The sequence below is a fragment of the Pseudomonas sp. GD04091 genome (assembly GCF_029836165.1).
In the GTDB taxonomy this organism is placed as follows: Bacteria; Pseudomonadota; Gammaproteobacteria; order Pseudomonadales; family Pseudomonadaceae; genus Aquipseudomonas.
Genome location: NZ_JAOEBG010000010.1, coordinates 112980 through 169207, shown reverse-complemented (window position 1 = coordinate 169207; position 56228 = coordinate 112980). Strand labels below are relative to the sequence as shown.

The following is a 56228-nucleotide window of genomic DNA, read 5'->3' as shown; positions in this document are numbered from 1 at the left end:
ATGCAGGACTGGATCTATGAGCACATCGCGATTGACGACGAGGAAGCGATCCGAGCATTGAACGAGCGGGTTCGAAACGCTGATGGCGAAGATGAGTCGAACGCCGAGGGGGATGAGCTTATCGCCAGATCCCTGCAGGTGCGCCACAACATCGACGACTTGAGCGCTGCCCTGCGGCACAAGGTGCGCCGTTTGCTCGCCGAAGCCGCGCGCGATGCCTACAGTGCCGCCAGGCGTATCACCCAGTCCGTGCTGTCGCTGCTGGAACTCGTGGGTGAATTCGTCGCAGTGGCGTTCCCGCCTGCACGTGTCGTGATGAGCTTCATTCGGGCAGGACGCGCGTTTTATCAGAGCGTTGTCGCGCTGGGTGATGGCGACAGGACCGCGGCGCTCGTTGCCTTGCTCAAGGGCATGGCCAGCCTGCCAGGGGCGACAGGCTTGATGAAGGTTTATGGGGAAAAACTGATCGCCCATGGCAGCCGGCTTTGGAATACCTGGTTCCCAGGGCCGTCCTCCAGGCTGAGTATCTGGCTAAAGGACCTTCATGAGCGACTCAAGTCGCTTTACGCGAGTTACGAGATGCGGCTAGGCGCAACCTGGGAAGCGGGGAAGGCGCTTCATGAAGGCTTCGCGGAGGAACTGATCTGGTTCACCACAGCGTCTGTCGCTCGGGAAGAGGAGCGAATGGCCATTCAGCGCGCGGCCTGGCGCTGATAGCCCATGCGCCTGCTGACGGCCTCGACGGCCGCCAGCAGGCTTCGCGCCGCAGGGCCCTGTTCGTCGGCATGGAAGATCGACGTCGGCCCGACCACGGTCATCACCGCGGCGACCTGCCCCATGGCGTTGAACACCGGCGCCGACAGCGCGTCCACCCCGGGCATCAGCAGGCCATGCACATGGTGCAGGCCACGCTGGCGGATCTGCGCCAGCAGGGGGGCGTAGTCATCCGCGGTCTGGCCCAGCGAGGCCAGCTCGCGGTCGCGCAGTTCGAGGGTCTCCCGCTCTGGCAGATGGGCGGCGAATACCAGCCCGGTGGACGAACTGAGCAGCGGCAGCACCGAGCCGATCTGGGTCACCACCGTCACCGCGCGCACCGCCGGTTCGATGCTCACCACCGTCGCCCCCTGGTTGCCCCACACGGCAATGAAGCAGCTTTCGTTGAGTTCGTCGCGCAGCTGCGACAGTGGCAGCGCCGCGACTTTGAGCACATCGATGCTGCCCAGTGCCGCCATGCCCACGCGCAACGCCTCGCGTCCCAGACCGTAATGGTTGGTGGCCGGGTCCTGCTCGGCGAAACCGCTGGCGATCAGCGCCTGCAGGTAACGGTGGACCTTGCTTGCCGGCATCTGCACATGCTCGGCCAGGCGCGACAGCGAGGTGGACGGGGAGAGTTCGGCCAGGGCCTTGAGGATGTCGGTGCCGACTTCCGCCGAGCGAACTTTCTGTTTGCCGTTGTCGGCGCTGCTGCTGGCTTTGGCCATGAGGGACTTCTATGCGGATTTTACAGGGTGGCGCCTTTATAGCTTGACGCCTGCACGGGAGCAAATTACGTTATTCGTAATCTGATTACGATAAAAACAATGCAGACGCGCTGCCGCCCTTGGTGCCGGTTTCAGGATCGGGCCCGCAGCCAGCTGCCCGCAACGGCTCCCAGCAGCCCGGAGGCACCGAGATGACCCGCGACACCTCACCCGAACTTGAGTACCTGAGCGGTTTCGGCAACGAATTCGCCAGCGAAGCCTTGCCCGGCGCCCTGCCGGTCGGGCAGAACTCGCCGCAGAAGGCGCCTTACGGTCTGTACGCCGAGCTGCTGTCGGGCACCGCATTCACCATGACCCGCAGCGAATTGCGCCGCACCTGGCTGTACCGCATCCGCCCCTCGGCGCTGCATCCGCGCTTCGAGCGCCTGGAGCGCCAGCCGCTCAATGGCGCACTGGGGCCGATCAACCCCAACCGCCTGCGCTGGAGCCCGCAGCCGATCCCTGGCGAACCCACCGACTTCATCGACGGCTGGTTGCCGATGGTGGCCAACGCCTCCTCGGAAAAACCGGCCGGCGTGAGCATCTACATCTACCGCGCCAACCGCTCGATGGAGCGGGTGTTCTTCAACGCCGACGGCGAGCTGCTGCTGGTACCTGAGCAGGGGCGTCTGCGCATCGCCACCGAACTGGGCGTGCTGCAGGTGGAGCCGCTGGAAATCGCGGTGATCCCGCGTGGCATGAAATTCCGTGTCGAACTGCTCGACGCCCAGGCCCGTGGCTACATCGCCGAGAACCATGGCGCGCCGCTGCGCATCCCGGACCTTGGCCCGATCGGCAGCAACGGCCTGGCCAATCCGCGCGACTTCCTCACCCCGGTGGCGCATTACGAAGAATCCACCGGCCCGGTGCAGTTGGTGCAGAAATTCCTCGGTGAACACTGGGCCTGCGAGCTGCAGCATTCGCCGCTGGACGTGGTCGCCTGGCACGGCAGCAACGTGCCGTACAAGTACGACCTGCGCCGTTTCAACACCATCGGCACGGTCAGCTTCGACCACCCCGACCCGTCGATCTTCACCGTGCTGACTTCGCCCACCAGCGTGCACGGCCTGGCTAATATGGATTTCGTGATCTTCCCGCCACGCTGGATGGTGGCCGAGAACACCTTCCGTCCACCGTGGTTCCACCGCAACCTGATGAACGAATTCATGGGCCTGATCCAGGGCGCCTACGACGCCAAGGCCGAAGGCTTCCTGCCCGGCGGCGCCTCGTTGCACGGGGTGATGAGCGCCCACGGCCCGGACGCCGAGACCTGCGACAAGGCCATCTCGGCCGACCTGGCGCCGCACAAGATCGACAACACCATGGCCTTCATGTTCGAGACCAGCCAGGTGCTGCGCCCGAGCCTCGAGGCTCTCGAAAGCCCGCAGTTGCAGGCCGACTACGATAGTTGCTGGGCTACCCTGCCGAGCACCTTCAACCCGAACCGGAGATAACCGATGAACCACACCGCCATTGCCCGTAGCTGGGTCGAGCACGCCAACGGGCACCGCGACTTCCCGCTGCAGAACCTGCCACTGGGCATCTTCAGCCGCCCGGGGCAGGCGCCACGTTGCGGCGTAGCCATTGGCGACGCGATCCTCGACCTCGAGGCCGTGCTGGCCGCCGGCCTGTTCGACGGTGCGGCCAAGGCCGCCGTCGAGGCCACCACCGGTGGCGCGTTGAACGCCTTCTTCGCCCTCGGCCGTTCGGCCCGTGTCGCCCTGCGCGAGCGCCTGCTGGCGCTGCTGGGTGAGGCCAGCGAGCATCAGGCGGCCTTGAAGCCCGCCCTGTATCCGGCCAGCGAATGCCAGCTGCACCTGCCGGCGAAGGTCGGCGACTACACCGACTTCTACGTCGGCATCGAACACGCCAAGAACGTCGGCAAGCTGTTCCGCCCGGACAACCCACTGCTGCCCAACTACAAGTACGTGCCGATCGGCTACCACGGCCGCGCCTCGACCCTCCGTCCGTCCGGCACCGACGTGCGCCGCCCCAAGGGCCAGACCCTGCCGGCAGGCCAGACCGAGCCGAGCTTCGGCCCCTGCGCGCGCCTGGACTACGAACTGGAGCTGGGCATCTGGATCGGCCAGGGCAACGACATGGGCCAGTCGATTCCGGTCGGCGACGCCGCCGAGCACGTAGCCGGCTTCTGCCTGCTCAACGACTGGTCGGCGCGGGATATCCAGGCCTGGGAGTACCAGCCGCTGGGTCCGTTCCTGTCCAAGAGCTTCATCACCAGCGTTTCGCCCTGGGTCGTGACCGCCGAAGCCCTGGAGCCATTCCGCTGCGCCCAGCCGGCGCGCCCGGAAGGCGATCCGCAACCGCTGTCGTATCTGCTGGACAAGCGCGACCAGGCCGGCGGCGCCTTCGATATCGAACTGGAAGTGCTGCTGGTCACCGCGCGCATGCGCGAGCAGAACCTGCCGGCTCATCGCCTCACGCTCAGCAACACCCGCAGCATGTACTGGACCGTGGCGCAGATGGTTGCCCATCACAGCGTCAACGGTTGCCAGTTGCAGCCGGGCGACCTGTTCGGTTCGGGCACCCTGTCGGGCGCGCTACCGGGCTCGTTCGGCAGCCTGCTGGAGATCACCGAGGGCGGCAAGCACCCGGTGGAGCTGGCCAGCGGCGAGGTACGCAAGTTCCTCGAGGACGGCGACGAGACCATCCTGCGCGCCCGCTGCGTGCGCGATGGGGTGGCCAGCATCGGCTTCGGCGAGTGCCGTGGCACCATCGTCGCGGCCAACTGAGGGGGCAGGGCGATGGAACTGTTCACCTACTACCGCTCCACGTCGTCGTATCGGGTGCGCATCGCCCTGGCGCTCAAGGGCCTGGACTACCAGGCCCTGCCGGTGAACCTGCTCAAGGGCGAGCAGCGTGGCGCGGCCTACCTGGCGCTCAACCCGCAGGGGCGGGTGCCGGCCTTGCGCCTGGAGGGCGGCGATCTGCTGGTGCAGTCGCCGGCGATCATCGAGTACCTGGAGGAAGCCTTCCCGGAAACGCCCCTGCTGCCCCGTGCGCCCGAAACCCGGGCCAAGGTGCGTGGCGTGGCGGCGATCATCGGTTGCGATATCCATCCGTTGCACAACGTCAGCGTACTCAACCTGCTGCGTCAGCTCGGGCATGACGAGGGGCAGGTCAACCAGTGGATCGGCCACTGGATCAGCCAGGGGCTGGCGGCGGTCGAGCAACTGATCGGCGATGACGGCTTCTGCTTCGGGGCAACGCCAGGCCTGGCCGATGTCTACCTGGTCCCGCAGCTGTACGCGGCCGAGCGCTTCAACATCGACTTGGAGGGTTACCCGCGCATCCGCCGAGTGGCCGCCCTGGCCGAGCAGCATCCGGCCTTCCACAAGGCCCACCCGGCGAGGCAGCCCGACACGCCCGACTGATCGCCACAGCCCGCACCTGCACTCATAACAACAACAGACAGGTACCTTGCGATGCACAACCAGATTGCCAGCTTTCGCGCGGCGCTCGACGCGCGCCCGGTGTCAACCTACCAGTGACGCCTGCTGCTGTTGTTGATCCTGTTGTTGGTTACCGATGGCTATGACGCCCAGGTGCTGGGCTATGTGATCCCCGCGCTGGCCCAGGACTGGGGGCTGGAAAAGGCCGCCTTCGGGCCGGTGTTCAGTGCCAACCTGCTCGGGCTGACGGTCGGTTCGCTGGCGGTGACGCCGCTGGCCGACCGCTTCGGCGTGCGGCGGGTGCTGCTGTGCTGCGTGCTGCTCTACGCCAGCCTGACCGTGCTGATGGTGTTCTCTTCTTCGCTCGACAGCCTGATGCTGGCCCGCTTTCTCTGCGGTATCGGCATGGGCGGGGCCATGCCCAGCGCCATGGCGCTGATGGCCGACTACGCGCCACCGCGCTTGCGTACCCTGATGGTGACCCTGGCGGCCTGCGGATTCTCCCTGGGCGGGGCGGCAGGCGGTTTCGTCGCCGCCGGCTTCATCGACCACTACGGCTGGCAGGCGGTGTTCCTCGCCGGGGGCGTGGCGCCGCTGCTGCTGTTCCCGTTCCTGGCGCTGTTCCTGCCCGAATCGCTGCCGCGCCTGCTGCGCGACGCGCCACCCTATGCGCGGCTGCAACGGGTGACGGCCCGCCTGCTACCCGGCTGGCAGGTGCCGACGGCCCTGGTGGCGAAGGATGAGCCGGTGGACAGTACGTTCACCGTGGCCGCCCTGTTCCGCGAGGGCTTTGCCCGGTCGACCCTGCTGCTGTGGAGTACGTTCTTCGTCAGCCTGATCCTGCTGTACTTCATGATCAGCTGGCTGCCATCGTTGCTGCAGGAAAGCGGGCTGGCGCTGAACCAGGCCAACCTGGTCACCTCGCTGTTCCTGTTTGCCGGCACCTTCGGCGCGGTGTGCCTGGCCTGGTGCGCCGATCGCATGAAGAACAAGGCCTATCTGCTGGCTGGCGTGCTGCTGGGGGCGGCGTTGTTCAGCGTGCTGGTCGGCGTGAACCATGACGACCCGCGTTGGCTGGTGCCCAGCGTGTTCGCGGCCGGCTTCTGCATCATCGGCGGGCAACTGACGCTCAATGCCTTCGTCAGCAACTTCTACCCGGCCCAGGTACGTGCCACCGGCACCGGCTGGGCGCTGGGCGTCGGACGCTTCGGTTCGATTCTCGGGCCGTTGCTGGGCAGCCTGCTGCTGACCCTGCATATGCCGGTCGAGCAGATTTTCTTCTTCTGTGCCATCCCCGCGCTGCTGGGGGCGCTGTTGATCAGCCAGGTGCGTGCGCCAAGGCCGCAGGCGCCGGTGGCCAAGGCCCAGGCGCTAATGGATTGAGCGTTTGCCGCTGGGCAGCTGGGCGAGACGTTCGCTGAGCTTCAGGCGTTGCACCGGGTCATCGCTGAGCAGCAGCGCGTGCTCCAGGTCGAAGCGCTCGGCCTGGGGGCAATCCAAGTGCTGGTACAGCGTGGCTCGAGCCAGGTAGTCGCCGACTTGTACCGGGCCAAGCTGCATCACCCGCTCGGCATCGATCAGAGCGGCCAGGTCGTTGTCGTTGCTGATGTGCAACTGGCGCAGGTTGCGCGACAGGCGCTGGAGCATCTGCATCGGCGAGGCGCTGCGCATGTGTTCGGCGCTCAGCGCGACCTGAGGACCGAACTGGCGGGCGAGCAGCTCGCGGCAATCGTTGGGGTAGAGGCGCCGGCCAGCGCAAGGGTCGAGCAGATGGTCGGCGCCGGGCACGCGCAGCAGGAAATGACCGGGAAAATTGACCCCCTCCAGCGGGATCGACAGGCGCTGGGCCAGCTCCAGGGCAAGGACGGCCAGTAGCAGCGGTTGGCCGCGGCGGCGTTGCAGCACCTTGTCCATCATGGCGGCCTGTGGACGCAGCGGATGGTACTCGTCCTGTTGAAAACCCAATGCACCGAGCTGGCGCAGCAGCGGCTGGGCCAGCTCGGTGACGGGCAGCATCGGCAGGCTGGTGCTGACATTTCGCTGCAGCTGGTGCAGCTGGGCAAGGCTGGCCGCGGGCTCGACCGTACGATCATGCTCGGCGGCGATCCACAGGGTGGCTTCCAGCAGGGCGACCGGCTCGCGTTCCAGGCAGGCCAGGCAGGCTTGGCGTGGGTTCATGGGACCTCTCCATCACGCTTAACTTGTAGCCCTGGCGGAGGTTTTCGTCCAGTGGTCCGCCCGCGTAGTGTCCAGCCTTGACCTGCCTATACTGGTAGGAGCACCTCTTCGGGGAGCCCGTCGATGTTCGCGCTCATGCAAAGCACCCGTACCCAGTCGCTGCACCTGTTCATCGATCCACCCACGGGCCTGAAGGCCGTGGTGGTGATCCACAGCGAGCAGTTGGGGCCAGCCATGGGCGGGTGCCGCTACCTGCCCTATGCCGATGACGAAAGTGCCATGGCCGATGCCATCCGCCTGGCCCAGGGCATGAGCTACAAGGCGGCGCTGGCGGGCCTGCCGATGGGCGGCGGCAAGGCGGTGATCGTGCGCAATCCGCATGTGGAGAATCGTGCGGCGCTGTTCGAGGCCTTTGGTCGCTTCGTCGACACCCTGCAGGGGCATTTCATCACAGCCGTGGACAGCGGCACTTCGACCCTGGACATGGACTGCATTGCCCAGTCCACGCCCCATGTCACCAGTACCACGGCCTCGGGCGACCCCTCGCCCCATGCCGCCATGGGCGTGTTCGCCGGTATTCGCGCCACGTCGATGGCCCGGCTGGGCAGCGACAACCTCGAGGGCCTGCGGGTGGCGGTGCAGGGGTTGGGCAACGTGGGTTATGCCCTGGCCGAGCAACTGCATGCGGCGGGTGCCGAGTTGCTGGTCAGCGACCTGGATCCGGGGAAGGTTCGCCTGGCGGTGGAGCAGTTCAATGCCCACCCGGTGGCCCACGAGGCCTTGATCAGCACACCGTGCGACATCTTCGCGCCCTGTGGTGTGGGGCCGGTGTTGAATGGACAAAGTGTGATGCAGTTGCGTTGCGCGGCGGTGGCGGGGTCGGCGAACAACCAGTTGACCACCTTGCAGGTGGCCGACCAGCTGGAAAACCGCGGGATTCTCTACGCACCGGACTATGTGATCAATGCCGGTGGCCTGATCTATGTGGCGCTTACTTATCGGGGCGAGGGGCTGGGCACCATCACCTCGCACCTGGCGCGGATACCGTCGCGGCTGACCGAAGTGTTCGCCCATGCTCAGGCGGAAAAGCGGTCGCCGGCGCGGGTGGCACAGATGTTGGCGGAGCGGTTGCTATACGGCTGAAGATGGGTGTCGGCCCCGCGCAGGGGCCACCGCCGAAATCACTCCGTCTCGCCACCTTCGAGCAGCTCCGCCAGCGCATCGGGCTGGCTCTTGAACGCCCGGGCGAACACATCGCGGTGTTTGGCCATGTAGATGCCGGCTTCCTCGACCTGCTGCTCGCTCAGCGACGGCACCGCCTTGTGCAGCACCTCGGCCAGGCGTTCGGCCAGTTCGAGCATCTTGTCGTGACGGTCTGCTTCGGCCTTATCCATGAACAAGCGCTCCGGGTCGCGGCTGCTGCGGTACACCACTTCGACGGCCATTCATCACCTCTATGCCTTTTTGCTGGTTGGATTGCTGGATAACTGTGTTTTTATACAGTACATGGGCGCGCCACTGACCTGCAAGCTCGATGATGGCCTTGTGCGCAGAAAAACAGCGTAGCCCACAGGTGCCCTGCGGCAATCCACCGCCTTCCAAGAGAGGGGCCATGGCCTTTTAACTGCATGGCACAAGTGTCACAGGCGTGGCGCACCATCCTTAAGCCGTATCGGGGAATCGAAGATCGTGAACATCAAATGGGCAGACAGACTGCGCAAGGGCCTGCATGGCTCCGCCGACTCGGTGGGCAACCTGTGCGTGGAGGCGTTCCACTACCTGGCGCTGTTCGGTATCGGCGCGATCACCGCCTATGCGGCGGTGGTGACGTTCCTGGACATGCTGAGCAAGGGCGGGGTCAGCGTCGATGACATCCTGCTGCTGTTCATCTACCTGGAACTGGGGGCGATGGTGGGGATCTACTTCAAGACCAACCACATGCCCATACGCTTCCTGCTGTACGTGGCGATCACCGCGCTGACGCGTCTGCTGATCGGTGACGTGTCGCACCACAAGGCGCCAGACGTCGGCCTGCTGTACCTGTGCGGCGGCATCCTGCTGCTGGCGTTCGCCATTCTCGTGGTGCGCTATGCGTCGTATCGCTACCCGTCGACCAGGGTGCTCGATGCCAACGGCAAGGAAGTGGACGAGGGCAAGTAGCCCTCAGTTGGCCAGGCCGCTCACCGGGAGGTGATGGGGGCGGGTGAGGGCGGCGAGCACCTGCAGCGGGTTCTGGCCGAGCTCGATGGCCAGGCCCAGGCGGATGCTGTCGATGACCCGCTGCAGGCGCACCGGGTCGTTGCGTTGGGCTTGGCTGATCAGGCGCTTGGCGACCACGCCGCTGTCGTCGGACAGGGTCAGCATGATGCTGCCGTCCAGGCGCTCGATGCTCAGGTTGACCCGGTACTCGGGCGCGAAGGCGGCGCTGATGCGATCGAAGGGGTTGCTCATGTTCGTGCTCGGCGATGAAGGATTGCAGCGGTTGACCGGGGCAGGGCGATGTTGGTTCAGGCCCGTTGATCGGTACAAATGAAAACGCCCGGCGCAAGGCCGGGCGTTTTCGTTCGAGCATCAGGCTTCTGGATCGCTCAGTTCCAAGGCGCCGCGCTTGCTGCGCAGCTTGCCGTAGAAGTGCTCCAGTGCGTGATTCAGCTTGCTGGCGGCACCGTCGACGGCCTGATCCAGCGATGCGGCGGTGTGAGTCACGGAAATCGGTTGGTGGCCTTTCGGGCGAGCCTCCATCTGGCAGCGTTTGTCGTGCGTTCCGGGCTTGGCGCCGTTGTCGTCGCGCAAGTGGACTTCGATGCGGGTGAGGTCGTCCTCGAAACGTTCGAGGCTGCTTTGCAGTGTGCTGCGGACCCACTCGTTCAAGCGGACGTTGCCTTGGATCTGGTTGCTGCTGTTGACCTGGATTTGCATGATTCAATCCTTATTCAGCTTGCTCGCAGGAAGCGCGCCCAGGTCGCTGAGGACATTGGGTTTTCTGCGCCTCTTGACTCTAAGGTCAGGCATCCGCGCAACGAATTCAACCCCCTTTCGAAGAAAAACTTCCTGTTGCAAAAAGCCCGGCAGTCGCTGGGCTTCTCTTGTCGTCGGTCAGAACTCGACCGAAGTCTGCAGGTATAGAGTACGGGGTTCGCCCACGTACTTGCCCTTGTTGTTGTCGTCGAACGAGCGGGTGTAGTACTCGCGGTTGAACAGGTTCTTCACCCCCACCGCCACCTTCAGGTTCGACAGCTGCGGACCGAAGTCGTAGCCCGCGCGGGTGCTGACCAGCATGTAGCCGGGGATGCGCCCGGTGCTGCCGTCGGCGCTCTCGCTGGCGGTGTTGGCGTTGTCGGCGTACTGGCTGCTCTGGAAGCTGCTGTCCAGGTTCAGCTGCCACGGGCCCTGGGTGTAGCCCAGGCCCAGCGTGCCCTTGTGGCGGGACGAGAACGGCACCTGATTGCCCTTGTTCGGGCCGTCTTCGCGAATGGTGGCGTCGACGAAGGCGTAGCCGGCATGCACATCGAACCCGGCCAGGGCCGGGCTCAGGCCGTCGAGGGCGTAGCGCACGCTGGTCTCGATGCCTTGGTGACGGGTTTCGCCACGGGCGATCACCGAGTCGTTGGTCTGGTTGCTTTCGTACTGGTTGTCGAAGTTGATCAGGAACGCACCGATCTCCGCCTGCAGGTCGCCATTGTCATAGCGTGTGCCGACTTCCCAGGTCCGCGCCTTTTCCGGTTTCACCTCGCCGCTGCTGACCCGGTTGGGCATCTGGCTGTACTGCACGCTGCCGAACGAGCCTTCGGTGTTGGCATAGAGGTTCCAGCTGTCGGTCAGGTGGTACATCACGTTCAGCGCCGGCAGAGCCGTGTTGTAGCTGCCCTGGTAGCGCTGGCCGCTGAGCTTGTTGCTCTGCTCGGAATCGATCATCTCGTAGCGGATGCCCGGGGTGATGGTCCAGCGGCCGATGTCGATGCGGTCGTCCAGGTAGATCGCGTGGGCCTCGGTGCCGCCACGGGTGTCGCGGTCGTTGCGGCTGGCGGTGGTCGGCAGGCGATTGGCGTTGTTCGGCTCGCGGTAGCGCAGTTCGTGGCCGGCTTCGTTGACGTAGCGGTAGCCGACGCCCAGCTCGTGCCAGCTGTCGCCCAGGGCGACGCCTTGGGAGAAGCGGGTCTCGATGCCGCGCACCCAGTATTCGCGCGGCGACAGCGAGACGAAGCTGCCCTGGTCGAGGTAGCCGCTGCGCAGGGTCTTGGTGAAGAAGCTGTTGACGCTGAACTGGCGGTCGTCCTGCTTGTAGTCATAGCCGAAGTTGAACAGCGTGCGACGGCCCCAGAACTTGTCCTTGAGACGGGTCGACTGGTACGGATCGGCATCGAAGTCGGCGCGACTCAGGCCGCCGGGCATCTGGGCTTCGCCCTCGTAGTACTGGGCCATGGCGTGCAGGCTGTTGGCTTCGTCGAGCTGCAGCTTGCCCTTGAGCATCAGGTCGTCGATCTGCGTGTCGCTGTGCTCGCGCCAGTCGCCGCCACGGGTGCCGGAATACAGCAGGGCGCCGCCCAGGCCGTTGGCGTTGGTGCCGCCGACCAGCAGGTTGGCGCTGTTCTTGAAGCCGTCGTGGCTGGACGACGGACTGATCTGGTTCTGCATCGCCGCCTTGAACGTCGCCTCCTCGGGAATCGCGCGGGTCACGAAGTTGACGATGCCGCCGACGTTCTGCGGGCCGTAACGCACCGCGCCGCCACCGCGCACGACGTCCACCGCGTCCATGTTGCCCAGGCTGATCGGCGCCAGCGACAGCTGCGGCTGACCATAGGGCGCGAAGGGCACCGGAATGCCGTCCATCAGCACGGTGGAGCGCGACGCCAGGCGCGGGTTGAGGCCGCGAATGCCGAAGTTCAGCGCCAGGTCGTGGCTGCCGGTGCCGTTGTTCTCGGGGGCGTTGACGCCGGGGATGCGATTGAGCACTTCGCGGGCGCTGCTGGCGCCGCTGCGTTCGAAGTCCTCGCGGCGCACCACGTCGCGGGCGCCTGGGTGTTCGAAGACGTTGTCCTGGCGTGCCTCGGCCAGCCAGTCGCCGACCACGGTCGAGGCGCCCAGCTGTACGGCCGCTTCCTTGCCGACGGCCTGCAGCGGCTGCAGGCTGTAGGCGTTGTCGGTCTCCCGGCGTGCCTGCAGGCCGCTGCCGCGCAGCAGGGCGTCGAGGCCCGGGCCGATCTCGTAGCGGCCTTCGAGGCCCGGGCTGTTCAGGCCTTGAGTGAGCGCTGGACTGAACGAGATCAGCGTGCCGCTTTCGCGGCCGAACTGGTTCAGGGCTTGCTCCAGGCTGCCAGGGGCGATGTGGTAGTCGCGGGTTTCGGCGGCCAGGACGATCGGGGCGGCGATGATCAGGGCGAAAGCGAGGGGGCTGGGGCGCAGGGGCATGTGACTGAGGTCCTGTGACGAGAGGGTTCTGCCTTCTCTGTCACGCGAGGTTCGGAAAATGGCTCAGGTGATTGGAAAAAAACTTGAGCAGGAGCCCCATGGCGTCGCTCGCTTCTCAGCCGGTTGACGCGGCCTCGAGCGACACCCAGTAGCGGGTGAACCGCCGTACTTTCACCGGCAGCGCCACTTCCAGCATCTCCAGGATCCGCTCACTGTCTGCCAGTGGATACGACCCGGAAATTCGCAGGTCCGCCACCCGTTCGCTGCAACCGAGCTGCCCGAGCCGGTAGCGCGAAAGCTCGGCGAGAAAGTCGGTCAGGCGCATCTGCGACACCACCAGCATGCCGTCGACCCAGGCCGCGCGGTTCGGGTCCAGCGGCGCGACCGCCTGCCAGCCGCCCTGGGCGAAACGCGCCTGGTTGCCGGCCAGCAGGGGTGTGCCCGCCGCGCTGGCACTGCCACTGAATACCGACACCAGGCTGAAGCCATCGAACTGGCGCACGTCGAAGCGGCCGCTGTCCAGGCGCAAGTCGCCCTGGGCCGTGCGCAGGCGCAACGGGCGCGGGTCGTCGCGCAGCTCCAGCAGCAACTCGCCTTCCAGCAGCCGCACCAGGCGCTGCTGGTGGTCGAAGCGGACGTCGGCGGCACTGCGGGTGTTCAGGTGCAGGTGGCTGCCGTCATCGAGTACCAGATGCCGCCGCTGCCCCACCGGGCTGCGGTAGTCGGCCAGCAGCCCCGGCACCGGATTGTGCCCGTGCAGGCCCAGCCCGGTGGCGCTGGCCAACCCGGCCAGCAGCAGCGCCTTGAGCGCCCGGCGCCGAGCCGGGGAAGGCGGCGCCTCCAAGGTGGCGTGGACCACCGGCGATGCCACCCCGCGCAGGCGCTGGTTGACCTGCTGGATATGCGCCCAGGCCCGTTGGTGCTCGCTGTCGGCCTGCAACCAGCGCTCCAGAGCCTGGTGTTGGTCGAAGCCGGCGCTCTGCGATTCGATCAGCCAGTGCACCGCCTGCTCGGCAATCTGTGGAGGGAACGCGCTATTCACAGGGCGAAGTAGCAGCGCAGGGCTGCCTTGTGCAGGTAACGCTTGACCGTCGCCAGCGAAATGCCCAGTTCACGGGCGATCTCGCCCTGGCCGAGGCCGTCGACCTGGGCCAGCAGGAAGGCGCGCTTGACCAGCACGGGCAGGCCATCGAGCAAGCTATCGAGTTCAAGCAGGGTGTCGAAGATGATCGCCTTCTGTTCTTCGCTGGGCGCCACTTGTTCGGGGAGTTGCGCCAGGGCCTCGAGGTAGGCGCGCTCCAGTTCCAGGCGGCGGAAGTGGTTGCACAGCACGCGCTTGGCCACGGTGGTGAGGAAGGCGCGGGGTTCGACCAGTTGCGGTGCTTCGCGCGCCTGAAGCAGGCGCACATAGGTGTCCTGGGCCAGGTCGGCGGCGCTTTGCGGGCAGCCCAGGCGTCGCCGCAGCCAGCCGGTCAGCCAGCTGTGGTGGGCGATGTAGAGGCCTTCGACGGTGGATGAGAGGGCGCTGGGCACCGATGCGACTCCGGCGCCAGAAAGCGCAACTGGAAGTAAGAATTGTTCGCATTGTATTCATGCGACCGGCGTTCGGCAATCGATGCCGATATCCGGCCGTTCGCCCCGCGATGGTTCAGCCCAGGCAACTCGTCTCCCATGCTTTGCTTATGAGAATTGAAATCATTACTATTGCAGCCCCGTCTCCCGGACCCTCGTGATGAAGAGCAAATCCGCCGGCATTCCCCTGAGCTATCGCCTGGCCGTGACCTCGCGCAGCCTGGCCGCGCTGCTGGGCGGCTACCTGCTGGCGTCCATGGCCAGCGTCGCCATCGCCCTGTTCGCGCCCATGGCCCAGGTCGATGCCGCGCTGACCGGCATGATGCTGTCGTTCGTGGTTTACCTGCTGGCCTTCATCTGGTGCTTCGCCTGCCGCAGCGCCTGGCGCGCCTGGCTTGGCGTGCTGCTGCCGAGCCTGGCGCTGGGGTTGCTCAATGGCCTGGCCTACTGGATGAAACAGTCATGAAAGAGGGCTTCCGCCAGGCCATGGCCTGGTTGCACACCTGGACCGGGCTGATCTTCGGCTGGTTGCTGTTCGCCATCTTCCTCACCGGGACGCTGTCGTATTTCAAGGATGAGATCAGCCACTGGACCCAGCCGGAGGTCCAGGCTCATCCGCTGGACCCGGTGGCCAGCCTTGGCTTGGCCCAGCGCTATCTCGAAGCCAACGCCGGCCATGCCAGCACCTGGTTCATCCGCCTGCCCAGCGAGCGCGATGCCGCGCTCAGCGTCACCTGGCGCGACCCCAACGGCGTCGGCCGTGGGGCCTTCACCGACAAGGCGCTGGATGCCCGGACGGGCGAAGCGGTCGAGGCGCGTGACACGCGTGGTGGCGAGTTCTTCTACCGCTTCCACTTCCAGCTGCAGATGCCCCACCCCTGGGGGCGCTGGCTGTCGACCTTCTGCGCCTTCATCATGCTGCTGGGCCTGGTCACCGGGATCATCACTCACAAGAAGATCTTCAAGGAGTTCTTCACCTTCCGCCCCGGCAAGGGGCAGCGCTCCTGGCTCGACGGGCACAACGCCATCGGCGTGCTGGTGCTGCCGTTCCACCTGATGATCAGCTACAGCAGCCTGGTGATCTTCATGTACATGGTCATGCCAGCCGGCATCCTGGCCAGTTACGGCGACAGCGACGGTTACTTCAACGACCTGTTCGGGCATGACGAGGTGGTCACCGCCGCTGTCCAGCCAGCGCCGCTGGTGCCGTTGACCGAGCTGTACGCCAAGGTCCAGGCGCACGCGCCGGGGGCGCGGATGGGCTTCATCCAGGTGCAGAACCCCGGCGATCGCAACGCCCGGGTCAACTTCTCCTGGACGCCAGCGGACAGCGTCGCCTATTCGCGCAGCGCCACCTGGACCTTCGACGGCACCACTGGCGCGCTGCTCCAGCAAGGCGCGACGGAAAGCGCGGCGATGATGACCTCCTTCACCCTGGTCGGCCTGCACATGGGCAACTTCGCCGGGCCCTGGCTGCGCTGGCTGTACTTCGTGTTCGGCGTGGCCGGCACGGCGGTGATCGGCACCGGCCTGGTGATGTGGCTGGGCAAGCGCCAGCTCAAGCATGCCAAGAGCGAGCGCATGCCCGCCGAGCTACGCCTGGTCGAAGTGTTGAACATCGCCGGGATGAGCGGCCTGTTGCTGGGCGTGGCGGCGTTCTTCTGGGCCAATCGCCTGCTGCCGGTGGGCCTGGATGGGCGCGCCGGCTGGGAAATCGATGCGTTCTTCCTGGCCTGGGGGCTGTCGTTGCTGCACGCCATGCTGCGTCCGGGGCGTCGGGCCTGGGGCGAGCAGCTGGTGCTGGGCGCGCTGGCGTTCGCCTTGCTGCCGCTGCTCAATGCCTTGACCACCGGCAAGGGCCTGGACCATTCCATCGCCGCCGGCGACTGGGTCATGGCCGGGTTCGACATTACCGCGCTGGCGACCGGGCTGTTCCTGGCCTGGGCGGCCGGGAAGATGTTGCGAGCCCCCAAACCGGCTGCCAAGCGCGCCCCGCGCGCGGCGAAAACCGTGGAGGCAAGCTGATGCTGGGGATCGCCCTGATTGGTTTCGCTGGTTTCGCCGGCCTGTGCCTGGCCATGGAAAAGCACTTCGGCGACCTGCTCGGGCGCAAGCCCACGGCCTTCCAGCTGCGCGTCCTGCGCCTGGGGGGCTGGACGCTGTTGCTGCTGTCGGTGGTCCTGGCCGTGTACCTGCGCGGCTGGGCGATCGGGTTGGTGGAGTGGATCGCCGTGCTGATGGCCGGGGTGACGTTGTGGGTCTTCGCCTTGCCCTACCAACCGCGGATCCTGCTCGGCCTGGCGGGGGCCAGCCTGGTGCTCGGGCCGTTGCTGGCCGTGCTGGCGGTGTAGGACCGTGAGCGAGCCGGACGCCGACAACGGCAGTGGCCGGGCGCGTTTTCTCCAGGTGTTCCTCGCTCAGCGCGCACGGATGGAAGCGCTGGTCAGCCGGCGCATCGGCTGCCGCGCCACGGCCTCGGACCTGGTCCAGGATCTGTTCCTGCGCTTCTGGCGCCGCCCGCAGGTCAAGGTCGAAGCGCTCGACACCTACCTGTTGCGCAGTGCCAGCAACCTGGCCATCGACTACCTGCGCAGTGAAGGCACGCGGGATCGCGCCACCGAGGGCCTGCTCAACGATGACGACGCGCCGGGCGCCCAGGCGCCCGAGCAGGCCCTGGAAGTCGATCACGACCTGCAGCGCATCGAGGCGGCGCTGCGCGCCTTGCCCGAGCGCACCCGGCAGATCTTCCTGCTCAACCGCATCCACGGCTGTACCTATGGCGAGATCGCCAAGGCCATGCAGCTGTCCCAGAGCGCGGTGGAAAAGCATATGATGCGCGCCCTCGAAGCGTGCAAGGCGAGCGTCGCCGAACCCGCCCCCCAACTGCGCCGGCCAGGGAGCGCCCGACGATGAGTCTCGAACCGCCGATCACCGCCGAACAGTCCCGGGCGGCCCTGCATTGGCTGGGCCGTATCCAGCAGCAGCCGGAGCAGGCGCAGGGCGCGGCGTTCAAGCGCTGGCTGCTGAAGAGCCCGGCGCATCGCCAGGCCTATGTCGAGGCCCAGGCGCTGTGGCGGCTGAGCGAGGCGCCGGCGGCGCGGCTGGCGCTCGAGGAGCGGGACAGCCTGCAGCAGTACCTCGAGGCGATGAACCGACCATCCCGCCGACGCCCCTGGCGTGGCCTGGCGGTCGCGGCCTGCCTGGTGCTGGCGCTGGGTTGCGCGGCGGGCTGGCAGCCACGGTTCTGGCTGCAGGACCTGCGCGCCGACTACACCAGCGGCGAGCGGGTGCGCCAGGTGACCCTGGCGGACCGTTCGCAGCTCACGCTGGACGCCGGCAGCGCCGTGGCGGTGGATTTCGACCATGGCGAGCGGCGCGTGCGGCTGTTGCGTGGCACGGCGTTCTTCGAAGTGACCCATACCGGCCAGCCGTTCCTGGTCGAGGCCAATGGCGGTGAGGTGCGCGTGCTGGGTACTCAGTTCGAAGTCCGCGATCAGAATCAAGGCGCCCTGGTCACGGTGCGCAGCGGGCGGGTGGCGGTCACGGCGGGGCCGGGCCAGATGCCCCGGGAGCTGACGGCCAACCAGCAACTGGCCTATGCCGCGGGCGAGGCCGGCGCCGTCGAGGTCGCGGACAGCGAAAGCCGCCTGGCCTGGCGCCAGGGTTGGCTGAACTACTACCAAGTGCCGCTGGGGCAGGTGGTCGAGGACCTCGGGCGCTATTACCCCGGGCGGATCCTGCTGCTCGACGGTGATCTGGCGCAGCGTAAGGTCAGTGGCAGTTTCCCGCTGGAAGAGCCGTTGGCGGCGCTGGATTCGCTGGGCAAGGTGATGGGCTTTTCGCGGCAGACGCTGCAGGGGTTCACGGTCCTGCGTTGAGCTGTGCTGGCGTTGTGAGAGTGGGGCACCCGCTTCGCGGGTGATCGCGGCTAAACCCGCGATGGCGTCGGTGCGGCAAAAAAATTCGATCAGGTGATGAGGTATCCCACCGCGGCATCCGTGTAGTGAGTGGAAGTGCGATTCATTCGCAAACGATCATCCCTCTCACAGGTCAGCGTCCATGAAGTTCTCCCCGCGTTGCGTTCCTCTCTGGTTCGGCCTCTGTGCATCGCCCGCACTGGCCATCGCGCCCCAGGCCATGGCCGAGCAGCAGAGCCAGGCCTATGCCTTCGCCCAGCCGAGCCTGCCGCTGGCCCAGGCGCTCAACGCCTTCAGTCGGACCACCGGGCAGAGCGTGGTCTACACCCTGGCGCTGCCCGACCTGCAGGCCCCGGCGCTCAATGGCGCGTTCAGCGCCGAACAGGCCCTGCAGCAACTGCTCGGCAACTCGGGCCTGGCCTGGCGCCGCCTCGATGCCCGCACCCTGACCCTGGAGCCCGTGGACACCTCCGGCGCGCTCAGGCTGCAGGCCATCAATATCGATTCCCAGACCGACCGCTACAGCTACCAGCCCCCGGCCAGCGCCTCGATCATGCGCGGCCAGGGCCCGACCCTGGACATCCCCCAGGCCATCAACGTGGTGCCGGCCCAGGTGATCCGCGACCAGGCGCCGCGCAACCTCGACGACGCGTTGTACAACGTCAGCGGCATCACCCAGGGCAACAACTTCGGCGGCACTGCCGACACCGTGATGAAGCGCGGCTTTGGCGACAACCGCGACGGCTCGATCATGCGCGACGGCATGCCGATCGTGCAGGGGCGCGCGCTCAACGCCAGCACCGAACGGGTCGAGGTGCTCAAGGGGCCGGCCTCGCTGCTGTACGGCATCCAGGACCCGGGCGGGGTGATCAACGTGGTCAGCAAGCGCCCGCAGCTCGAGCGGTACAACGCCCTGACCCTGCGCGGCTCGACCTACGGCAGCGGCAAGAACGGCAGTGGCGGGGGCCTGGACAGCACCGGCGCGCTGGGCGACAGCAACCTGGCCTACCGGCTGATCGTCGATCACGAGGACGAGGACTACTGGCGCAACTACGGCGTGCACCGCGAGTCGCTGGTGGCGCCGTCGCTGGCCTGGTACGGCGAGGACACCCAGGTGGTGCTGGCCTACGAGCACCGCGAGTTTCTCTACCCGTTCGACCGTGGCACCGCCTTCGGCAGCGACGGGCACCCGCTGAACATTTCCGCCACCCGCCGCCTCGATGAGCCGTTCAACGACATGGAGGGGCGCTCCGACCTGTACCGCCTGGAGGTCGACCACCAGCTGGCCGATGACTGGAAGCTGCATTTCGGCTACAGCTTCAACCGCGAGACCTACGATGCCAGTCAGGTCCGCGTGACCGGGGCGGATGAAAGCAGGGGCACGTTGACGCGCAGCATCGACGGCACCCAGGGCGCCATGAGCCGCGACCAGTTCGCCACCCTCAGCCTCAACGGCAGCGTGGAACTGGCAGGCATGCGCCACGACCTGGTACTGGGCGCCGACCACGAGGATCGCAAGATCTATCGCGCCGACCTGATCCGCCAGAACAGTCGCTCGACCTTCAGCTACCTCGACCCGGTCTATGGTCGTGAAGTGGAGGGCACCACCGTGCGCGCCAGCGACAGCGACCAGACCGACAAGCTGCGCACCGACTCGCTGTTTGTGCAGGATGCCTGGCATCTGGACGACCACTGGATCCTGGTGGCCGGGGGCCGCTTCCAGCAGTACGACCAGTACGCCGGCCGTGGCCGACCGTTCACGGCCAACACCGACACCAGCGACCAGACCTGGGTGCCCCATGCCGGCGTGGTGTACAAGGTCGATGAGCAGCTGTCGTTCTATGGCAGCTACAGCGAGTCGTTCAAACCCAACTCCACCATCGCCCCGTTGAGCGTCGGCGGTGGCCGCACGCTGACCCTCGATTCCGCCATCGCGCCGGAGGAGGGCAAGTCGTGGGAGCTGGGCGCCAAGCTCGATGTACCGGGCGCGGTGACCGGCACCCTGGCGCTGTTCGACATCACCAAGCGCAACGTGCTGGTGGCCGATGGCGACACCCAGCCTGGCACCATCCTCTACAGCAACGCGGGTGAGGTCCGTTCGCGGGGTGTCGAGCTGGATCTGAGCGGCCAGCTCAGCGAGCGCTGGAGCCTGATCGGCGCCTACGCCTTCACCGATGCCGAAGTGACCAAGGACCCGCAGCTCAAGGGCAACCGCCTGCAGAACGTCGCCCGACACAGCGGTTCGCTGTCGGCGGTGTACGACTACGGCAGCCTGTTCGGCGGCGACAACCTGCGCCTGGGCGCCGGTGCCCGCTACGTGGGCGAACGGGCCGGCAACGCCAGCAACGATTTCGACCTGCCGGCGTACACCGTGGCCGATGCCTTCGCCAGCTACGAGACCAGGCTGGACGAGCACAAGGTGCGTCTGCAGCTGAACGTGAAGAACCTGTTCGACAAGGTGTACTACAGCTCGGCGGTGAACCGTTACTTCGTCGCGGTGGGGGATGCGCGGCAGGTGAGCCTGTCGAGCACCCTGGAGTTCTAGGCGCAGGGGCCGTAACGCGGCCCCTGGGACCAGGTAGTGAGTGCTAGCGGAGGCATAGCCTTCAAGCGAAATGCGTGTAGAAAAATGGAATGGTCATTTTTCTGGGTCTTGGTAATCGATGAACCTGAACTCTACATTGGTGAGTTTGAAGCCGCCGCCACCTGTAGCGGAATACGAGAGGGTCAGGTCCTGGCCCTTGCGCGTGATCGTCAGCTTACCCTCGAAGTCCGTCGAGAAACGCAGTCGGCTACCGTCATGCAGCGAAATCCCCTTGGTGCTGGCTTTTTCGTCTTTGGGCTTATCGACAAGCTTCACGATGGGAAGCGATTCCACTGTGCCATTTTCAGGAATCACCTGAATCGGAATGTTCAGCGTGATCCACTCCTGGCTGTTGAGGTTTGCACCAATCTGAATGTGATCGGGTTGCGAATCTTGGGGGATTGCGGTGATCCACGGGTCATTGCCTGCAAACAGCTGTTTTGGCCGGCCAGGATCGTGCTCCAGTTCGAGCGTGTAGGTGTTGAGTGGCTGAAAAGTGTTCGTGCGGGGGGCTTTCGTCTCGAAGGCCTTGAAATCCTGTGTACGGTTTGTCATGGAGGCTGTCCTGGGGCTGCGGGCACCCGGCTGTTTATGTCCAGGCAGCGTAAACCGCAGAAAATCAGTCTTGCTACTGGCAGAATTGTCAGCTCCCGAGGGCCTGTCGGCCCTTGGCAGTCAGGCGCCCAGCGCGGCGCGGTACTCCCCCGGCGTCGCGCCCAGGGCCTGGCGGAACCGGTTGCTGAAATGGCTGGCGCTGGCGAATCCGCATGACAGGGCGATCTCGCCCAGTGGCATTGCCCCCAGGCGCAGCAACCGACACGCCCGCTGCAGCCGCCGGGCGAGCAGGTACTGGTGTGGCGGCAAGCCAAAGCTCGCCCGGAACATCCGCGCAAAGTGGTATTCGGAGAGGTGGCAGCGCAGCGCCAGCTCGCCCAGAGTCAGTGGCTGGTCGAGGTGGGCCTCGATGTAGTCCACCAGCAGCCGGCGCTGGTGCGGCGCCAACCCGCCCTTGAGCTTGAGGCCCTGACGCAGTCCTGCCTGGTTGAGCACCGCGTGATCGATGATGTCATGGGCCAGGCTGCTGGCCAGCAGGCGCTCGCCGGGCTCGGTCCAGTCCAGGGCGATCAGTTGGCGGAAGCGCAGGGCCTGCTGCGGTTCGTCGACAAAGGTGGCTTCACGCAGTTGCATCTCCCGCGGCTCGCGGTCCAGCAGGCGGGTGCAGCCGAGGGCGAACTGCGCCTCGCTGATATACAGGTGAGCCAGGCGGATCGGGCCGTTGACCACCCAGTTCGACTCGTGGCCGGCGGGCATGATGCACAGCTTGTCCGGCGCGCCCTTGTCGGCCGGGCGCTGGCGGCGGAAGGTGCCGGTGCCGTCGGCGATGTAGCAGGACAGGGTGTGGTGGCAGGGGGCGTGGTAGTCGCGGGCGTCGTCGCGGTTGGTCCACAAGGCCGCCGCCAGCCCGTCGCCCAGGTGCGCGCTCAGCTCCAGCCGGGCGTGGGGCGAGGCGTGCATGGCGTTGAAAACGTGCAGGTGGTCTAGTGCGGGCATGGGCGGTTCCTCTGCTGGCCATCGTACTGCGACGGCGGTGCGATGGCAGCTACCGGCAGAGGAAAAGCGCAAGTTTGTGCAAGCAGGGCGCGGCGGGTGGGGTGGACACTGACTCCCCGATCGTGCGGCCCGCTCCCACACGATCCCCGTGGAAGCGGGCTTGGCCGCGAGTGGGCCGATCCCGCCAATGGAGGTCTGCGCATGAACCTGTCGCTCTACCTGCTCACCGTCCTGATCTGGGGCACCACCTGGATCGCCTTGAAACTGCAACTGGGCGAGGTCGCCATCCCAGTATCGATCGTCTATCGCTTCGCTTTGGCCGGGGCGATCCTGTTCGCCTTTGCGCTGCTCACCCGCCGCCTGCAGCCGATGAGCCGGCGTGGTCACCTGGTGTGCCTGGCTCAGGGCTTGTGCCTGTTCTGTGTCAATTTCATGTGCTTTCTCACCGCCAGCCAGTGGGTCGCCAGTGGCCTGATCGCCGTGGTGTTCTCCACCGCCACGCTGTGGAACGCGATCAACGCGCGGATCTTCTTCGGCCAGAAGATCGCCGCCAACGTGATGGGTGGCGGGGCGGTGGGGCTGCTGGGGCTGGGGCTGCTGTTCTGGCCGGAGCTTTCCCATCATGCGGCCAGCCGCGAAACCCTCTACGGTTTGGGCCTGGCCTTGCTCGGCACGCTGTGCTTCTCGGCCGGCAACCTGCTGTCCAGCCTGCAGCAGAAGGCCGGCCTCAAGCCGATGACCACCAATGCCTGGGGCATGCTGTATGGCGCCTCGATGCTGGCGGTGTACTGCCTGGTCAGCGGCGTTCCTTTCAGCATGGAGTGGAACGCGCGCTACGTCGGTTCGCTGCTGTACCTGGTGATCCCAGGCTCGGTGATCGCCTTTACCGCCTACCTGACCCTGGTCGGGCGCATGGGGCCGGAACGGGCGGCCTACTGCACGGTGCTGTTCCCGCTGGTGGCGTTGAACGTGTCGGCGTTTGCCGAGGGCTATCAGTGGACGGCGCCGGCGTTGCTGGGGCTGGTGGCGGTGATGGCGGGCAATGTGCTGGTGTTTCGCAAGCCCGTGGCCAGGCCGGCGTCTACCGCGCTGGCGCGATGAGGGAGGCTGGCTAGACTTGCCCGGACGTTTTCGCCTGGGGAAAGGGAATGTCCTGCGCTTCATCCTGGAACAGGCCATTGACGCCCGTGCAGCTCTGGTTGCTGTGCACGGCGGCCCTGGCGTTGCACATTCTGCCATTGCTGATGGCCGACATGCCGTTCCTGGACGACTTCGCTCGCCAGCAACTGGCCAGCAATGACTGGGGGCATGCAGGGCGACCGCTGGTGGTCGCCCTGTTCGCCGCGCTCAGTTTCGACCCTGGGGCGGTGAATCTCTATCCGCTGCCGCTGCTGCTGGCCGTGCTGCTCACGGGCGATGCGCTGGCGCGCCTGGTGCGGCACTGGTTCGCCACGCCGACGCTCAGCGCGGTGCTGGTGGTGCTGCCGCTGTGGTACCAGCCCTTCTTTCTGCAGAACCTTTCGTACCAGTACGACGGCGCCACCATGGCCCTGGCGCTCGCCGCCTGCCTGTGGGCCATCGTCCTCGGTGCGCGGCCGGTACGCGGCTGGCTCTACGGGGCGCTGCTGGTCGCCGCGGCGGCCGCGCTCTACCAGCCTGCGGTGAACCTGTTCGCCGCCTTGTGCGGCCTCGAGGCGATGCGCCGGGTCATCGAGGGCGCCAGGCTGTCGTCGATCGGCAGGCGCGCTGTCGCTCGCCTCGGCCAGTTGCTGTTCGGTTGCCTGTTGTACTACGCCAGCAGTGCCTGGATGGTCAGCTCGACCCGTGGCGGACTGCTGGCGCTCGACGGCGAATGGCTGGGGGAGATTTACCACCGGCTGGCGGCCACCGCCGATGTGGTCGGCTTGCTGATCACCCCGGTGACCGGGTGGATCTTCCTCGGGTTGGCGCTGCTGGCGTCGCTGGCTCTGGGGCGGCAGTTGGTCGCTGTGTGGCGGCGACCGTTGCCTCGGGGCGAGCGGCTGGGCCTGATGTTGGCCTTGCTGTTGCCGGTCCCGCTGATCGTACTGTGCGTGCCCGGCCTGATCCTGCTGCTGGCGGAGTTCGAGCAGACGGTGCGCGTGCTGCTCGGGCTGGGTGTCGCCCTGGCGCTGCTGTCGTACCTGGCGCACGATACGCTGGCCGGCCTGCCGCGGGCCCGTGTGCTGCTGCTGACGATCCCGCTGCTGTTCATGCTGTCGTATTCCTATGCCTATGGCCGCGTGCTGGTGCTGCAGAAAACCTTGCACCAGTCGATCGCCCAGGCCTTGGCCCACGACCTGTCGTCCTCGCCATCGCTCGTCGCGGCGAAGCATTGCTACGTGCTGGGTTTCTGGTTGCGGCAGCCCTGGATCCCGGCGGCTGAGGGCACGCTGCAGGCAATGCCGGCGATCGCCAGGATCCACGCCTACAACTACCTGGTACTGCCCGAGATGCTGCCACGGGTGGGCATCGACGACCTGCACACGTTCTACGGGGGCGCGCCGCTGGATCGCCAGCAAGTACTGGCGAGCAGCCCCACGCCACAGGTCAGCAGCCGGTTCTACGACATCCATCTGCTCGGCGACACCGCCTATGTGCTGGTCCGTCCGCCGCCGGGCAGCGGCCAATGAGCCTCTCGCGTTTCATCCGCTACGGCCTGGTCGGCATCGGCAACACCCTGGCGCACTGGCTGGTGTTCCTGGGGCTTCATCTGGGGCTGGGGTTGCGCCAGGCCGGCAGCAACCTGCTGGGCTTTGCCGTGGCGGCAAGCCTGTCCTACTACATGAATGCCCACTTCACCTTTGCCGTGCGCCCCAGCCGTCGGCGCTACCTGTTGTTCCTGGCGGGGATGGGCTGCCTGAGCGTGGCCATCGGCGCCTTGTCCGACCATGCCCATCTCTCGCCCTGGCTGACTCTGGTAACCTTTTCGCTGGTCAGCCTGGTGCTGGGTTACGCCTATTCGCACACCGTGGTGTTCAGACGGAGAAACCCATGAACATTACTCTGGTGGTACCGGTATACAACGAGCAGCAGACCCTGCGGCGGTTCTACCAGACCGTGCGCGACGAGCCGTCGCTGCGCGACAAGACCGTGGAAATCGTCTTCGTCAACGACGGCAGCACCGATGACACCGAGGCCATCTGCGCGGAGCTGGTGGCACGCGACGAATGGGTCACGGCGATCACGTTCTCGCGCAATTTCGGCAAGGAGTCGGCGCTGTTCGCGGGCCTCGAGCATGCCGAGGGCGATGCGGTGGTGCCGATCGATGTCGACCTGCAGGACCCGATCGAAGTGGTGGCGCAGATGATCGAGCGCTGGCAGGCGGGGGCCGACGTGGTCCTCGCCAAGCGCCGCAGCCGCGTCGCCGACACGCGCTTCAAACGCTGGACGGCGCGCCTTTACTATCGCTTGCACAACGCCATCGCCTCGATGCCCATCGAGGAGAACGTCGGCGATTTTCGCCTGCTCGACCGCAAGGTGGTCGCCGCCATCCGGCAGATGCCGGAGCAGCAATTGTTCATGAAGGGCGTGCTGTCGTGGGTGGGCTTTCGCACCGAGATCATCGAGTACGACCGTCAGGAGCGCGCGGCGGGCGACAGCAAGTTCGGTTTCTGGCGGTTGTGGAACCTGGCGTTGGACGGCATCACCTCGTTCAGCACCGTGCCGTTGCGACTGTGGACCTACCTCGGTGGTGGCGTGTCGCTGGTCGCCTTGATGTACGCGGCGTTCCTGGTGATCGACAAGGTGGTGTTCGGCAACGACCTGCCGGGGTATCCGTCGCTGATGGCGGCGATCCTGTTCCTGGGCGGGGTACAGCTGATCGGGATCGGTATCCTGGGGGAGTACATCGGGCGGATCTACCAGGAGACCAAGCACCGGCCGCGCTACGTGGTGCGCAAGGTGCTGGGAAGGCGGCGTAAGCCTCGATGATGCGCCCGCGCCCACGAATGCCGTGGAACACCCGTGGGAGCGGCGGTGCGTCGATGCGACTTGGCCGGCGATAAAGCCCTCAGCCTTTCCACACCTGTGGGTTCACCAGGTCCTGCGGCCGTTCGCCCAGCAGCGCCGCGCGCAGGTTGTCCATCGCCCGGTTGGCCATGGCCTCGCGGGTCTCGGCGGTGGCCGAGCCGATGTGCGGCAGGGTCAGGGCGTTGGGCAGCCTGAACAATGGCGATTCGCTCAGCGGTTCCTTCTCGTACACATCCAGCCCTGCGCCACGGATGGTGCCGCTGTGCAGCGCCTCGACCAGCGCCGCCTCGTCCACCACCGGGCCACGGGCGATGTTGATCAGGAACGCGCTGGGCTTCATCAGCTTCAGCTCGCGGGCACCGATCAGCTTGCGGGTGGCTTCGGACAGCGGCACCACCAGGCAGACGAAATCGGCTTCACCCAGCAGTTCGTCCAGGCTGCGGAACTGCGCGCCCAGCTCCTGCTCCAGCGCGGTCTTGCGACTGTTGCCGGTGTACAGCACCTGCATGTTGAAACCGAAGCGGCCACGGCGGGCGATGGCGGCGCCGATATTGCCCATGCCGACGATTCCCAGTTTCTTGCCATGCACATCGCTGCCGAAGTGCGCCGGCCCCACGGTCGCCTGCCAGTGCCCGGCCTTGGTCCAGGCGTCGAGCTCGGCGGTGCGGCGGGCGCAGCCCATGATCAGGGCGAAGCCCAGGTCGGCGGTGCTTTCGGTGAGCACGTCGGGGGTGTTGGTCAGGGCGATGCCGCGCTCGTTGAGGTAATCCAGGTCGTAGTTGTCGTAGCCGACCGAGACGCTGGATACCACCTCCAGCTTGCCCGCGCCTTCGAGTTGCGCCCGGCCGAGCTTGCGGCCGACCCCGATCAGGCCGTGGGCCTCGGGCAGGGCTTCGTTGAACTGGGCAGCGATGTCGCCGAGTTTCGGGTTCGGCAGGATCACGTTGAAGTCTTGCTGCAGGCGTTCGGCCATGGCCGGGGTGATGCGGCTGAAGGCCAGGACGGTCTTTTTCATCGGGCTGCTTCTCTGCAAGGCGGGGGATGGAGTCGGGCAGAAGAGCGGGGGCCGCTGTGCGGCCCTTTCGCGGCGCAAGGCCGCTCCTGCAGGTGCCGCGTGACCCTGTAGGAGCGGCCTTGAGCCGCGATGGAGGGCCAAGCCCTCCCATGGCCCTGTCTGCCAGACACTGGAATCAATGGTTAGCAACCTACCATTGTCCTCGCCCCCAATGCAGCAGCTTTTTCAGTTGGCGATCAGCAACTCATGGGTCTTCAGGTCGGCCTCATGCGCGGCAAGAATCTCCGGCAGCGAGTTGCGCAGGTATTCGACCCAGGTCTTGATCTTGGCATCCAGGTACTGGCGCGACGGGTAGATCGCGTACAGGTTCAGCTCCTGCAGGCGGTACTCCGGCACGATCCGCACCAGGCTGCCGTCGCGCAGGCCGTCGATGGCGGTGTAGATCGGCAGCACGCCCACGCCCATGCCGCTGCGGATCGCGGTCTTCATCGCGTCCGCCGAGTTCACCTGGAACGGCGAAGTGGTGATGTTGACCATCTCCTGGCCCTCCGGCCCGTCGAACAGCCATTTCTCCAGCGGAATCACCGGGCTGACCATGCGCAGGCAGGCATGCTGGAGCAGGTCGGCCGGCTTGTGCGCGCTGCCGTGGCGCGCCACGTACTCGGGCGAGGCACAGACGATGCTGTAGGTGATGCCCAGGCGCTGCGAGACGAAACCCGAGTCCGGCAGCTCGCTGGCCAGCACGATGGACACGTCGTAGCCCTCGTCCAGCAGGTCGGGCACGCGGTTGGCCATGGTCAGGTCGAAAGTCACGTCCGGGTGCGATTCGCGGTAGCGGGCGATGGCATCGACCACGAAGTGCTGGCCGACACCGGTCATCGAGTGCACCTTCAGCTGCCCGGCCGGGCGCGCATGGGCGTCGCTGGCCTCGGCCTCGGCTTCCTCGACGTAGGTGAGAATCTGTTCGCAGCGCATCAGGTAGCGCTTGCCTGCCTCGGTCAGCGCGATGCGCCGGGTGGTGCGGTTGAGCAGGCGGGTTTGCAGATGGGCTTCCAGGTTGGAGACCGCCCGCGACACGTTCGCGGTGGTCGTGTCCAGTTGCGCCGCGGCAGCGGTGAAGCTGCCGAGCTGGGCCACGCAACTGAAAGCACGCATGTTTTGCAGGGTGTCCATGGGTCACTCTCGGGTTAGAGGACAAAATTGTGACATGAAGTAACGCAAATGCACGTCCGACTAAAGCCGGATTATCGCTGTTTTGGTAACAAAGATTCGCAGGAATATACGCTTATCGCCAATGAAACCCGCCCCTAGAATTGCCCGGCCCCTCCACCTCTTCCTCGGGAAATCGCAGCTGTGCCGCGTCGCAACATCAGAGCGCTTAGCGCGCTCAGTGCCTGTGCCCTTTGTCTCACCTTGAGCGGCTGTATCGGAACCTGGGGCATTGCCCCGCAAAGCAAGACAATCCAAGCCAACTCACTCGCCACCGACGAGGCCATCCGCGATGCCGCGCGCGATGCCAACTGGCCTGCCCAGCAATGGTGGCGCGCCTATGGCGATGCGCAACTGAACGACTGGATCGCATTGGCCCTGGCCGGTAGCCCGAGCATGGCCATGGCCGCCGCCCGGGTGCGTGAAGCCAAGGCCATGGCGGGCGTGGTCGAATCGGCCGAGAAGCTGCAGGCCAACGGCAACGCCACGCTCAAGCGCCACAACTGGCCCGAGGATCAGTTCTACGGCCCGGGCGCGCTGTCCGGCGCCAATACCTGGGACAACAACGCCGCCATCGGTCTGAGCTACGCGCTGGACCTGTGGGGGCGCGAGCGCAATGCCTCCGAGCAGGCGGTGGATCAGGCGCACATGAGCGTCGCCGAGGCGCGCCAGGCCCAGCTTGAGCTGGAGAACAACGTGGTGCGCGCCTACATCCAGCTCAGCCTGCATTACGCCCGGCGCGACATCGTCCAGGCCGAACTGGCCCAGCAGGAGCAGATCCTCGCCCTGGCCAAGCGCCGCCTGGACGGCGGCATCGGTACCCATTTCGAAGTCAGCCAGGCCGAGGCGCCGCTGCCGGAAACCCACCGGCAGATCGACAGCCTCAACGAAGAGATCGCCCTGACCCGCAATCAGCTGGCGGCCCTGGCCGGCAAAGGGCCGGGGGAGGGCGCGAAGCTGCAGCGCCCGAGCCTGACCCTCGGCGCGCCGCTCAAGCTGCCGTCGAACCTGCCTGCCGAGCTGGTCGGCCAGCGCCCCGACGTGGTCGCCAGCCGTTGGCAGGTGGCGGCCCAGGCCCGTGGCATCGAAGTCGCCCACGCCGGCTTCTTCCCCAACGTCGACCTGGTCGGCGGCCTCGGCTTCATGGCCACCGGCGGCGGTCCGCTGGAATTCCTCACCGGGCGCAAGTTCAACTACAGCGTCGGCCCTGCCATCAGCCTGCCGATCTTCGACGGTGGTCGCCTGCGCTCGCAGCTGGGCGTGGCCTCGGCCGGCTATGACGTGGCCGTGGCGCGCTACAACCAGACGGTGATCGGCGCGCTGAAGAACATCTCCGACCAACTGATCCGCCGTGAATCGATGAAGGAGCAGGCGCACTTCGCCGCCGAGTCCGTGGCCGCCGCGCAGAAGACCTACGACATCGCCACCGTCGCCTTCCAGCGAGGTCTCACCGACTACCTCAACGTGCTCAACGCGCAGACCTTGCTGTTCCGCCAGCAGCAGGTGCAGCAGCAGGTACGGGCCGCACGCCTGATCGCCCATGCCGAGCTGGTCACCGCCCTGGGCGGTGGTCTCGAGGCGGGCCGGGACGTGCCTGATCAAGAGCGTCAGGCCGCGCCGAAAACGCCGGCCACCCTGGCCATCTTCGACAAGCCGGACCACGCCGAATGAGCACACTGAGCTTGCCCCTGCGCTGGCTGCGGAGCCTGGAGTGGCGCCGGGGCTTCTTCGCCTGGGCGCGCACCGACGGCGTCACCTGGGTCTACATCTTCAAGGTCCTGGCCGCCGCGTTCATCACCCTGTGGCTGGCCATGCGCCTGGAGCTGCCACAACCGCGCACGGCGATGATCACCGTGTTCATCGTCATGCAGCCGCAGAGCGGTCATGTGTTCGCCAAGAGCTTCTACCGGGTGCTTGGCACTCTGGCGGGCTCGGCGATGATGGTCGCGTTGATCGCGATCTTCCCGCAGAACACCGAGCTGTTCCTGCCCAGCCTGGCACTGTGGGTCGGCCTGTGTTCGGCGGGTGCCATGCGCTACCGCACCTTCCGCGCCTACGGTTTCGTGCTGGCCGGCTACACGGCGGCGATGATCGGCCTGCCGGTGCTGGAGCATCCGGACCAGGCGTTCATGGCGGCGGTGTGGCGGGTGCTGGAGATCGCCCTGGGGATTCTGGTCTCGACCTTCGTCAGCGCCGCGATCCTGCCGCAGTCGGCCAGTGCCGCCATGCGCAACGCCTTGTACCAGCGCTTTGGCGTGTTCGCCGGGGTAGTGGTCGAGGCCCTGCGCGGCGACAGTCAGCGCGACCGTTTCGAGACCAGCAACGTGCGCTTCGTCGCCGAGGCGGTCGGCCTGGAGAGCCTGCGCAACGTCACCGCCTTCGAAGACCCGCACATGCGCCGGCGCTCCGGCCGCCTGGTGCGCATGAACAGCGAGTTCATGGCCATCACCACGCGCTTCAATGCCCTGCACCGGCTGCTCGAACGCCTGCGTGCCCGTGGGCCGCTGCAGATCGTCGGGGCCATCGAGCCGGGCCTGAACACCTTGGTCGAGCTGCTGCAGCCGTATGTCGGGCGGGCACTCACCGACGCCGACGCGCTGCGTCTCACGCTGGAACTGGCTGCCTACAAGGAGGGCCTGCAATCGCAGGTGCGCGGCCTGCGTGCCGAATACCTGGAAACCAATCCCAGCGAATCCGACCTGCTCGACTTCCACACTGCCTTCGAACTGCTCTATCGCTTCGTCGACGAGATGTACAGCTACGCCGAGACCCACGCCTCGTTGGCCGCGCATAAGCACGAGCGCGAGCAATGGGACGAGCCCTACGTCGCCCAGACCAGCTGGCTGGTGTCGCTGGCCGCCGGCGTGCGCGCCTCGGCGGTGCTGTTGCTGCTGGGCAGTTACTGGTTGCTCAGCGACTGGCCCAGCGGCGGCATGATGACCCTGATCGCCACGGTCACCGTGGGGCTGTCGGCGGCGTCGCCGAACCCCAAGCGCATGTCGTTCCAGATGGCCTGTGGCACGGCGGTCGGCGCTTTCGTCGGGTTCTTCGAGACCTTCTTCGTGTTCCCCTGGATCGACGGTTTCCCACTGCTGTGCATGGTGCTGGCGCCGGTGTTCGTGCTCGGCGCGTTCCTCGCCTCGCGCCCGGCCTATGCCGGTTACGGCCTGGGCCTGCTGGTGTTCTTCGCCATCGGTTCAGTACCGAACAACCTGACCCTCTATGACCCCTACACCTTCATCAACGACTACATCGGCATGGTCATCGGCATGTTCGTCTGCGCCGCCGCCGGGGCGATCATCCTGCCGCCCAACAGCCGCTGGCTGTGGAGCCGCCTGGAGCAGGAACTGCGCGAGCAGGTGCTGTTCGCCATCGGCGGGCGCCTGCGCGGGCTGGGCTCGGCCTTCGAGAGCCGCACCCGCGACCTGCTGCACCAGGCCTATGGCCTGGCCGCCGGCAAGCCGCAGGTGCAGAGCGAGCTGATGGGCTGGATGTTCACCGTGCTGGAGATCGGCCACGCCATCATCGAGCTGCGCAAGGAACAGGCCCGTGCCCCGATCCACCCGGCCTACGCCGAGAGCCAGCCCTGGCGTCAGGCCATCCGCGTGATGGGCCGGGCCCTGGCGCGGCTGTTCCTGCAACCCAGCGCCAGCAACCACGAACGCGCGCTGGTGGCGGTGGACCACGCCATCAGCCGCGTGCAGGCCACCGACGAACCCTTCGCCCGGCACTTCGACACCTCGGTGCTGCGCCGGGCGCAGAGCTACCTGCATTTCATCCGTTCCTCCCTGCTCGACCCACAGTCGCCGCTGGCACCGGCGAAAGGATTGCACCATGCCCCGTGAGATCGCCTTCCATGGCGTGTACATGCCCACCATGACCTTGATGTTCCTGTTCGCCCTGGGCCTGGCCTGGGGCCTGGACCGGTTCATCGCCAGCCATGATGGCTATCGCTTCTTCTGGCATCCGGCGCTGCTGCGCCTGTGCCTGTTCGTCTGCCTGTTCGGCGCCCTGGCGCTGTCGCTCTACTGGTGAGAATCCGTCGATGAAAAAGTTCTTCAGCCTGATCGCCACCCTGCTGGTGCTGACCGCTGCCGTGGTGATCGGCCGCCAGTTGTGGCTGCACTACATGACCACGCCGTGGACCCGCGACGGCCGGGTGCGCGCCGACATCATCAACGTCGCCGCCGATGTGCCGGGCTATGTGGTGGAGGTGCCGGTCAAGGACAACCAGCGGGTGAAGAAGGGCGACGTGCTGATCCGCATCGACCCCGAGCACTACCAGCTGGCGGTGGACCAGGCCAAGGCCCTGGTCGCCTCGCGCAAGGCCACCTGGGAGATGCGCAAGGTCAACGCCAGGCGCCGCGCCGACCTGGACAACCTGGTGATCTCCAAGGAGAACCGGGACGATGCCAGCAACATCGCCAGCTCCGCGCTGGCCGACTACCAGCATGCCCAGGCCCAGCTGGCGGCCGCCGAGCTCGACCTCGCGCGCACGCGGATCGTCGCCACGGTCGATGGCTACGTGACCAACCTGAATATCCACAAGGGCGACTACGCCCGCACTGGCGAGGCGGTGATGGCGGTGGTCGATGAACACTCGTTCTGGGTCTACGGCTTCTTCGAGGAGACCAAGCTGCCGCACGTGAAGGTGGGCGATGCGGCCGAGCTGCAGATGATGAGCGGCGAGCGCCTCAAGGGGCATGTGGAGAGCATCGCCCGGGGTATCTACGACCGTGACAATCCGCAGAGCCGCGAACTGATCGCCGACGTGAACCCGACCTTCAACTGGGTGCGCCTGGCGCAGCGGGTGCCGGTGCGGATTCATATCGATGAAGTGCCGGACGGGTTCATGCTGGCGGCGGGGACCACGTGCACGGTGGTGGTCAAGCCGAGCGCGGAGTGATCCGAGCAGCTCATCGCGGGCTTGCCCCGCGATAGCGACGGTGAACTTGCCGTGGGACTTCAGCCAGCGTCAGTCGGCACTCCTACCAGAACCGGTACCTGGACCCGGTCGATCACCTTGGCACTGATCGAAGGATCGAGCAGCCTTCCAAGCCGCGACAGGTGGCGGTGGCCCATGATGATCAGCGCGCACTCCAGTTCCCGGGCCTTGGTGACGATGGCGTCCACCGGCTGGTCGGCGACCAGGCAGCCGTGGCTGTCGAACCCGGCCTCGCGCAGGCTGCGCACGGCACCGGAGACGGCGTGTTCGGCCAGTTGCTGCTCGTCGCAGGCGGCGGGGTATTCCTCCAGCTCTTGTTCGGTGTAGGCCGTACGGTGGTCGTGAACGGCGAAGGTCGAGTCGATGGCCAGCAGCACGTGCAGGGTGTGTTCGCCCGGGCGACAGTAGCGACGGGCGAGGTCGAGCAGGGCGTGGCTGGCGGGGGAGGCGTCGATGGCAATCAGGACCGGGTGGGGCATGGGGGTTCCTTGGGCAAGGCTGGCGGGGTGTGCTGGCTGTACTGGCCGCGAAGAGGGCTACGCCATTCTTGATGCATTGCCCAATTGAATAAATGGCCCCCCACGCACGGCGCCATTGCGTCTGACGCAATCCACCAACCTGATACCATCGCGTTTCCCACAGCTGTCACGGAAAACGGCCATGCAACTCCCGGACATGAACCTGCTCGTCGCCCTCGATGCCTTGCTCGACGAAGGCAGCGTGGTCGGCGCTGCCCAGCGCATGAACCTGAGTCCGGCGGCGATGAGCCGCACGCTCGGGCGCATCCGCGAGGCCATGGGCGACCCGATCCTGGTGCGCGCCGGCCGAGGCCTGGTGCCGACGCCCCGGGCGCTGGCCCTGCGCGACCAGGTGCGGACGCTGGTGGAGCAGGCCGGGCTGGTGTTTCGCAGCGGCGACGATGTCGACCTGGCCAACCTCGACCGTGCTTTCAACATCCGCACCAACGATCTGTTCATCGCCCTCTACGGCGCCCGCCTGCTGCACATGATGCTCGAGCAGGCGCCGAACACGGTGCTGCGCTTCGTTCCCGAGCACCAGGGCGACGATGACCTGGTGCTGCGTCATGGGCAGATCGACCTGGTGGTCAGCTCGAGCATCGACATGGGGCCGGAGATCAAGGTGCAGAGCCTGTTCGACACCTGGTTCGTCGGGCTGGCGCGGGCCGATCACCCGATCTTCGACGATGTGATCACCCCGGAGCGCTTCGCCGTGTACCCGCAGATCAGCGTGTCGCGGCGCGGGCGGGCCAACGGGCCGATCGATGTGGAACTGGGCGCTCATGGCGTGCAGCGGCGGGTGGCGCTGATCACGCCGAGTTTCCATTCGGCGATGTTCTCGCTGCCGGAGTCCGACCTGATTCTGCCGATGCCGGCGAACATCCTCGGCAGCGTGACCAAGTTCGGCCTGCCGTTGCGTTCGTTCGATATCCCGGTGCCGCTGGAGAAGGTGCGGGTGATGCAGGCCTGGCATCCGCGATTCGACAACGACCCGGCGCATCGCTGGTTGCGCCGGACCATGCGCGCCTGCTGCGCGGGTGAACCCACACCATCATCAAGCCCTGCGCGTTCCCTGTAGGAGCGGCCTTGTGTCGCGAAAGGGCCGCATAGCGGCCCCCGGATTTCGGCGTTAACACCAGGATCGCCGGGGCTGCTTTGCAGCCCTTTCGCGACACAAGGCCGCTTCCACAGGGTATGCGCAATGTTCGTTGATTGCGTCTGACGCAACATAAACCTGCCAACAAGTCAGTTTTCGTCAGCATTCGACCTTCTTAGACTTCCCCCAGCCCTTAATTTGTTGCTGGAGATGTCTATCCATGAGTTCCCTGACCGCGCCTTCCGCCGCGCTGGCCGTCGCTCCGGCGCCGGCCGCCCCGGCGCAGACGGCGTTCGGCCTGCGGGTGGTGGTCGGGCTGTTCGGCGTGTTGCTGGCGGTGCTGTGCGCCGGCCTCAACGAGGCAGTGACCAAGATTTCCCTGAGCGACATCCGTGGCGCCATGGGCATCGGCGCCGACGAAGGTGCCTGGCTGCTGGCGGTGTACAGCGCCGCCTCGGTCTCGGCCATGGCCTTCGCGCCGTGGCTGGCTACCACCTTTTCGCTGCGCCGCTTCACCATGACCGCTGTCGGTCTGTTCGCCGTGCTGGGCCTGATCCAGCCCTTCGCCCCCAATCTGCATAGCCTGATGCTGCTGCGCGTGCTGCAGGGCTTCGCCTCGGGCGCCTTGCCGCCGATGCTGATGAGCGTGGCGCTGCGGTTCCTGCCACCGGGGATCAAGATCTACGGCCTGGCCTGCTACGCGCTGACCGCCACCTTCGGACCGAACCTGGGGACGCCGCTGGCAGGTCTGTGGACCGAGTACGTTGGCTGGCAGTGGGCGTTCTGGCAGATCATCCTGCCGTCGCTGCTGGCGATCGCCTGTGTCGGCTGGGGCTTGCCCCAGGACCCGTTGCGCCTGGAGCGTTTCAAACAGTTCGACTGGCGTGGCGTGGTGCTGGGCCTGCCGGCGATCAGCAGCATAGTCCTGGGCCTGTCCCTGGGTGACCGCTGGGGTTGGTTCGACTCACCGCTGATCTGCTGGCTGCTCGGGGGTGGCCTGCTGTTGCTGGTGCTGTTCCTGTACAACGAATGGTCGGAGCCGCTGCCGTTCTTCCAGCTGCGCATGCTCACGCGGCGCAACCTGAGCTTTGCCCTGCTGACCCTGGCCGGAGTGTTGGTCGTGCTCTCGGGGGTGGGCAGCATCCCGTCGGCGTACCTGGCGCAGATCCAGGGCTATCGCCCGGCGCAGACCAGCCCGTTGATGCTGCTGGTGGCCATGCCGCAACTGATCGCCCTGCCGTTGACGGCGGCGCTGTGCAACATCCGCGCGGTGGATTGCCGCTGGGTGCTGGCCACCGGTCTGGCGATGCTGGCCGCCTCGTGCGTGGGCAGCAGCCTGCTGACTTCGCAATGGATCCGCGGCGACTTCTACCCGTTCTACCTGCTGCAGGTGTTCGGCCAGCCCATGTCGGTGCTGCCGCTGCTGATGCTGTCGACCAACGGCATGACCCCGCAGGAAGGCCCGTTCGCCTCGGCCTGGTTCAACACGGTCAAGGGCCTGGCGGCAGTGATTGCCGGCGGCCTGCTCGATGTCCTGGGCACCGTGCGTCGGCATTTCCATTCCAACCACCTGGTCGACAGCCTGGGCAACGCGCCGCTGATCGACGACAACGCCGCCGGCCTGGCCAGGCGCATCCATGAACAGGCCCTGGTGCTGACCTCGGCCGACCTGTACCTGGTGATGGCCGGCATCGCCGCCATCCTGATCTGCCTGATCCCCTTCGTGCCTACCCGGATCTTCCCGCCGCGTGCGGTGGCTTGAGCCGGTGACTGAATTCGAGACCTTGAAATGACCAACAAGCGCAAGACAATCCTCATCGGCTCGGTGCTCGCCGTGGCCGTGCTGGCGGCCATCGTCGGCCCCTGGATGCTCGGCAGCGATCATCGCCAGACCACCAACGACGCCTACGTGACCGCCGACTACACCGTGGTCGCGCCGAAGGTGGCGGGCTTCATCAAAGAGGTACTGGTGGACGACAACCAGCAGGTGAAGGCCGGACAGTTGCTGGCGACCATCGATGCCCGCGATTACCAGGCTGCCCTGGACGCCGCCGAAGCCCAGTTGCTGGTGGCCAAGGCACAGAGCCTGGATGCCCGCGCCACCCTCGAACGCCAGGCGTCGTTGATCGCCCAGGCCGAGGCCGCGGTAAAGGCCGCCCAGGCCGAGGCCGCCTTCGCCGACCACGAGGTGACTCGCTACAGCCGCCTGGCCGAGCAGGGCGCCGGCACCGTGCAGAACGCCCAGCAGGCGCGCAGCCGGGTCGACCAGGCCCGTGCGCAGCTGGCCAACACTCAGGCGGCATGGGTGGCCACACGCAAGCAGGTGGACATACTCGACGCCCAGGTGGCCAGCGCCGATGGTCAACTCAAGCGCGCCGAGGCGGGCTTGGAGAAAGCTCGACTGGACCTGTCCTATACCCGTATCACCGCCCCGGTGGACGGCATGGTCGGCGAACGCGCCTTGCGCGTCGGCGCCTACGTCAATCCGGGCGCACGGCTGTTGTCGGTGGTGCCACTGGCGCGCGCCTACATCGTCGGCAATTTCCAGGAGACCCAGCTGACCCATGTGCAGCCGGGCCAGCCGGTTAGCATCAGCGTCGACACCTTCTCCGGCGAGAAACTCCACGGCCGCGTCGAAAGCATTGCCCCGGCCACTGGCGTGACCTTCGCTGCGGTCAAGCCTGACAATGCCACCGGCAACTTCACCAAGGTGGTGCAGCGCATTCCGGTGAAGATCGTCTTCGATGACGGCCAGCCGTTGCTGGAGCGCCTGCGGGTGGGCATGTCGGTGGAGGCGGTCATCGATACCCAGGGCGACAGGCTGGCCGGTAAAGAGGTGACCGCGCGATGAATGGCCAGCTTGTCGGAGTGTTTGAACATCTCGAAGCCGCCGGGGCTGCTGCGCAGCCCTTTCGCGACACAAGGCCGCTCCTACAGAGGATTGCGGTTTCCTGTAGGAGCGGCCTTGTGTCGCGAAAGGGGCGCGCAGCGGCCCCAGCTATACGCCTGAGCCCCGTGTTGTTGGCCGTATTGCTTGCCGGCTGCACCCTCGGACCGGACTTCCAGAGCCCGTCCAGCGAAGCGCCTCAGGATTGGGCCTCGTTGCAAGGCGAGGCAGCGGCGAGTCAGCCGGTAGCCGAGCCGCTGAAGCTGCGCTGGTGGGACAGCTTTCACGACGCCCAGCTGAGCGCGCTGATCCAGAAAGTCGCCGAGCGCAACCTCGACCTGCAGATGGCCAGTGCCCGCCTGCTGCAGAGCCGCGCCTTGCGCAGCACCGTGGCGGCTGACGAGATGCCCTCGGTGGATGTAAACGCAGGCTACAGCCGGGCGCGCAACAGCGCCGAAGGGTTGAATGACCCCTCCGGCAAGGCCGGCAAGTCGGCGTACAACCTGTGGCAGGGTGACCTGGTGGCCGGTTGGGAGCTGGACCTGTGGGGGCGTGTGCGCCGCCAGGTCGAGGCCGCCGACGCGACGGTGGCGGTTGCCGAGAACGATCGCCGTGGCGTGCTGCTGGCGCTGTTGTCGGAAACCGCCGGCAACTACATCCAGCTGCGTGCCGTGCAGCACACCCTGGACATCACCCAGGACAACCTCAAGGTCGCCCGACACAGCCTTAAGCTGTCCGAAGGCCGCCAGGCCGAAGGTGTCGCCACCCGGCTCGATGTCGCCCAGGCCAGCGCCCAGGTGGCGTCGATCGAAGCGCGCCTGCCGACTCTGGAGGCCCGTCGCGACGATCTGATCAATGCCTTGAGCCTGCTCGCCGCCGAACCGCCGCGCAGCTTGCAGGTCCAGTTGCTGCAAGGCGGTGAGCTGCCCGCGCCGCAGCAGCGCTTCGCCATCGGCGTGCCGTCGCAGCTGGCCGAACGCCGCCCGGATATTCGCCAGGCCGAGGCCCGGTTGCATGCGGCCACCGCCAGCATCGGCGTGGCCAAGGCCGATTTCTATCCAAGCATTCGCCTGTCCGGAAGTGTCGGTTTCCAGGCCATGCAGTTGTCCGATTTCGGCGCCTGGGATTCGCGCAGGTTCGCCTTCGGGCCGCAACTGTCGTTGCCGATCTTCGAGGGTGGACGGCTCAAGGGCCAGCTGGAGCTGCGCGAGGCCCAGCAGCAGGAAGCGGCGCTGAACTACCGCAAGGTGGTGCTCGGTGCCTGGCATGAGATCGACGATGTGTTACGTCTGTACAACGCCAGCCAGTTGCGTCGCGATCACCTGGCCGAGGCGGTGCGGCAGAACCGCATCGCCCTGGAGACCGCGCAGCGCCAGTATGTGGAAGGGGCGGTGGACTTCCTCAATGTGCTGACGGTGCAGTCGGCGTTGCTGGCCAGCGAGGAGCAGTGGATCGACAGCTCGGCGGCGGTGTCGCAGGCGCTGGTGGGGCTGTACAAGGCGCTGGGCGGAGGCTGGCAGGCGTTCGACGAGACGCCAGTGAAAGTCTGAGGGGCTGCTGCGCAGCCCTTTCGCCGGCAAGCCGGCTCCCACAGGGTTTCGCATGGCTTGATGCTGGCGCAAATCCTGTGGGAGCCGGCTTGCCGGCGATGGGGCGCAAAGCGCCCCTGGTCACAATGGCCGCAACAACCCAAAGCGCTTGCGCAACACCCAGTCCAGCAACCGTCGCGGCAACACCCTGGCCATCAACGGCAGGGCGGTACTGCCATTGCCGATGCGCACCAACGCAGGTACAGGCGACTTGCGTGTCGCAGCCAGCACTTTCTGGGCAAACACCGCTGCCGGTGTCGGATGATCCTGCGACGCCCGCGCGCGGGCCTGCACCTGCTCACGCAGCGGCCACCATGGCGAATCGGCTGCCAGCACCTGTTCGGCTTGCTGCTGGGCATTGCTGGCGAACTGCGAGGCGATCGCCCCAGGCTGCACTTCCATCACCCGGATGCCAAACGGCGCCAGCTCCAGGCGCAGGGCATCGCTCAGCCCGTGCACGGCGGCCTTGGACGCACAGTAGGCACCGGCGAAGGGCGTCACCAGCACACCCGACACGCTGCCGATGTTCACCACCAGCCCACGGGAACGGCGCAGTAGCGGGAACAGTGCCTGGGTCACGCCGACCAGGGCGAAGACGTTGGTTTCGAACTGCTGGCGCATGGCGTCGACGCCGCCGTCGAGCAGCGGGCCCATGGCGCCGTAGCCGGCGTTGTTGATCAGGATGTCGAGGCCTTGCAGTTCCCCGGCCAGGCGGGCGAGGGCATCGGCGTCGTTCACATCCAGTTGCCGGGCATTGAAGCCGGCGGCGGCCAGTTGTTCGACATCCTGTGCCTTGCGGGCGGTGGCCCAGACTTCATGGCCGGCATCGCGCAAGGCGTCGGCCAGGGCGCGGCCTATGCCGCTGGAACAACCGGTGATCAGGACGGTGGGCATGTGAAGGGCCTGTGATCGAAGTGGGAATGGGCAACGAATTAATTGGCGAATGTACCTTGCAGGTGCTCGGCACGAAACTCCAGGGTTTGTGGCCGATAGCCCGAGCGCAGTGGTGGCAATGGCAGGCAATCGCTCCACTCGGCGCCTGGCTGCAATTCACCGGGGCCGCGATAGCGTGGGGCGGCGTAGGTGTTCTCGGCCAGGTTCACGGTGTCGCCCGGGGCGTAGGCGCCCACGCGCCAGCGCAGTTCGGTGAGCGGGGCCTTGTTGCCATTCTTCATGCGCACCTGCAGCGCACGGTCGGCGGGGCACTGTTCGGGGGCATAGCTGAGGCGGATGTCCAGGCGGGCCAGTTGCGAGGTCTCGCGGGTGTCCTGCCAGATCACCCACAGGGCCACCAGGCCCAGGCCGCACAGGGCGGCCATCGAGATCGACAGGGCCTTGGCCGGGTAGCGCAACAGCAGGACCAGCCAGGTGAGGATGAGCAGGGCGCCGATGATCATGGTGGGACGGGCCTTGGTGACAGGGGTTCGATCATCGTAGCGGGAAATGGGTACCGGCTCAAAAGCGGGAGAGCTTGGCCCTCCTTTCGCCGTGGTTCGTCGCCACGACGAGCCGGCTCCCACAGGAATGCACAAAGCCTGTGGGAGCCGGCTTGCCGGCGATGGGCCGCAAAGCGGCCCCAGGGAGTCACTGCGCGATGGTCTTCACCGAAACCCCACGCTCGACCGGCGTCGAAGTCCGTCCATACACATCCTCGAAGCGCTCGATATCATCCTCGCCCAGGTAACTACCGGACTGCACCTCGATGATTTCCAGCGGGATCTTGCCCGGGTTGCGCAGGCGGTGCACCGAGGCGATGGGGATGTAGGTGGACTGGTTCTCGGTGAGCAGGAACACGTTCTCGTCGCAGGTCACCTCGGCAGTGCCGGACACCACGACCCAGTGCTCGGCACGATGGTGGTGCATCTGCAGCGACAGGCTGGCGCCCGGCTTGACGGTAATGTGCTTGACCTGGAAGCGCCCGCCCATGTCCACCGAATCGTAGGAACCCCACGGGCGGTACACCTCCAGGTGGTTCTGGGTCTCGCTGCGGCCCTGGGCATCGAGGGTGTTGACCAACTGCTTGACCCCCTGAACCTTGTCCTTGTGGGCGATCATCATGGCGTCCTTGGTCTCGACCACCACGATGTTCTCCAGGCCGATCACCGACACCAGCTTGCCGTTGCCGTGGATCATGCAGTTGCGGCTATCCTGCACCACCACGTCGCCCTTGGTGACGTTGCCGTCGGCGTCCTTCTCGTGCACGTCCCACAGCGACGACCAGCAGCCGACGTCGCTCCAGCCGGCCGACAGCGGTACCACGCAGGCACGCTGGGTCTTCTCCATTACCGCGTAGTCGATGGAGTTGTCCGGGCAGCAGGCGAAGGTGGCCTCGTCGATGCTCAGCACATCGGCGTCCTCCTGGCTGCGCTCCAGGGCCAGCAGGCAGGTGTCGTAGATGTCCGGGTCGTGCTTCTTCAGCTCTTCGAGGAAGCGGCTGGCGCGGAACAGGAACATGCCGCTGTTCCAGAAGTAGCCACCGGCGCGAACGAACTCGTTGGCGCGTTTCTCGTCCGGCTTCTCGACGAACTGCGCGACCCGTGCCACGCCTTCGGGCAGCAGCGCGTCCTGGCTGGAGCGGATGTAGCCGTAGCCGGTCTCGGGCTTGGTCGCCGGCACGCCGAACAGCACCATCTCGCCACGCTCGGCGGCCACTGTGGCCAGGGCCAGGGCACGTTGCAGAGCCTTCTGGTCCTCGATCACATGGTCGGCCGGGAGCACCAGCATCAGCTCGTCACGGCCTTCGTTGACCAGCTTCATGGCGGTCATCGCCACCGCCGGCGCGGTGTTGCGACCGAACGGCTCCATGAGGATCGCCTGGGTTTCCAGCTTCAGCGCGTTCAACTGCTCCTGGACGATGAACTTGTGATCCTTGTTGCAGACCACGATGGGGGTGTCCATGCCGTCGAACACCAGGCGTTCGATCGTCTGCTGGAACAGGGTGTGCTCGCCGGTCAGGGCCAGGAACTGCTTGGGGAACTGCTTGCGCGACAGCGGCCACAGACGCGAACCGCTACCGCCAGAAAGAATTACCGGGATCATGTCGTTTCTCCAATAAGGTCGTAAGAGGCAGGAATCAGTTGGTGGCTACGGGACGGGTGACCCACACCGGCGACAGGCTGCTGCCGGAACCGGTGACGTACAGCACCGCGGCTTCGCCGCGCTCCAGGGCGACGGGCTTGACGTCGCCGACTTTCTTGTCGCCTGCATACAGGGCAAGGTTGACCTTGACCGGATTGATTTCACGCTCGCCGCGGCCCTTGGCGGCCACCGGCTTGACCACTTCGGTCTTGCCGTCGGCGGTCTTCAGGGTCAGCGCCTGGTCGCTGAGGTTCTGCACGCGGACCAGGGCCTTCTGCTTGTTCTTGAACGGTGGTTCTTCGATCAGTTGCGGGTTGCCGCTGCTGTTGTTGACCAGGGTGTAGTACTTGTCGGCGGCCAGCTTGACCGGGACGCTCTTGCCGCCGACCTGGGCGGTGTAGTCACCCCCGGGCAGGAAGCTGAAGTCGCTGCTGGCCTGGGCTCCGACCTGCTTGATCTGGGTATTGCCGACAGCGGCGGCGGTCGGGCTGCTGGCGGCGTTGTACAGGCGCACGAAGGTCGAGCCTTTCGGTGCGCTCGGGCCATAGAGGGCGGCGTCGGCGCCGGCGAACGCCTGCATCGAGGCCAGGGACAGGCCGGCCGCGAGGGTCAGGGCCTTGGCGATGGAAGTCTTGTTGGTCATGTGCGTGTTCCTCTCTTCAGTGGTCCGTCCGATTGGACGACAGGGCCAGGTTTTCTTCGGATTTGCGGGAGTTCTTCAGCTGCGCGATCCACTGCGGATCGAAGGCGCTGAGGTCGTTCTTCATTGGCAGATAACGTTCGGGGAATTCCCACACCACGACCTGTGGCGGGGCGTTCTTGAAGGCGTCGCTTTGCAGGTACTTGAGCATCGGCAGCAGCGGGCCATGGCCGTCCTCGGCGTAGCTGGCGACGTCGCTGCGCAGGGCCTGCTGCAGCGCGCCGAGGAAGTTCCAGTGCGGGTTGGCGCTGTAGCTGGTGCCCACCAGCGCCACCGGGATCTGGCTGTCGGCGAACAGCGCGTCGCCCGCTTCGCCCTCGGCTTGCACCGCAAGGGTCTTGCGCTGTTGCAGGTTGTCCGGGGTCGGCAACAGGTTGCTGAACAGTGGGTCGAGGGGCAGGAAGTTGGTCAGGTCGCCCTTGTACGGCGCGGTGGCGCCGGCTTCGGTGATGAAGGCCCGCGGCTCGCCACTGAGCAGGCTCTGGCGGTTGACCGCCTCGGCCAGTGTCTGGGCGACCACTTCGGCGCCCATCGGTGTCCAGTGCGTGTCGGTACGCAGGAACACCTGGCCGCGCGCCTTGGCTTGTTCCAGCGGTGCCAGCAGGTCGGGGGCGAACACGTTGGCCTGGCGCACCTGGGCATGGAAGCGGTTGAACAGGTCGTCGTGCAGGCTGGCAGGCGTTTCCTTGCCGATGTACTCGGCATACAGCCGTGCCTTGGCCGGCACGATCGCCAGCACCAGCTGGCTGCCGTGGCGCTGCAGGGTGTCGCGGATGCCGCGCACCAGCGCCAGGTTGTCCTGCATCTGTTGCTCGGCGTCGGCGCTGGGCTTGAATTCCTCGTCGGTGAACAGCCACTGCTCACGGCCCAGCACCACGCCGGGGCGGCCTTCGTTGAACAGCTTGAAGTCCATCGCGGCCCACAGGTTGGTACCGATGCGCTTGATCGGGAACTGTTCGTCGTAGTGGGTTTCGGCGGCCTTGGCCAGCTTGCCGTCGAGCAGGGTCATCTGCCCGGTGCGGTTGAAGCTGTCCAGCCCACCGATGGACCAGGCGCCCAGGCCGACCAGCAGGCCCATGAACGACAGCGAATAGGTGATGCGAAGTGTCCGGTTCATGGTCGGGGTCTCAGAACTGGAAGTAGAGGAACGGCGAGTAGCTCTGCGCCGAGAGCTTGAGCACCGAGGCGACGAACAGCAGCAGCACCAGGGCGCGGGTCATGATCCGCGTCCAGTCCAGGCCCACCGAACCGTCGGCGTTGACCTGCACCGGGGTGGCCTGGGGCGCGGGGGTGGCGTTGCGGTAGAAGTCGCGCAGGCCGAAGTACGCCAGGCTCAGGTAGGCGACGATCAGCGTGGCCACCTGCAGGCCGGTGAGGTTGGCGCGGTTGAGCTCCGACAGCTGCCAGTCGCCGAAGCTGAACATGGCGCCGTACATGCGTGCGGCCACGTGCAGGTTCTCGGCGCGGAAGATCACCCAGCCGACCACCACCAGCAGGAAGGTGAAGGCCCACTTCACCGGGTTGAAGCGCTGCGGGTTGGTGTCCAGGCCCAGCGCGCGTTCGATCGCCAGCCACATGCCGTGCCAGGCGCCCCAGAGGATGTAGGTGAAGTTGGCGCCGTGCCACAGCCCGCCCAGCAGCATGGTCAGGAACAGGTTGCGGTAGGTGTTGAAGGTGCCTTTGCGGTTGCCGCCCAGGGTGATGTACAGGTAGTCGCGCAGCCAGGTCGACAGGCTGATGTGCCAGCGCCGCCAGAACTCGGTGATCGACTGGCTGATGTACGGCTGCTTGAAGTTCTCCATGAAGCGGAAGCCCATCATCAGGCCCAGGCCGATGGCCATGTCGCTGTAGCCGGAGAAGTCGAAGTACAGCTGTGCGGTGTAGGCCAGGGCGCCGAGCCAGGCATCGCCGGTGGTCGGGTTCTCGAGGGCGAAGCAGTGGTCGGCGACCACCGCCAGGGTGTCGGCGATGAACACCTTCTTGATGAAACCCTGCATGAAGCGGGTGCAGCCTTCGGAGAACTTGTCCAGGGTGTGGGTGCGGTTGTTGAACTGATCGACCAGGTCCTTGAAACGCAGCACGGGGCCGGCGATCAGGTGCGGGAAGATCGCCACGAACGCCGCGAAGTCGATCAGGTTGCGGGTGGCCGGGGTGTCGCCGCGGTACACGTCGATGATGTAGCTGATCGATTCGAAGATGTAGAACGAGATGCCGATCGGCAGCAGCACGTGAGTGAGGATGAACGGCTCGAGGCCGAACGAGGTGATGATGGCGTTGAGGCTGTCCACCCCGAAGTTGGCGTACTTGAAGTAGCCGAGGATGCACAGGTCGACGCCCACCCCGAGCAGCAGCCAGCGCTGCGCGGGCTTGGTGCGCACGCCGGCGGCGCCGACTTTCAGGCCGATCCAGTAGTTCCACAGGGTCACCCCGGCGAACAGGGCGAGGAAGTCCACCCGCCACCAGGCGTAGAAGATGTAGCTGGCAACCAGCAGCAGCAGGTTGCGATAGCGGTTCCCGCTCACGTAGTACAAGCCGAGGAAAACCGGCAGGAACAGGAACAGGAACACGTTGGACGAGAAGACCATCCCGGTTCTCCTTGTTGTTCACAGCATCCGGGGCACAGCGCCCCCCAAACCCCCCGCGAAAATGCAGGGGAAACCTTTGTTGCCTCAACCATTGCTGGCGAGGGCTTCGCCCTCGTTTCGCGACACAAGGCCGCTCCTACAGGATTAGCGCCGTCCCTGTAGGAGCGGCCTTGTGTCGCGATGGGCCGCGAAGCGGCCCCAATACAGGCGACACCTATTTCTTGCTCTCTGCGCTCGGGTCATAGACCCGCGTCACATCGCCCCCCAGCCTGAAACTGTTGAACGGCTGCATGTCATGTTTGCGCTCGAGGGTGTCGCCGACGCACTGGTACAGCGCGCACCACGGCTCGAGCCAGGCGTACTTGCTGTCGATCTTCAGGTCTTTCAGGTCCTGCTTGACCCCGGCGCGGGTGTTGAAGTGCACCGGATCGCGAGCGCCGGCCAGCACGCCTTCGCCGAGGCGCTGCAGGGCGAAGTTGTTTTCCTTGCGCAGGTCCACGCCATTGGCCTGGGCGAAGCTGGCGATCATCGCCAGCGGGGGCAGGGCGTAGTTGTGGTAGGCCAGCGCGCGCTGGCGACGCTTGATCTCGTTGGGCAGGAAACCCTGCTCGTCGACCTGGTTGGCGCCGACCTTGTATTCCTTCACCGCCCAGTCGAACAGGTCGCGCCGGTCCGTGGCCACGGCGGTGGCCATCACCGACCAGGCCGCCCAGTAGCTGTGGTTGTTGATCTTCTCCAGCGGCAGGTCGCTCCAGTCACGCACGGTCTGTTCCGCGAGTCGGGCAAACCACTTCTCGATCTGCTCGGCCTCGGCCTGGTGCGCGGCCAGTGGCTGCGAGTTGGAGAACTTCAGGCGCAGCCACGAACCGCTCAGACTGCCCAGCGCCCATTTGCGCATGGACTTGCCGGTGTGGTTGTAGTCGGTGGACATCAGCGCGTCGGCGCGTGCCCAGGTGTCGAGCCAGGTCAGGGCACAGTCGAGCTGCGCCGGGCGGCCATCGCGCATGTACTGGCCGACCATCTTGCTGACCCCCTTCTCGAGGGTGGTGATGTCCTCGGTGGATTTGCGGAAGGCTTTTTCCGAGGCGACATTGAGCGTCGCTCGGGCCTTGTCCGAGCCTTCGTACTTGCTGCGGAACTGCAGGGCGCCGGTATAGGGCCTGGGCGCCGCCTCGCAACGGAAATTGCCGTCGCTGGTCTTGAGCTTTTCGATGCCCTCGTAGTAACCCTGGGGCGGCACCAGCGCGGCCTGCGCGGCGCCGCCGAACAGGGCGAGGGCGAGCAGGGCGGGTGCGGTCTTGCTGCTGATGGTGGTCATGATCGCCTCACTGGCCGGCCTGCGCGGTGTGCTGCGCGGGGCTGGCGAAGTTGTTGCGTTTGCAGAGTTTGGCTTCGACTTTCTGCGTGCCGCTTTCTGGCCCTTGTACCTCCAGGGCGAGCAGGTTCTGGCCTGCCCAGTCTTCGTCTTCACGCATCTGGAAGACGAAGCGCCCGTCGGTGTCGGAAGTCTCGGGCTTCTCGATCTTGATGTCTTCGTGGCGGCCGTTGAGGTACCACAGGGTGGCCTGCAACACCTTTACCGAGGTGTCCTCGAACTTGATGTCGAGCTGGTGGTTGCGGTTGACCAGGTCCTTGATCACGCCGCCCTTGCCGTTGACCATCAGCTCGTTCTTGCCGGGCTTGAGGGTGGCGCTGGCGCTCATCTGCGCGGGGCGGTCGTCGCAGCCGTCGTCGAGCAGGCCGAGGATCTGCCGCCAGATGGTTTCCTGGTCCAGGCGATAGAGCGGGGAGAACTCCCAGACCAGGATCTTCGGCGGGTTGTTCTGGAACTCCTCGCTGCCCAGGTACTGGATCATCGAGCCTTCCAGGCCGCCGCCGGGGAAGGCGACGTTGAGTACGTCGGCGCCGATGTACTGTTCCAGGAAGCCTGCGAAGTTGTAGTTCTTGCCGCTGTGGCTGGTGCCGACCAGGGTGATCTGCGCGTTGCCCGCGTCGCCGAACAGGTCGTCGCCGCCGCTGGCGCCGCCCTTGGGCTCGGTGGCGAACTGGTCCATGTACTGCACCGCGTAGCTGGTGCCGCACAGTTGGCCGGCGACATTGTGCAGGGTGCCGGTCTTGCCCATGCGCCCGGACTTGTGGGTCTCGAATTCCTTGCGCGGGATGCCTTCGAAGGCCGGCATCTGGTGCACGGTGTCGGCGACGATCTTCGCCGCGCGCTCGGCGCCGTAGGGCGTCCAGTGCTGGTCGCCACGGAAGTAGAAGTCCTTGCCCTGGTCGGCTGCGGCCAGCTGCTCGTTGGTCAGCGGCGACAGGTCGGGCACGTTGTAACCCATCTTGGCGAAGCGCTGGAGCATGGCCTGGTAGTTGCGCAGCGCCTTCTGGTAGTCGAAGGCGGCCTTCTCTTCAGGCTTGAGCATGTTGCGGTTCACCAGGCCACGGGTCGGCTGGTACACCACCACCAGTTCCACGCCACGCTTCTTGAAGGCGTCATGCACCTGCTGCAGGCGCTTGTAGCCGCCCGGGGTGGTGTCGAATTCGGTGCGCAGGTCTTCGCGGGTACGGAACAGCCAGTCGCCCTGGGCCTGCACCAGGGTGGTGAAGTTCTGCTGGTAGCGCGTGGTGTAGCGGCTGGCGTCATGGGCCTCGGGGCACAGCTGGCAGCAGGGCTCGGCGGTGAAGGTCGGCGCCTTGACGTCTTCGGCGCGCACGCCCTGGCTGATGGCCAGGAGGGCGGCGGACAGGCCCAGCAGTTTCATCAGGTGTGGAGTCATGGTCTGGGCTTCCTTAGTCGATCATTTCGGTCTGGCGTTCGACCGGGTCGATCAGCACGGCCTTCTGCTGGCGTACCAGCAGGTCGAGGATTTCGTCCTGGCGTTCGCCGAGCACGCCGTTGAAACTGATGCCGTTGGCCTTGCGCGGCATCAGCATCGACACCTTGTACAGCTCCACCGACAGCGGCGAGTCGATCGACAGTGGGCCGGAACCGTTGGCCGCCAGCTCGCCGCCGACCACGATCAGCGACACCTTGGTGTCGAACGGGTCGAGGGCGATGTCGCGGTCGGTGTCGGAGAGGTCCTTGATGTGCCCGTACACGCCCACCAGGCCGTTGGCCATGGCGACGTTCTCGTACAGGCGAATGTTCACGCTGTTGCGCACGCGGATGCCGTGGCGGCGGTTGTTGATCAGCTTGTTGCCCCAGATCAGGTTGTCGCCGCTCTCGTACAGGGTGATGCCGTCGGTGTGGTTGCGGTAGATCTCGTTGTAGGCGATCAGGTTGTTGACGCTGTTGCGGTCGATCACAACGCCCGAGAGCTTGTTGTCGTAGCTCTTGTTGTTGATGATCCAGCTGTCGTTGACCTCACGCGAAACGATGATCCCGTGCTTTTTCTTGGTCCCGTAAACCGTGTTGCCGGCGATGATCAAACGGTGCGAACGGTCGTGGGGGTCGATGCCGTAGACGATGTTGTCGCGGTAGGTCGAGTCCTTGATCACGAAGTCCTGGGTCTCGTAGCAGTAGAAGCCGTACCACATGTCGCTGAACTCGGAGCCGATGATCCAGCCGGTGGGCTCCGGGCGGCCCATCTGCTTGGCCATGTTCGGCGTGTACTGCGAGATGCTCACGCCGTAGGACTTGGACTTGGCGTAGCCGAAGCTGGCCATCTTGCTGTTGACGATGTAGGTCTCGGTACCGCCCCAGCTGAGCAGGAACGGGCGGAACTCGTCGGGCTTGCGGAAGGTCGCCGGGCCATTAGCCTGCTCGCGCCAGCCGGTCACCTGGGTGTCGCTGACGAACAGCTTGCCGTCGTTGACGATGAACGAGCCGCCTTCTTCGGACAGACGCAGCTCCTTGACCTTGCCGTCGATCTCCAGCACGCCCTTGCGCCCGACCACGATCGGCAGGCGCGCCAGGTAAACGCCCGGCGCGGTTTCGCGCAGGTACTGGCTGGGGACTTTCCTGCTCAGTTCCACCAGGTCGACATGCCCGTCATCGACGAAGATCGCCTGGGGAATGCCGTGCTGGCGACGGACCCATTCGGCGCCCTTGTTGTCGCCGCCGATGAACTCCTTGAGGGTGTCTTCCTGGAGCATGCGGCGCACGCTGACCTTGCCCTTGTGCCGGCGGTCGATCTTTTTCTGCACGGCCTGGGCGGTGTAGCCGGACAGGTCGGGCAGCTTGGGTGGTTCCATCTTCAGCGGCTCGATCGGCGCGCTGGAGACGGTGTAGGTCTTGGCCTGTTGCAGCCCTTTGGCCATCTCCGGCTCGGCGGCCTGGGCAAGGCCGCCGGCCAGCAGCAGGGCGCTGGCGAGCAGGCTGTGGCGAAGGTTCGGGTGCAGGTTCATGGGTTTCCTCTCCCGGCCTCAGTAGCGCCAGATCACGTCGACGAAGGCGCGGTGCATGTACGAGTCGGCCTCTTTGCCATAGGCATCGCCCGGCTTGAACACACCGGCGCGCAGGCGCACCAGGGCCGAGGGTTCGTCGATCGACTGGCTGATCGAGGCCGGCAGCAGGCCTTGCTTGAAGTACTTGGTCACGACCACGTCCATCTCCTGGCCGAGGTCTTTCTCGCCCTGTACCAGCGGACGGCTGATGCCGCCGTCGTCGACCACCGCGTTGATGCCGCTGGAACCGATGTTCTGCTTGCCGTCGACACGCCAGAACTTGTGGTAGATGAAGCTGGCGTCGTAGTCGTCGCGCAGTTGCCACGAGGCGAACAGGGTGGCTGCCTGCAGGTTGCCCAGCTCGCCGCGGAAGGCTTCGCCGAAGCGGTGCACGCGCGAGCGGGTGCCGGTGAAGTTGGAGCGGTTGCTCTCGAGGCCGGTCTGCTCGAAGTTGTTCGAGCCGTCGCTGCCGCCGCCACCACTGCCCCGGGCGTAGGCCGCGCCGACCTGCCATTGCGGATCCAGGCGCAGGCGGATGCCGAGGTCGGTGGCCCAGGCGTTGACGTCGCCGCTCTGCTTGCCGGTGGCGACTTGCTCGTCGCCCACCGCCTGGCGGCTGAGGGTGTCGCGATCGCCGGTCAGCCAGGTGACGCTGCCCCAATAGTTGACGGTGTGGTCGTTGCGCCAGTTGTAGGCGTCGCTGTTGGCTTCCAGGCCCAGCCAGGTGAGATCGCCGGTGCGGGTCTTGTCGAGGGCGTCGACGCTCTCGCCGGGGTCTTTCAGGCTGCCGCTGTCGTGGGTGTGGTGGGCGCGCAGGCCGACCCAGTGACCTGGGGTCCATTGCGTGGCGACGTTGCCGTAGACGTGGGTGCGGTCCTTGTCTTCGGGGGCCAGTTCGGTGAGGTCGGTGCGGTATTCGCTGAAGCGCTGGGCCAGGCCCAGGTCGGCCTTGAGCAAGGTGGTGTCGAAGGTCCAGTTCAGCGCCTCGATGTTGGTGTCACGCCACATGCCGTCGTCGCTGCGCAGGCGCTGGCGGCCGAAGCGCAGCTGCTCGCCGGGGTAGAGGGTCAGGCCGCTGTAGCCGATCCAGAACTCGCGCATCGCCAGGTAGCTCTTGTCCGGCTTGCGGCTGTCGTCGCCATTGTCGCTGGTGGTGCCATCGTCGTTCTGGCGCAGGGTGTCGGTTTCGATGATGTCGGTGGCAGCCACCGCCTGGCCCATGGCGAAGGCGCTCCAGTTGCCGCGCTCGCCGTACACCCAGGGACGCAGGTCCAGGCCCAGGCCGCTGACGTCGCCGCCGGAGCGGGTGCCCAGGTCACGGTCGTCTTCCGACTGGCCGGTGATCTTCACGTCCAGGCCGAAGTTCTTCACGGCGGTTTCCTGGGCGAGGGTCGGGACGGACCACAGCAGGGCGAAGCTCAGGCCGATGCCGGCTTTCACGAAGGGGTTGAGCGTCATAGCGAGTCCTCGGCGTCTACTTCGTCTGTCTCGTCTTGCAGTGCTTCGATGGCCAGGGCGCTGCTGCCTCGCTGGGCCATGCTGCCGCGAGCCTGCCTTTCCTGTGCCAACAGGTTCTGCGCCTGGCTGCGCTGGTCAGGGGAGAGTTGCTGGTCGAGCTGTTGCAGCAGTTCGGCCGACTGTGGCGTCGGGTTGGCCTGCGACAGTTGGGCGAATACCCAGGCATTGGTCGGTTCGCTGCGGATACCGTGGCCTTCGCTGAACAGTTGGGCCAGGGCGTAGTCGGCGCTGTTCTGGCCGCCGCGGGCGGCGGCGAGCAGGTGGTCCACGGCTTTCTGCGGCTCGACCTGGCCCAGGTAGCCACGGCGGTAGAGTTGGCCGAGGTAGTAGTCGGCGCTGACCTCGCCGGCGTCGGCGGCGGCCTGCAGGTGTTGCTGCGCCTTCTGCGCGTCGGCCGGCACGGTCTTGCCTTCGTAGTACAGGCGGCCCAGCAGCAGTTCGGCGCGGGGCTGCTCGGCCTCGCGGCCCTTGTCGATGTAGGCCATCAACTGGTCGGTGTCACCCAGCTCGGGGAAGTCGTAGAGCAGCTGCGCCAGGCTCACCCACGAGGCCGGGTTGGCCGGGGCGACCTGCTCGAGCAGATCCTTGGCGGTCTTCTCGTCGGTCTGGCCGAGGCTGCGGTCGGCGAGCACGCGGGCGACGCTGTCGACCCGGGTGGCCGGCACGGCGCCACGGGCATGGGCGGCTTTCAGTTGTTCGAGCAGGGCGGCCTGCTGGTCGGGCTGGGCACGCTTCTGGTAGACGGTGGCCAGTTCGACGTAGCAGATGTCGGTGCTGCTCAGGGCTGCCTTGCAGATCTTTTCGACGTCGTCCAGGTGCTGATCGTAGGTGCCTTGGGTGCGGTACAGCAGGACCTGGGCCAGGCCGGCCTCGGGGTTGCCGGCGGCGCGCCACTGGTCGATCTGCTGCTGGGCGTTGACCTTGGGGAAGCTCTGCGGGTACTGCAGGTAGAGCATCGCCAGTGGGATCAGGGTGTTGCCTTCGCCCTGTCGCGCGGCGAGCTTGAGCAGGGTCTCGGCCTCCTCGCGTTCGGCCTGGGTGCTGTCGGGCTTGGCCACCAGCAGGCGGCCGAGGCGGGCCTGGGCGCGGGGCGAGGTGGCGGCGGCGGCGCGGTAGGTGGCCTCGGCCTCCTTGAGCTGCGCCGGGTCGCGGCTGGCGACCTGGATGTCGGCCAGGCCGACCTGCGCATCGCTGTAGCCGAGGTCGGCCAGGGCCTTGTAGTTGCGTTCGGCGGTGGCGGTGTCGCCGCGCTTGAGCGCTTCATTGGCCAGGCGCTGGTCGGGCAGGCCGGCGCAGCCGGCCAGAGCGATGGCGGCGGCCAGGGCGCACCATGCCAATGGGCGGGCGCTGCGCACCCGATCGCGACACAAGGCCGTTCCCACAGGGATCGAGTCGATCAGGACTGGCGCGGACGCTGTGGGAGCGGCCTTGTGTCGCGATCGAGGGCGCAGCCCTCGCAACACAGGCGACACCGACCCCACTGCAGAGTCACGGTTGACAGGTTTCATTATCAGATCCTCTTACAACCCACGGGCCACGGCCTTGTCGATCAGCCAGTTCAGCGACGGGCCACGGTCGCTGTTGACCGAAGCCGGGCGCCCGGCGAGTTCGGCCGGCAGGCCGCCGTCGGGCTTGATCTGCACGCGGATGTCGGAGGCCAGGTTGTCGGTGTCCAGGCTCGAGCTGCCGGTGATCCGGCCGGTACGCACTTCATCCTCGCCGGCGATCTGGAAGTTGACCCGGGTACCGGGTTTCACCTCGTCGAACTGGCGATAGCTGAAGCGCGCCTCGATGGTCGGGACACTGGTGCGCGGGATCAGCGCGAACACCGGCTGGCCCTTGCTGGCGTACTGACCGTCATCCACCAGCTGGCGCGAGACCACGCAGTCGCACGGGCTGGTGAGGGTGCCGGAGAGTTGTTTGCCGAACAGTTCCTCGACCTTGGCCGGCTCCAGTTGCGAGTCGTCCAGGTGGCCCTTGAGCAGGTCGAGCATGCTGGTGTTGAAGGTCGCCAGCGGCGCGCCCTTGGCCACGGCCGTACCGGACTCCACCAGGCTCTGCACGCTGCCGTCACGGGGCATGGTGACGTTGGTGGTGGGCACTGCCACCACGCCGGCCTCGGCGTGGCTGACGAAGTACAGGCCATACAACGACTTGGCGACGAAGCCGAAGGCCACCAGGCCGACCACGAATACCCCGGCGGTCACGGTGACCGCGCGCAGGCGGCCGAAGGCGGACAGGCCCGAGCCACCGTCCTTCTGCTTGCGCGCCTTGGTGAAGTTGTCGCGCTGCAAGGTACTGAGCACGTCGCCGACGCTGATCAGCTCGCCGGACAGGTGACTGGTGATGATATGGCGCAGAGTGGCGATGTCGCGCGGTTCGAGGTTCTGGAATTCGGCCCCGGTGCGGCCGGTCTCGCGGCTGCTGGTGCGCACCAGCAGTTCGACGTCCATCGACAGGCCGAGGTTGTCGACCACGAACTGCAGGCGTCCGCGCAGCACTTCGCCTTCGGGCAGCGGTTTTTTCGCGTGGAAGGACAGGCCTCCGGCGGACAGGTCGTCAACCTTCACCTCGTGCGGCTCGCGGTTGCCGTCCAGGTAGCGCAGCTTGGCGGGGATGCGCACCCGGGCGTGCTGGCGCTGCGCTTCGGATTCATGCACGACGTTGACGTTCACGGCGGTATTCATGGCGATATTCGTTCCTGTTGTCCGATCCGGGGGCTCACACGACCATGAACAACACGGCGACGAAGATGCTCGCGGCCGAGAAGGTCATGGTCCGCGAGGACCAGGTGTTGAACCATTGTTGAAAACTTGCGAGGTCGCGCTTGAGGGCAGTGGGCTGGCGGGTCCAGGACTGCTTGTCGAGGCGGAAGAACACGTAGATCTTCATCACCGCGCCGACGATCTGGTTGTAATAGAGAATCAGCGGGTAGGCCGGGCCGACGTTGTGGCCCGAGCACAGCAGCATCACGGTGAGGATCAGGCGGGTGATGCCGATCCACAGCAGGTACACCAGCAGGAACTGCAGGCCGAACTTGAAGCTGGCGATCACCGCCACGGTCAGGCCCAGCAGGCTGGTCCACATCGACACGCGCTGGTCGAGCAGCACGATGCTGGTGAACAGCCCCAGGCGCTTGAGGCCCAGGCCCAGGGCGCGAGAGTTCTGCCGCAGGTTGTTGCCGTACCAGCGGTACATCAGCTTGCGGCTGGCCTTGACGAAGCTCTTCTCCGGCGGGTGCTCGACCGTGTTGATCGCCGCGTCCGGCACGTAGAAGGTGTCGTAGCCCAGGCGCATCAGGCTGAACCAGCTGGACTTGTCATCGCCGGTGAGGAACTTGAAGCGGCCCAGGCGCCAGTGCATCAGCGAGTCGCTTTCCACGTCGGCGATGAACTCGGGGTTGGTCACCACGCTGGCGCGGAACATCGACATGCGCCCGGTCATGGTCAGCACACGCTTGGACAGGGCCATCGAGCACATGTTGATGTGGCGCTGGGCGAAGCGCAGCTTGTGCCACTCGCTCATGATGTAGCCGCCGCGCACTTCGCAGAACTCGTTGGTGGTCAGGCCGCCGACGTTGGGGTAAAGGCGGAACCAGGGCACGGTCTTGCGCACCACGCCCTCGGCCAGCACGGTGTCGCCGTCGATCACCGCGACCACGGCGTTCTCGTCCGGCAGCATCCGCGAGATGGCGCGAAAGCCATAGGCCAGGCCGTCGCGCTTGCCGGTGCCGGCGATGCGCACGATGTCGAGGGTGACGTGTTCCGGTGGGTTGTACCTGGCCCACAGGCTCTTCACCAGCAGTTCGTCGGACTTCTCCACCAGCGAGCAGACCACGGTGGTCGGGAAGCCGCATTCGATGGCTTCGCGGATCACCGAGCTGTAGACCTGCGCGGTGGTCAGCGCGTCGATGCGGAAGCTGGTGACCATCAGGTACACATGCGACGGATCGGCTGCGTTGCCCAGCTTGCGCACCTTGCGGCGCAGGTAGGGGTAGACGAGGTACAGGAAGATCATGCCGCGGATGAAATGGGTGGCGCCCATGGAGTAGCGCCAGATGCCGACAGCACCGACCAGGAAGATGAAGTGCTTCGACTGCGAATCGAAGATATCGCTGGGCAGGGCCAGGGCGATCAGCATGAGCAGGCTCATGTAGAGCAGCCAGCCGGCGCACTGCAACAGCACTGTCTGGAACCTTTGCATGTTCGGCATCCGTCGAGAATTCGGGAGTTGCAGGGCGGCGCGCTGGGGAGGGACGCGCCGCCCTGCCGGGCTTACCAGCAGATACCTTCGGTACGGCTGCTGGCGCAGGTCGGCTTGCTCATGAAGCCGACCAGGTCGATCACCTGCTTGCCTTCCGGAGCCTGTTGGGCCAGGGCGCGGAACTGCTCGTCACGGTTGCCCAGGACGATGATCTCGGCGTTGTCCACCACCTGTTCGAAGTTGGCGTTGAGCAGCGAGGAAACGTGGGGGATCTTCGACTCGATGTAGTCCTTGTTGGCCCCGTGGACACGGGCGTACTCGACGTTCTGGTCATAGATGTCCAGTTGGTAGCCCTTGCCGATCAGACGCTCGGC

Annotated in this window: 51 protein-coding genes and 1 pseudogene (2 of these 52 cut by a window edge); 25 read left to right on the top strand and 27 right to left on the bottom strand. The window is 66.2% G+C overall.

Going from position 1 to position 56228, the window contains the following annotated elements; all coding sequences use genetic code 11:
- Window positions 1-714, top strand: partial view of a hypothetical protein gene (locus tag N7422_RS14825; RefSeq protein ID WP_279807228.1) — the end only. Its footprint begins 2445 nt before the window's first position; the window shows 714 of its 3159 coding nt (coding positions 2446-3159); its start codon lies beyond the left edge, outside the window; it ends in the stop codon at window positions 712-714.
- On the opposite strand, the gene N7422_RS14820 is transcribed toward N7422_RS14825, so the two are convergent.
- The gene (locus tag N7422_RS14820) at window positions 693-1481 is read right to left on the bottom strand and encodes an IclR family transcriptional regulator (protein WP_279807227.1); all 789 of its coding nucleotides are present in this window, start codon (window positions 1479-1481) and stop codon (window positions 693-695) included. The genes N7422_RS14825 and N7422_RS14820 overlap by 22 nt on opposite strands.
- A 191-nt stretch (window positions 1482-1672) precedes the next feature.
- On the opposite strand from N7422_RS14820, the gene hmgA reads away from it, so the two are divergent.
- From hmgA to N7422_RS14800, 4 genes and pseudogenes are all read left to right on the top strand, one after another.
- Entirely contained in the window at window positions 1673-2974 is a 1302-nt protein-coding gene (hmgA, locus tag N7422_RS14815; RefSeq protein ID WP_279807226.1) for a homogentisate 1,2-dioxygenase, read from the top strand.
- Between the two features lie 3 nt (window positions 2975-2977).
- Entirely contained in the window at window positions 2978-4270 is a 1293-nt protein-coding gene (fahA, locus tag N7422_RS14810) for a fumarylacetoacetase (RefSeq protein ID WP_279807225.1), read from the top strand.
- 12 nt (window positions 4271-4282) lie between these two features.
- Window positions 4283-4912: a maleylacetoacetate isomerase gene (gene maiA, locus N7422_RS14805; RefSeq protein ID WP_279807224.1), complete on the top strand. Its 630-nt coding sequence runs from the start codon at window positions 4283-4285 to the stop codon at window positions 4910-4912.
- A 51-nt stretch (window positions 4913-4963) separates the two neighbouring features.
- Window positions 4964-6313, top strand: a pseudogene (locus N7422_RS14800) (aromatic acid/H+ symport family MFS transporter).
- Here the strand turns inward: N7422_RS14800 and N7422_RS14795 are convergent.
- Window positions 6302-7108, bottom strand: a complete 807-nt coding sequence (locus N7422_RS14795; RefSeq protein ID WP_279807223.1) for a tetratricopeptide repeat protein — start codon at window positions 7106-7108, stop codon at window positions 6302-6304. The pseudogene N7422_RS14800 and the gene N7422_RS14795 overlap by 12 nt on opposite strands.
- Window positions 7109-7231: 123 nt before the next feature.
- On the opposite strand from N7422_RS14795, the gene N7422_RS14790 reads away from it, so the two are divergent.
- Window positions 7232-8251 carry a Glu/Leu/Phe/Val dehydrogenase dimerization domain-containing protein gene (locus tag N7422_RS14790; RefSeq protein WP_279807222.1) on the top strand — a complete coding sequence of 340 codons (1020 nt, stop codon included), beginning with the start codon at window positions 7232-7234 and terminating at the stop codon, window positions 8249-8251.
- A gap of 38 nt (window positions 8252-8289) precedes the next feature.
- Here the strand turns inward: N7422_RS14790 and N7422_RS14785 are convergent, their stop codons facing one another.
- On the bottom strand, window positions 8290-8553 hold the full coding sequence (locus N7422_RS14785; protein ID WP_279807221.1) for a YebG family protein: 264 nt from the start codon (window positions 8551-8553) through the stop codon (window positions 8290-8292).
- Between the two features lie 244 nt (window positions 8554-8797).
- Between N7422_RS14785 and N7422_RS14780 the strand changes: the two genes are divergently transcribed.
- A complete protein-coding gene (locus N7422_RS14780; RefSeq protein ID WP_279807220.1) occupies window positions 8798-9268 on the top strand; it encodes a phosphate-starvation-inducible PsiE family protein in 471 nt (156 codons plus the stop codon).
- A 3-nt stretch (window positions 9269-9271) separates the two neighbouring features.
- Here N7422_RS14780 and N7422_RS14775 read toward each other — a convergent pair whose 3' ends face one another.
- The 5 genes from N7422_RS14775 to N7422_RS14755 all read right to left on the bottom strand — a co-directional run bounded on the left by N7422_RS14775 (window position 9272) and on the right by N7422_RS14755 (window position 14050).
- Window positions 9272-9559 carry a DUF3509 domain-containing protein gene (locus N7422_RS14775; RefSeq protein WP_279807219.1) on the bottom strand — a complete coding sequence of 96 codons (288 nt, stop codon included), beginning with the start codon at window positions 9557-9559 and terminating at the stop codon, window positions 9272-9274.
- 120 nt (window positions 9560-9679) lie between these two features.
- On the bottom strand, window positions 9680-10027 hold the full coding sequence (locus tag N7422_RS14770) for an HPF/RaiA family ribosome-associated protein (protein ID WP_279807218.1): 348 nt from the start codon (window positions 10025-10027) through the stop codon (window positions 9680-9682).
- Window positions 10028-10204: 177 nt separating this feature from the next.
- Window positions 10205-12517 carry a TonB-dependent Fe(3+) dicitrate receptor FecA gene (fecA, locus tag N7422_RS14765; protein WP_279807217.1) on the bottom strand — a complete coding sequence of 771 codons (2313 nt, stop codon included), beginning with the start codon at window positions 12515-12517 and terminating at the stop codon, window positions 10205-10207.
- 115 nt (window positions 12518-12632) lie between these two features.
- Window positions 12633-13559: a FecR domain-containing protein gene (locus N7422_RS14760; protein ID WP_279807216.1), complete on the bottom strand. Its 927-nt coding sequence runs from the start codon at window positions 13557-13559 to the stop codon at window positions 12633-12635.
- Window positions 13556-14050, bottom strand: coding sequence for a sigma-70 family RNA polymerase sigma factor (locus tag N7422_RS14755; protein ID WP_279807215.1), 495 nt, complete (start codon window positions 14048-14050; stop codon window positions 13556-13558). Before N7422_RS14755 ends, N7422_RS14760 begins: the two co-directional genes overlap by 4 nt.
- A 199-nt stretch (window positions 14051-14249) precedes the next feature.
- On the opposite strand from N7422_RS14755, the gene N7422_RS14750 reads away from it, so the two are divergent.
- From N7422_RS14750 to N7422_RS14725, 6 genes are all read left to right on the top strand, one after another.
- Window positions 14250-14555 (top strand): DUF3649 domain-containing protein, encoded by a 306-nt coding sequence (locus N7422_RS14750; protein WP_279807214.1) that lies wholly within the window; start codon window positions 14250-14252, stop codon window positions 14553-14555.
- A complete protein-coding gene (locus tag N7422_RS14745) occupies window positions 14552-16114 on the top strand; it encodes a PepSY-associated TM helix domain-containing protein (RefSeq protein WP_279807213.1) in 1563 nt (520 codons plus the stop codon). Before N7422_RS14750 ends, N7422_RS14745 begins: the two co-directional genes overlap by 4 nt.
- On the top strand, window positions 16114-16440 hold the full coding sequence (locus N7422_RS14740) for a DUF3325 domain-containing protein (protein ID WP_279807212.1): 327 nt from the start codon (window positions 16114-16116) through the stop codon (window positions 16438-16440). The genes N7422_RS14745 and N7422_RS14740 overlap by 1 nt, the downstream gene beginning before the upstream one ends.
- Before the next feature lie 4 nt (window positions 16441-16444).
- Window positions 16445-17002, top strand: coding sequence for an RNA polymerase sigma factor (locus N7422_RS14735; RefSeq protein WP_279807211.1), 558 nt, complete (start codon window positions 16445-16447; stop codon window positions 17000-17002).
- Window positions 16999-17967: a FecR family protein gene (locus N7422_RS14730; protein WP_279807210.1), complete on the top strand. Its 969-nt coding sequence runs from the start codon at window positions 16999-17001 to the stop codon at window positions 17965-17967. Before N7422_RS14735 ends, N7422_RS14730 begins: the two co-directional genes overlap by 4 nt.
- Window positions 17968-18148: 181 nt before the next feature.
- Entirely contained in the window at window positions 18149-20551 is a 2403-nt protein-coding gene (locus N7422_RS14725; RefSeq protein WP_279807209.1) for a TonB-dependent receptor, read from the top strand.
- A gap of 93 nt (window positions 20552-20644) precedes the next feature.
- On the opposite strand, the gene N7422_RS14720 is transcribed toward N7422_RS14725, so the two are convergent.
- Window positions 20645-21145: a hypothetical protein gene (locus N7422_RS14720; protein WP_279807208.1), complete on the bottom strand. Its 501-nt coding sequence runs from the start codon at window positions 21143-21145 to the stop codon at window positions 20645-20647.
- A 120-nt stretch (window positions 21146-21265) separates the two neighbouring features.
- Complete coding sequence (locus tag N7422_RS14715) at window positions 21266-22141, bottom strand: AraC family transcriptional regulator (protein ID WP_279807207.1); 876 nt, start codon at window positions 22139-22141, stop codon at window positions 21266-21268.
- A 201-nt stretch (window positions 22142-22342) separates the two neighbouring features.
- On the opposite strand from N7422_RS14715, the gene N7422_RS14710 reads away from it, so the two are divergent.
- The 4 genes from N7422_RS14710 to N7422_RS14695 all read left to right on the top strand — a co-directional run bounded on the left by N7422_RS14710 (window position 22343) and on the right by N7422_RS14695 (window position 26092).
- Complete coding sequence (locus N7422_RS14710) at window positions 22343-23242, top strand: DMT family transporter (protein WP_279807206.1); 900 nt, start codon at window positions 22343-22345, stop codon at window positions 23240-23242.
- Between the two features lie 86 nt (window positions 23243-23328).
- Window positions 23329-24792, top strand: a complete 1464-nt coding sequence (locus tag N7422_RS14705; protein WP_279807244.1) for a glucosyltransferase domain-containing protein — start codon at window positions 23329-23331, stop codon at window positions 24790-24792.
- Window positions 24789-25157, top strand: a complete 369-nt coding sequence (locus N7422_RS14700; protein ID WP_279807205.1) for a GtrA family protein — start codon at window positions 24789-24791, stop codon at window positions 25155-25157. The genes N7422_RS14705 and N7422_RS14700 overlap by 4 nt, the downstream gene beginning before the upstream one ends.
- Window positions 25154-26092 (top strand): glycosyltransferase family 2 protein, encoded by a 939-nt coding sequence (locus N7422_RS14695; protein WP_279807204.1) that lies wholly within the window; start codon window positions 25154-25156, stop codon window positions 26090-26092. Before N7422_RS14700 ends, N7422_RS14695 begins: the two co-directional genes overlap by 4 nt.
- Before the next feature lie 79 nt (window positions 26093-26171).
- On the opposite strand, the gene N7422_RS14690 is transcribed toward N7422_RS14695, so the two are convergent.
- Window positions 26172-27146, bottom strand: a complete 975-nt coding sequence (locus N7422_RS14690) for a D-glycerate dehydrogenase (RefSeq protein WP_279807203.1) — start codon at window positions 27144-27146, stop codon at window positions 26172-26174.
- A gap of 225 nt (window positions 27147-27371) precedes the next feature.
- A complete protein-coding gene (locus N7422_RS14685; protein WP_279807202.1) occupies window positions 27372-28319 on the bottom strand; it encodes a LysR family transcriptional regulator in 948 nt (315 codons plus the stop codon).
- A gap of 180 nt (window positions 28320-28499) precedes the next feature.
- On the opposite strand from N7422_RS14685, the gene N7422_RS14680 reads away from it, so the two are divergent.
- Genes N7422_RS14680 through N7422_RS14665 form a run of 4 tightly spaced genes read left to right on the top strand, consistent with a single transcriptional unit; the run spans window position 28500 to window position 33261 of the window.
- Window positions 28500-30026, top strand: a complete 1527-nt coding sequence (locus N7422_RS14680; protein WP_279807201.1) for an efflux transporter outer membrane subunit — start codon at window positions 28500-28502, stop codon at window positions 30024-30026.
- Window positions 30023-32200 carry an FUSC family protein gene (locus tag N7422_RS14675; protein WP_279807200.1) on the top strand — a complete coding sequence of 726 codons (2178 nt, stop codon included), beginning with the start codon at window positions 30023-30025 and terminating at the stop codon, window positions 32198-32200. Before N7422_RS14680 ends, N7422_RS14675 begins: the two co-directional genes overlap by 4 nt.
- The gene (locus N7422_RS14670) at window positions 32190-32390 is read left to right on the top strand and encodes a DUF1656 domain-containing protein (protein ID WP_279807199.1); all 201 of its coding nucleotides are present in this window, start codon (window positions 32190-32192) and stop codon (window positions 32388-32390) included. The genes N7422_RS14675 and N7422_RS14670 overlap by 11 nt, the downstream gene beginning before the upstream one ends.
- A gap of 10 nt (window positions 32391-32400) precedes the next feature.
- The gene (locus N7422_RS14665; RefSeq protein WP_279807198.1) at window positions 32401-33261 is read left to right on the top strand and encodes an HlyD family secretion protein; all 861 of its coding nucleotides are present in this window, start codon (window positions 32401-32403) and stop codon (window positions 33259-33261) included.
- Window positions 33262-33320: 59 nt separating this feature from the next.
- On the opposite strand, the gene N7422_RS14660 is transcribed toward N7422_RS14665, so the two are convergent.
- Window positions 33321-33779 carry a universal stress protein gene (locus tag N7422_RS14660; protein ID WP_279807197.1) on the bottom strand — a complete coding sequence of 153 codons (459 nt, stop codon included), beginning with the start codon at window positions 33777-33779 and terminating at the stop codon, window positions 33321-33323.
- A gap of 181 nt (window positions 33780-33960) precedes the next feature.
- On the opposite strand from N7422_RS14660, the gene N7422_RS14655 reads away from it, so the two are divergent.
- The 4 genes from N7422_RS14655 to N7422_RS14640 all read left to right on the top strand — a co-directional run bounded on the left by N7422_RS14655 (window position 33961) and on the right by N7422_RS14640 (window position 39351).
- Window positions 33961-34896, top strand: coding sequence for a LysR family transcriptional regulator (locus tag N7422_RS14655; protein ID WP_279807196.1), 936 nt, complete (start codon window positions 33961-33963; stop codon window positions 34894-34896).
- Between the two features lie 238 nt (window positions 34897-35134).
- On the top strand, window positions 35135-36676 hold the full coding sequence (locus tag N7422_RS14650; RefSeq protein ID WP_279807195.1) for an MFS transporter: 1542 nt from the start codon (window positions 35135-35137) through the stop codon (window positions 36674-36676).
- A gap of 27 nt (window positions 36677-36703) precedes the next feature.
- Entirely contained in the window at window positions 36704-37765 is a 1062-nt protein-coding gene (locus N7422_RS14645; RefSeq protein ID WP_279807194.1) for an HlyD family secretion protein, read from the top strand.
- Between the two features lie 116 nt (window positions 37766-37881).
- Window positions 37882-39351 carry an efflux transporter outer membrane subunit gene (locus N7422_RS14640; RefSeq protein WP_279807193.1) on the top strand — a complete coding sequence of 490 codons (1470 nt, stop codon included), beginning with the start codon at window positions 37882-37884 and terminating at the stop codon, window positions 39349-39351.
- A 120-nt stretch (window positions 39352-39471) separates the two neighbouring features.
- Here N7422_RS14640 and N7422_RS14635 read toward each other — a convergent pair whose 3' ends face one another.
- The 14 genes from N7422_RS14635 to N7422_RS14570 form a co-directional block, all read right to left on the bottom strand.
- Window positions 39472-40284, bottom strand: coding sequence for an SDR family oxidoreductase (locus N7422_RS14635; RefSeq protein ID WP_279807192.1), 813 nt, complete (start codon window positions 40282-40284; stop codon window positions 39472-39474).
- A 38-nt stretch (window positions 40285-40322) separates the two neighbouring features.
- Window positions 40323-40787 carry a multidrug transporter gene (locus N7422_RS14630; protein WP_279807191.1) on the bottom strand — a complete coding sequence of 155 codons (465 nt, stop codon included), beginning with the start codon at window positions 40785-40787 and terminating at the stop codon, window positions 40323-40325.
- A 187-nt stretch (window positions 40788-40974) separates the two neighbouring features.
- Window positions 40975-42429, bottom strand: a complete 1455-nt coding sequence (locus N7422_RS14625; protein WP_279807190.1) for a mannose-1-phosphate guanylyltransferase/mannose-6-phosphate isomerase — start codon at window positions 42427-42429, stop codon at window positions 40975-40977.
- 34 nt (window positions 42430-42463) lie between these two features.
- The gene (locus tag N7422_RS14620) at window positions 42464-43111 is read right to left on the bottom strand and encodes an alginate O-acetyltransferase AlgF (protein WP_279807189.1); all 648 of its coding nucleotides are present in this window, start codon (window positions 43109-43111) and stop codon (window positions 42464-42466) included.
- A gap of 16 nt (window positions 43112-43127) precedes the next feature.
- On the bottom strand, window positions 43128-44285 hold the full coding sequence (locus tag N7422_RS14615; protein ID WP_279807188.1) for an alginate O-acetyltransferase: 1158 nt from the start codon (window positions 44283-44285) through the stop codon (window positions 43128-43130).
- Between the two features lie 10 nt (window positions 44286-44295).
- On the bottom strand, window positions 44296-45753 hold the full coding sequence (locus N7422_RS14610) for an MBOAT family protein (RefSeq protein ID WP_279807187.1): 1458 nt from the start codon (window positions 45751-45753) through the stop codon (window positions 44296-44298).
- A 214-nt stretch (window positions 45754-45967) separates the two neighbouring features.
- The gene (locus N7422_RS14605) at window positions 45968-47071 is read right to left on the bottom strand and encodes a mannuronate-specific alginate lyase (protein ID WP_279807186.1); all 1104 of its coding nucleotides are present in this window, start codon (window positions 47069-47071) and stop codon (window positions 45968-45970) included.
- A 7-nt stretch (window positions 47072-47078) separates the two neighbouring features.
- A complete protein-coding gene (locus N7422_RS14600; RefSeq protein WP_279807185.1) occupies window positions 47079-48524 on the bottom strand; it encodes an alginate O-acetyltransferase in 1446 nt (481 codons plus the stop codon).
- 13 nt (window positions 48525-48537) lie between these two features.
- A complete protein-coding gene (gene algG / locus N7422_RS14595) occupies window positions 48538-50094 on the bottom strand; it encodes a mannuronan 5-epimerase AlgG (protein WP_279807184.1) in 1557 nt (518 codons plus the stop codon).
- Window positions 50095-50112: 18 nt separating this feature from the next.
- Window positions 50113-51591, bottom strand: a complete 1479-nt coding sequence (locus N7422_RS14590; protein WP_279807183.1) for an alginate export family protein — start codon at window positions 51589-51591, stop codon at window positions 50113-50115.
- The gene (gene algK, locus N7422_RS14585; protein WP_279807182.1) at window positions 51588-53159 is read right to left on the bottom strand and encodes an alginate biosynthesis TPR repeat lipoprotein AlgK; all 1572 of its coding nucleotides are present in this window, start codon (window positions 53157-53159) and stop codon (window positions 51588-51590) included. Before algK ends, N7422_RS14590 begins: the two co-directional genes overlap by 4 nt.
- A gap of 12 nt (window positions 53160-53171) precedes the next feature.
- On the bottom strand, window positions 53172-54338 hold the full coding sequence (locus N7422_RS14580) for an alginate biosynthesis protein Alg44 (protein WP_279807181.1): 1167 nt from the start codon (window positions 54336-54338) through the stop codon (window positions 53172-53174).
- 34 nt (window positions 54339-54372) lie between these two features.
- On the bottom strand, window positions 54373-55863 hold the full coding sequence (locus N7422_RS14575; protein ID WP_279807180.1) for a glycosyltransferase family 2 protein: 1491 nt from the start codon (window positions 55861-55863) through the stop codon (window positions 54373-54375).
- 62 nt (window positions 55864-55925) lie between these two features.
- On the bottom strand, window positions 55926-56228 hold the 3' portion of the coding sequence (locus tag N7422_RS14570; protein WP_279807179.1) for a UDP-glucose/GDP-mannose dehydrogenase family protein. Its footprint extends 1014 nt past the window's final position; the window shows 303 of its 1317 coding nt (coding positions 1015-1317); its start codon lies beyond the right edge, outside the window — the gene reads right to left on this strand; it ends in the stop codon at window positions 55926-55928.

Excerpts from the sequence above, each read along its gene's own strand:
- N7422_RS14690 (WP_279807203.1), bottom strand. The coding sequence starts at position 27,146 with ATGAAAAAGACCGTCCTGGCCTTCAGCCGCATCACCCCGGCCATGGCC.
- N7422_RS14665 (WP_279807198.1), top strand. The coding sequence starts at position 32,401 with ATGAAAAAGTTCTTCAGCCTGATCGCCACCCTGCTGGTGCTGACCGCT.
- maiA (WP_279807224.1), top strand. The coding sequence starts at position 4,283 with ATGGAACTGTTCACCTACTACCGCTCCACGTCGTCGTATCGGGTGCGC.
- N7422_RS14725 (WP_279807209.1), top strand. The coding sequence starts at position 18,149 with ATGAAGTTCTCCCCGCGTTGCGTTCCTCTCTGGTTCGGCCTCTGTGCA.
- N7422_RS14700 (WP_279807205.1), top strand. The coding sequence starts at position 24,789 with ATGAGCCTCTCGCGTTTCATCCGCTACGGCCTGGTCGGCATCGGCAAC.
- N7422_RS14650 (WP_279807195.1), top strand. The coding sequence starts at position 35,135 with ATGAGTTCCCTGACCGCGCCTTCCGCCGCGCTGGCCGTCGCTCCGGCG.
- N7422_RS14745 (WP_279807213.1), top strand. The coding sequence starts at position 14,552 with ATGAAAGAGGGCTTCCGCCAGGCCATGGCCTGGTTGCACACCTGGACC.
- N7422_RS14820 (WP_279807227.1), bottom strand. The coding sequence starts at position 1,481 with ATGGCCAAAGCCAGCAGCAGCGCCGACAACGGCAAACAGAAAGTTCGC.
- N7422_RS14575 (WP_279807180.1), bottom strand. The coding sequence starts at position 55,863 with ATGCCGAACATGCAAAGGTTCCAGACAGTGCTGTTGCAGTGCGCCGGC.
- N7422_RS14695 (WP_279807204.1), top strand. The coding sequence starts at position 25,154 with ATGAACATTACTCTGGTGGTACCGGTATACAACGAGCAGCAGACCCTG.
- N7422_RS14605 (WP_279807186.1), bottom strand. The coding sequence starts at position 47,071 with ATGACCACCATCAGCAGCAAGACCGCACCCGCCCTGCTCGCCCTCGCC.
- N7422_RS14720 (WP_279807208.1), bottom strand. The coding sequence starts at position 21,145 with ATGACAAACCGTACACAGGATTTCAAGGCCTTCGAGACGAAAGCCCCC.
- N7422_RS14740 (WP_279807212.1), top strand. The coding sequence starts at position 16,114 with ATGCTGGGGATCGCCCTGATTGGTTTCGCTGGTTTCGCCGGCCTGTGC.
- N7422_RS14790 (WP_279807222.1), top strand. The coding sequence starts at position 7,232 with ATGTTCGCGCTCATGCAAAGCACCCGTACCCAGTCGCTGCACCTGTTC.
- fecA (WP_279807217.1), bottom strand. The coding sequence starts at position 12,517 with ATGCCCCTGCGCCCCAGCCCCCTCGCTTTCGCCCTGATCATCGCCGCC.
- N7422_RS14625 (WP_279807190.1), bottom strand. The coding sequence starts at position 42,429 with ATGATCCCGGTAATTCTTTCTGGCGGTAGCGGTTCGCGTCTGTGGCCG.
- N7422_RS14715 (WP_279807207.1), bottom strand. The coding sequence starts at position 22,141 with ATGCCCGCACTAGACCACCTGCACGTTTTCAACGCCATGCACGCCTCG.
- N7422_RS14600 (WP_279807185.1), bottom strand. The coding sequence starts at position 48,524 with ATGACTCCACACCTGATGAAACTGCTGGGCCTGTCCGCCGCCCTCCTG.
- N7422_RS14730 (WP_279807210.1), top strand. The coding sequence starts at position 16,999 with ATGAGTCTCGAACCGCCGATCACCGCCGAACAGTCCCGGGCGGCCCTG.
- algK (WP_279807182.1), bottom strand. The coding sequence starts at position 53,159 with ATGAAACCTGTCAACCGTGACTCTGCAGTGGGGTCGGTGTCGCCTGTG.
- N7422_RS14580 (WP_279807181.1), bottom strand. The coding sequence starts at position 54,338 with ATGAATACCGCCGTGAACGTCAACGTCGTGCATGAATCCGAAGCGCAG.
- N7422_RS14785 (WP_279807221.1), bottom strand. The coding sequence starts at position 8,553 with ATGGCCGTCGAAGTGGTGTACCGCAGCAGCCGCGACCCGGAGCGCTTG.
- N7422_RS14660 (WP_279807197.1), bottom strand. The coding sequence starts at position 33,779 with ATGCCCCACCCGGTCCTGATTGCCATCGACGCCTCCCCCGCCAGCCAC.
- N7422_RS14710 (WP_279807206.1), top strand. The coding sequence starts at position 22,343 with ATGAACCTGTCGCTCTACCTGCTCACCGTCCTGATCTGGGGCACCACC.
- N7422_RS14645 (WP_279807194.1), top strand. The coding sequence starts at position 36,704 with ATGACCAACAAGCGCAAGACAATCCTCATCGGCTCGGTGCTCGCCGTG.
- N7422_RS14655 (WP_279807196.1), top strand. The coding sequence starts at position 33,961 with ATGCAACTCCCGGACATGAACCTGCTCGTCGCCCTCGATGCCTTGCTC.
- fahA (WP_279807225.1), top strand. The coding sequence starts at position 2,978 with ATGAACCACACCGCCATTGCCCGTAGCTGGGTCGAGCACGCCAACGGG.
- N7422_RS14590 (WP_279807183.1), bottom strand. The coding sequence starts at position 51,591 with ATGACGCTCAACCCCTTCGTGAAAGCCGGCATCGGCCTGAGCTTCGCC.
- N7422_RS14750 (WP_279807214.1), top strand. The coding sequence starts at position 14,250 with ATGAAGAGCAAATCCGCCGGCATTCCCCTGAGCTATCGCCTGGCCGTG.
- N7422_RS14675 (WP_279807200.1), top strand. The coding sequence starts at position 30,023 with ATGAGCACACTGAGCTTGCCCCTGCGCTGGCTGCGGAGCCTGGAGTGG.
- N7422_RS14770 (WP_279807218.1), bottom strand. The coding sequence starts at position 10,027 with ATGCAAATCCAGGTCAACAGCAGCAACCAGATCCAAGGCAACGTCCGC.
- N7422_RS14685 (WP_279807202.1), bottom strand. The coding sequence starts at position 28,319 with ATGGACACCCTGCAAAACATGCGTGCTTTCAGTTGCGTGGCCCAGCTC.
- N7422_RS14775 (WP_279807219.1), bottom strand. The coding sequence starts at position 9,559 with ATGAGCAACCCCTTCGATCGCATCAGCGCCGCCTTCGCGCCCGAGTAC.
- N7422_RS14795 (WP_279807223.1), bottom strand. The coding sequence starts at position 7,108 with ATGAACCCACGCCAAGCCTGCCTGGCCTGCCTGGAACGCGAGCCGGTC.
- N7422_RS14610 (WP_279807187.1), bottom strand. The coding sequence starts at position 45,753 with ATGGTCTTCTCGTCCAACGTGTTCCTGTTCCTGTTCCTGCCGGTTTTC.
- N7422_RS14635 (WP_279807192.1), bottom strand. The coding sequence starts at position 40,284 with ATGCCCACCGTCCTGATCACCGGTTGTTCCAGCGGCATAGGCCGCGCC.
- N7422_RS14615 (WP_279807188.1), bottom strand. The coding sequence starts at position 44,285 with ATGAACCGGACACTTCGCATCACCTATTCGCTGTCGTTCATGGGCCTG.
- N7422_RS14670 (WP_279807199.1), top strand. The coding sequence starts at position 32,190 with ATGCCCCGTGAGATCGCCTTCCATGGCGTGTACATGCCCACCATGACC.
- N7422_RS14620 (WP_279807189.1), bottom strand. The coding sequence starts at position 43,111 with ATGACCAACAAGACTTCCATCGCCAAGGCCCTGACCCTCGCGGCCGGC.
- N7422_RS14630 (WP_279807191.1), bottom strand. The coding sequence starts at position 40,787 with ATGATCATCGGCGCCCTGCTCATCCTCACCTGGCTGGTCCTGCTGTTG.
- hmgA (WP_279807226.1), top strand. The coding sequence starts at position 1,673 with ATGACCCGCGACACCTCACCCGAACTTGAGTACCTGAGCGGTTTCGGC.
- algG (WP_279807184.1), bottom strand. The coding sequence starts at position 50,094 with ATGAACCTGCACCCGAACCTTCGCCACAGCCTGCTCGCCAGCGCCCTG.